At 49.6% G+C, this 57671-nt stretch carries 57 protein-coding genes (1 of these 57 only partly in view); 18 read left to right on the top strand and 39 right to left on the bottom strand.

Going from position 1 to position 57671, the window contains the following annotated elements; translation table 11 throughout:
• Positions 1 to 76: 76 nt before the first annotated feature.
• Positions 77 to 652, top strand: coding sequence for an SH3 domain-containing protein (locus SU32_RS06155; RefSeq protein WP_053998468.1), 576 nt, complete (start codon positions 77 to 79; stop codon positions 650 to 652).
• Between the two features lie 22 nt (positions 653 to 674).
• Here SU32_RS06155 and irrA read toward each other — a convergent pair whose 3' ends face one another.
• Positions 675 to 1112, bottom strand: a complete 438-nt coding sequence (irrA, locus tag SU32_RS06150) for an iron response transcriptional regulator IrrA (RefSeq protein ID WP_425394262.1) — start codon at positions 1110 to 1112, stop codon at positions 675 to 677.
• 165 nt (positions 1113 to 1277) lie between these two features.
• Here irrA and fabA point away from each other — a divergent pair, with 165 nt between their 5' ends.
• The 4 genes from fabA to SU32_RS06130 all read left to right on the top strand — a co-directional run bounded on the left by fabA (position 1278) and on the right by SU32_RS06130 (position 5523).
• Positions 1278 to 1793: a 3-hydroxyacyl-[acyl-carrier-protein] dehydratase FabA gene (gene fabA, locus SU32_RS06145; RefSeq protein ID WP_053998467.1), complete on the top strand. Its 516-nt coding sequence runs from the start codon at positions 1278 to 1280 to the stop codon at positions 1791 to 1793.
• A gap of 54 nt (positions 1794 to 1847) precedes the next feature.
• Positions 1848 to 3068, top strand: a complete 1221-nt coding sequence (gene fabB, locus SU32_RS06140) for a beta-ketoacyl-ACP synthase I (RefSeq protein ID WP_053998466.1) — start codon at positions 1848 to 1850, stop codon at positions 3066 to 3068.
• A 21-nt stretch (positions 3069 to 3089) separates the two neighbouring features.
• Positions 3090 to 3899, top strand: a complete 810-nt coding sequence (gene fabI, locus SU32_RS06135) for an enoyl-ACP reductase FabI (protein ID WP_053998465.1) — start codon at positions 3090 to 3092, stop codon at positions 3897 to 3899.
• 100 nt (positions 3900 to 3999) lie between these two features.
• Complete coding sequence (locus SU32_RS06130) at positions 4000 to 5523, top strand: putative bifunctional diguanylate cyclase/phosphodiesterase (RefSeq protein ID WP_053998464.1); 1524 nt, start codon at positions 4000 to 4002, stop codon at positions 5521 to 5523.
• Positions 5524 to 5543: 20 nt separating this feature from the next.
• On the opposite strand, the gene SU32_RS06125 is transcribed toward SU32_RS06130, so the two are convergent.
• From SU32_RS06125 to rimP, 11 genes are all read right to left on the bottom strand, one after another.
• A complete protein-coding gene (locus tag SU32_RS06125) occupies positions 5544 to 6365 on the bottom strand; it encodes a class I SAM-dependent methyltransferase (RefSeq protein WP_160316294.1) in 822 nt (273 codons plus the stop codon).
• A gap of 255 nt (positions 6366 to 6620) precedes the next feature.
• Positions 6621 to 8747 carry a polyribonucleotide nucleotidyltransferase gene (gene pnp / locus SU32_RS06120; RefSeq protein ID WP_053998525.1) on the bottom strand — a complete coding sequence of 709 codons (2127 nt, stop codon included), beginning with the start codon at positions 8745 to 8747 and terminating at the stop codon, positions 6621 to 6623.
• A gap of 224 nt (positions 8748 to 8971) precedes the next feature.
• On the bottom strand, positions 8972 to 9241 hold the full coding sequence (gene rpsO / locus SU32_RS06115) for a 30S ribosomal protein S15 (RefSeq protein ID WP_053998462.1): 270 nt from the start codon (positions 9239 to 9241) through the stop codon (positions 8972 to 8974).
• Positions 9242 to 9386: 145 nt separating this feature from the next.
• Positions 9387 to 9854, bottom strand: a complete 468-nt coding sequence (locus SU32_RS06110) for a GNAT family N-acetyltransferase (protein ID WP_082376497.1) — start codon at positions 9852 to 9854, stop codon at positions 9387 to 9389.
• A gap of 1 nt (position 9855) precedes the next feature.
• Positions 9856 to 11280 carry an aldehyde dehydrogenase family protein gene (locus SU32_RS06105; protein ID WP_082376495.1) on the bottom strand — a complete coding sequence of 475 codons (1425 nt, stop codon included), beginning with the start codon at positions 11278 to 11280 and terminating at the stop codon, positions 9856 to 9858.
• A gap of 63 nt (positions 11281 to 11343) precedes the next feature.
• On the bottom strand, positions 11344 to 12282 hold the full coding sequence (gene truB / locus SU32_RS06100) for a tRNA pseudouridine(55) synthase TruB (RefSeq protein WP_053998460.1): 939 nt from the start codon (positions 12280 to 12282) through the stop codon (positions 11344 to 11346).
• On the bottom strand, positions 12282 to 12683 hold the full coding sequence (gene rbfA / locus SU32_RS06095; protein ID WP_053998459.1) for a 30S ribosome-binding factor RbfA: 402 nt from the start codon (positions 12681 to 12683) through the stop codon (positions 12282 to 12284). The genes truB and rbfA overlap by 1 nt, the downstream gene beginning before the upstream one ends.
• A gap of 202 nt (positions 12684 to 12885) precedes the next feature.
• Positions 12886 to 15672 (bottom strand): translation initiation factor IF-2, encoded by a 2787-nt coding sequence (gene infB / locus SU32_RS06090; RefSeq protein ID WP_053998458.1) that lies wholly within the window; start codon positions 15670 to 15672, stop codon positions 12886 to 12888.
• The gene (locus tag SU32_RS06085; RefSeq protein WP_053998457.1) at positions 15669 to 16340 is read right to left on the bottom strand and encodes an RNA-binding protein; all 672 of its coding nucleotides are present in this window, start codon (positions 16338 to 16340) and stop codon (positions 15669 to 15671) included. Before SU32_RS06085 ends, infB begins: the two co-directional genes overlap by 4 nt.
• A gap of 17 nt (positions 16341 to 16357) precedes the next feature.
• Positions 16358 to 17968, bottom strand: coding sequence for a transcription termination factor NusA (nusA, locus tag SU32_RS06080; protein WP_053998456.1), 1611 nt, complete (start codon positions 17966 to 17968; stop codon positions 16358 to 16360).
• 40 nt (positions 17969 to 18008) lie between these two features.
• Positions 18009 to 18632 carry a ribosome maturation factor RimP gene (gene rimP, locus SU32_RS06075; protein ID WP_053998523.1) on the bottom strand — a complete coding sequence of 208 codons (624 nt, stop codon included), beginning with the start codon at positions 18630 to 18632 and terminating at the stop codon, positions 18009 to 18011.
• 265 nt (positions 18633 to 18897) lie between these two features.
• Here rimP and SU32_RS06070 point away from each other — a divergent pair, with 265 nt between their 5' ends.
• Positions 18898 to 19740 (top strand): polysaccharide deacetylase family protein, encoded by an 843-nt coding sequence (locus SU32_RS06070; RefSeq protein ID WP_053998455.1) that lies wholly within the window; start codon positions 18898 to 18900, stop codon positions 19738 to 19740.
• 63 nt (positions 19741 to 19803) lie between these two features.
• Here the strand turns inward: SU32_RS06070 and trmB are convergent, their stop codons facing one another.
• The 21 genes from trmB to SU32_RS05965 all read right to left on the bottom strand — a co-directional run bounded on the left by trmB (position 19804) and on the right by SU32_RS05965 (position 41330).
• Positions 19804 to 20505 (bottom strand): tRNA (guanosine(46)-N7)-methyltransferase TrmB, encoded by a 702-nt coding sequence (gene trmB / locus SU32_RS06065; protein ID WP_053998454.1) that lies wholly within the window; start codon positions 20503 to 20505, stop codon positions 19804 to 19806.
• A gap of 15 nt (positions 20506 to 20520) precedes the next feature.
• Positions 20521 to 21792 (bottom strand): methionine adenosyltransferase, encoded by a 1272-nt coding sequence (gene metK / locus SU32_RS06060; protein WP_053998453.1) that lies wholly within the window; start codon positions 21790 to 21792, stop codon positions 20521 to 20523.
• 146 nt (positions 21793 to 21938) lie between these two features.
• Complete coding sequence (locus tag SU32_RS06055; protein ID WP_053998452.1) at positions 21939 to 22367, bottom strand: helix-turn-helix domain-containing protein; 429 nt, start codon at positions 22365 to 22367, stop codon at positions 21939 to 21941.
• A 130-nt stretch (positions 22368 to 22497) separates the two neighbouring features.
• Positions 22498 to 24084 (bottom strand): apolipoprotein N-acyltransferase, encoded by a 1587-nt coding sequence (gene lnt, locus SU32_RS06050; protein WP_053998451.1) that lies wholly within the window; start codon positions 24082 to 24084, stop codon positions 22498 to 22500.
• Positions 24085 to 24153: 69 nt separating this feature from the next.
• Positions 24154 to 25272 carry a hemolysin family protein gene (locus SU32_RS06045; protein ID WP_053998522.1) on the bottom strand — a complete coding sequence of 373 codons (1119 nt, stop codon included), beginning with the start codon at positions 25270 to 25272 and terminating at the stop codon, positions 24154 to 24156.
• 6 nt (positions 25273 to 25278) lie between these two features.
• A complete protein-coding gene (ybeY, locus tag SU32_RS06040; protein ID WP_082376493.1) occupies positions 25279 to 25758 on the bottom strand; it encodes an rRNA maturation RNase YbeY in 480 nt (159 codons plus the stop codon).
• Positions 25748 to 26830: a PhoH family protein gene (locus SU32_RS06035; protein WP_053998449.1), complete on the bottom strand. Its 1083-nt coding sequence runs from the start codon at positions 26828 to 26830 to the stop codon at positions 25748 to 25750. The genes ybeY and SU32_RS06035 overlap by 11 nt, the downstream gene beginning before the upstream one ends.
• Positions 26831 to 26850: 20 nt before the next feature.
• A complete protein-coding gene (gene miaB, locus SU32_RS06030) occupies positions 26851 to 28257 on the bottom strand; it encodes a tRNA (N6-isopentenyl adenosine(37)-C2)-methylthiotransferase MiaB (RefSeq protein ID WP_053998448.1) in 1407 nt (468 codons plus the stop codon).
• Between the two features lie 41 nt (positions 28258 to 28298).
• Positions 28299 to 29081, bottom strand: a complete 783-nt coding sequence (locus SU32_RS06025) for a lysophospholipid acyltransferase family protein (RefSeq protein WP_082376491.1) — start codon at positions 29079 to 29081, stop codon at positions 28299 to 28301.
• Positions 29081 to 29491 carry a Fur family transcriptional regulator gene (locus SU32_RS06020; protein ID WP_053998446.1) on the bottom strand — a complete coding sequence of 137 codons (411 nt, stop codon included), beginning with the start codon at positions 29489 to 29491 and terminating at the stop codon, positions 29081 to 29083. Before SU32_RS06020 ends, SU32_RS06025 begins: the two co-directional genes overlap by 1 nt.
• A gap of 60 nt (positions 29492 to 29551) precedes the next feature.
• Positions 29552 to 30046, bottom strand: a complete 495-nt coding sequence (gene rimI / locus SU32_RS06015; RefSeq protein WP_053998445.1) for a ribosomal protein S18-alanine N-acetyltransferase — start codon at positions 30044 to 30046, stop codon at positions 29552 to 29554.
• Between the two features lie 2 nt (positions 30047 to 30048).
• Positions 30049 to 30720 carry a tRNA (adenosine(37)-N6)-threonylcarbamoyltransferase complex dimerization subunit type 1 TsaB gene (gene tsaB, locus SU32_RS06010; protein WP_053998444.1) on the bottom strand — a complete coding sequence of 224 codons (672 nt, stop codon included), beginning with the start codon at positions 30718 to 30720 and terminating at the stop codon, positions 30049 to 30051.
• 58 nt (positions 30721 to 30778) lie between these two features.
• The gene (locus tag SU32_RS06005; RefSeq protein WP_053998443.1) at positions 30779 to 32758 is read right to left on the bottom strand and encodes a beta-galactosidase; all 1980 of its coding nucleotides are present in this window, start codon (positions 32756 to 32758) and stop codon (positions 30779 to 30781) included.
• A gap of 17 nt (positions 32759 to 32775) precedes the next feature.
• Entirely contained in the window at positions 32776 to 33642 is an 867-nt protein-coding gene (locus SU32_RS06000; protein ID WP_053998442.1) for an SMP-30/gluconolactonase/LRE family protein, read from the bottom strand.
• A 2-nt stretch (positions 33643 to 33644) separates the two neighbouring features.
• Positions 33645 to 34283: a 2-dehydro-3-deoxy-6-phosphogalactonate aldolase gene (locus tag SU32_RS05995; protein ID WP_053998441.1), complete on the bottom strand. Its 639-nt coding sequence runs from the start codon at positions 34281 to 34283 to the stop codon at positions 33645 to 33647.
• A gap of 13 nt (positions 34284 to 34296) precedes the next feature.
• The gene (locus SU32_RS05990; RefSeq protein ID WP_053998440.1) at positions 34297 to 35238 is read right to left on the bottom strand and encodes a 2-dehydro-3-deoxygalactonokinase; all 942 of its coding nucleotides are present in this window, start codon (positions 35236 to 35238) and stop codon (positions 34297 to 34299) included.
• A complete protein-coding gene (locus tag SU32_RS05985; RefSeq protein WP_053998439.1) occupies positions 35238 to 36005 on the bottom strand; it encodes an SDR family NAD(P)-dependent oxidoreductase in 768 nt (255 codons plus the stop codon). The genes SU32_RS05990 and SU32_RS05985 overlap by 1 nt, the downstream gene beginning before the upstream one ends.
• Before the next feature lies 1 nt (position 36006).
• On the bottom strand, positions 36007 to 38160 hold the full coding sequence (locus SU32_RS05980) for an alpha-galactosidase (protein ID WP_053998438.1): 2154 nt from the start codon (positions 38158 to 38160) through the stop codon (positions 36007 to 36009).
• A gap of 5 nt (positions 38161 to 38165) precedes the next feature.
• Positions 38166 to 39017, bottom strand: coding sequence for a carbohydrate ABC transporter permease (locus SU32_RS05975; protein WP_053998437.1), 852 nt, complete (start codon positions 39015 to 39017; stop codon positions 38166 to 38168).
• Position 39018: 1 nt separating this feature from the next.
• A complete protein-coding gene (locus SU32_RS05970) occupies positions 39019 to 39960 on the bottom strand; it encodes a carbohydrate ABC transporter permease (RefSeq protein ID WP_053998436.1) in 942 nt (313 codons plus the stop codon).
• A 131-nt stretch (positions 39961 to 40091) separates the two neighbouring features.
• On the bottom strand, positions 40092 to 41330 hold the full coding sequence (locus SU32_RS05965) for an ABC transporter substrate-binding protein (RefSeq protein ID WP_053998435.1): 1239 nt from the start codon (positions 41328 to 41330) through the stop codon (positions 40092 to 40094).
• A 231-nt stretch (positions 41331 to 41561) separates the two neighbouring features.
• Here SU32_RS05965 and SU32_RS05960 point away from each other — a divergent pair, with 231 nt between their 5' ends.
• Both SU32_RS05960 and SU32_RS05955 read left to right on the top strand, forming a co-directional pair.
• Positions 41562 to 42347 carry an IclR family transcriptional regulator gene (locus SU32_RS05960; protein ID WP_082376487.1) on the top strand — a complete coding sequence of 262 codons (786 nt, stop codon included), beginning with the start codon at positions 41562 to 41564 and terminating at the stop codon, positions 42345 to 42347.
• Positions 42348 to 42372: 25 nt separating this feature from the next.
• Positions 42373 to 43455 (top strand): ABC transporter ATP-binding protein, encoded by a 1083-nt coding sequence (locus SU32_RS05955; protein ID WP_053998433.1) that lies wholly within the window; start codon positions 42373 to 42375, stop codon positions 43453 to 43455.
• A 60-nt stretch (positions 43456 to 43515) separates the two neighbouring features.
• Here the strand turns inward: SU32_RS05955 and ptsN are convergent, their stop codons facing one another.
• From ptsN to SU32_RS05925, 6 genes are all read right to left on the bottom strand, one after another.
• Positions 43516 to 43980, bottom strand: a complete 465-nt coding sequence (ptsN, locus tag SU32_RS05950; protein WP_053998432.1) for a PTS IIA-like nitrogen regulatory protein PtsN — start codon at positions 43978 to 43980, stop codon at positions 43516 to 43518.
• A 63-nt stretch (positions 43981 to 44043) separates the two neighbouring features.
• Positions 44044 to 44619, bottom strand: coding sequence for a ribosome hibernation-promoting factor, HPF/YfiA family (gene hpf / locus SU32_RS05945; protein WP_053998431.1), 576 nt, complete (start codon positions 44617 to 44619; stop codon positions 44044 to 44046).
• Between the two features lie 126 nt (positions 44620 to 44745).
• A complete protein-coding gene (gene rpoN, locus SU32_RS05940) occupies positions 44746 to 46308 on the bottom strand; it encodes an RNA polymerase factor sigma-54 (protein ID WP_053998430.1) in 1563 nt (520 codons plus the stop codon).
• A gap of 115 nt (positions 46309 to 46423) precedes the next feature.
• On the bottom strand, positions 46424 to 47188 hold the full coding sequence (gene lptB, locus SU32_RS05935) for an LPS export ABC transporter ATP-binding protein (protein WP_053998521.1): 765 nt from the start codon (positions 47186 to 47188) through the stop codon (positions 46424 to 46426).
• Between the two features lie 50 nt (positions 47189 to 47238).
• Positions 47239 to 47766, bottom strand: coding sequence for an LptA/OstA family protein (locus tag SU32_RS05930; RefSeq protein WP_053998429.1), 528 nt, complete (start codon positions 47764 to 47766; stop codon positions 47239 to 47241).
• Between the two features lie 21 nt (positions 47767 to 47787).
• Positions 47788 to 48483, bottom strand: a complete 696-nt coding sequence (locus SU32_RS05925; RefSeq protein ID WP_053998428.1) for a hypothetical protein — start codon at positions 48481 to 48483, stop codon at positions 47788 to 47790.
• A gap of 194 nt (positions 48484 to 48677) precedes the next feature.
• Between SU32_RS05925 and sppA the strand changes: the two genes are divergently transcribed.
• The 10 genes from sppA to mutS form a co-directional block, all read left to right on the top strand.
• Positions 48678 to 49649, top strand: coding sequence for a signal peptide peptidase SppA (gene sppA / locus SU32_RS05920; RefSeq protein ID WP_053998427.1), 972 nt, complete (start codon positions 48678 to 48680; stop codon positions 49647 to 49649).
• A 29-nt stretch (positions 49650 to 49678) separates the two neighbouring features.
• Positions 49679 to 49957 (top strand): integration host factor subunit beta, encoded by a 279-nt coding sequence (locus tag SU32_RS05915; protein WP_053998426.1) that lies wholly within the window; start codon positions 49679 to 49681, stop codon positions 49955 to 49957.
• A gap of 30 nt (positions 49958 to 49987) precedes the next feature.
• Positions 49988 to 50329 carry a LapA family protein gene (locus SU32_RS05910; RefSeq protein WP_053998425.1) on the top strand — a complete coding sequence of 114 codons (342 nt, stop codon included), beginning with the start codon at positions 49988 to 49990 and terminating at the stop codon, positions 50327 to 50329.
• Positions 50330 to 50430: 101 nt separating this feature from the next.
• Complete coding sequence (locus tag SU32_RS05905) at positions 50431 to 51537, top strand: class I SAM-dependent methyltransferase (protein WP_425394261.1); 1107 nt, start codon at positions 50431 to 50433, stop codon at positions 51535 to 51537.
• The gene (locus tag SU32_RS05900; RefSeq protein ID WP_053998424.1) at positions 51530 to 52384 is read left to right on the top strand and encodes a TrmH family RNA methyltransferase; all 855 of its coding nucleotides are present in this window, start codon (positions 51530 to 51532) and stop codon (positions 52382 to 52384) included. The genes SU32_RS05905 and SU32_RS05900 overlap by 8 nt, the downstream gene beginning before the upstream one ends.
• Positions 52381 to 52869: a signal peptidase II gene (gene lspA, locus SU32_RS05895; RefSeq protein ID WP_053998423.1), complete on the top strand. Its 489-nt coding sequence runs from the start codon at positions 52381 to 52383 to the stop codon at positions 52867 to 52869. The genes SU32_RS05900 and lspA overlap by 4 nt, the downstream gene beginning before the upstream one ends.
• Positions 52870 to 52900: 31 nt before the next feature.
• Positions 52901 to 53896 carry an acrylyl-CoA reductase (NADPH) gene (gene acuI / locus SU32_RS05890; RefSeq protein ID WP_053998422.1) on the top strand — a complete coding sequence of 332 codons (996 nt, stop codon included), beginning with the start codon at positions 52901 to 52903 and terminating at the stop codon, positions 53894 to 53896.
• Positions 53897 to 53968: 72 nt separating this feature from the next.
• A complete protein-coding gene (locus tag SU32_RS05885) occupies positions 53969 to 55879 on the top strand; it encodes an ATP-binding protein (protein ID WP_053998421.1) in 1911 nt (636 codons plus the stop codon).
• 87 nt (positions 55880 to 55966) lie between these two features.
• Positions 55967 to 56830, top strand: a complete 864-nt coding sequence (olsB, locus tag SU32_RS05880) for a l-ornithine N(alpha)-acyltransferase (protein ID WP_053998420.1) — start codon at positions 55967 to 55969, stop codon at positions 56828 to 56830.
• 148 nt (positions 56831 to 56978) lie between these two features.
• Positions 56979 to 57671: the 5' end (the start) of a DNA mismatch repair protein MutS gene (gene mutS, locus SU32_RS05875; RefSeq protein ID WP_053998419.1), read on the top strand. The gene runs 2061 nt beyond the window's last position; 693 of the gene's 2754 nt are visible here — the first part of the coding sequence; its start codon is at positions 56979 to 56981; its stop codon lies beyond the right edge, outside the window.

Below are 57671 nucleotides of genomic sequence, written 5' to 3'. Positions count from 1 at the left end.
CAAAAACAGTCACAATTGGCAATGAATTAGATGCGCCGCGATTCCAGATCGGTGCTGAAACAGTGTTGGGGTAAATATGCTTGATTTCAAGTTTACAAAATTCATCAATGTGTTTTCTGCCGTTTCTTTAATTTTTGCTGGCTCGGTGTTTTCAGCAAGCCAAGCCTATGCACAACAAACCGCTTCTATTAACCGCGGACCAAGCGGACTGCCATTACCACGCTTTGTTAGCTTGAAATCGGAGCGCGTAAATATGCGCGTGGGCCCCGGCAAAGAGTATGCAGTTTCGTGGATGTATCTCAAATCCGGCTTACCATTCGAAATCATTCAAGAATATGACAATTGGCGCCGTGTGCGTGATTCGGAAGGCACAATGGGCTGGATACACGGTTCTCTGCTGTCCGGTAAACGAACAGCGATCACAACGCCATGGCGCACAGGAGCATCCGATAAAACAATCAATGTTTATGAAAGCCCGAAGTCAGGCGCAAAAGAGGTCGCATATGTCGAGCCCGGCGTTTTGGCCTATATTCAAAAATGTGACGGCGTATGGTGCGAACTGGAAATCTCCAGCGATGGTAAAAAAATCCACGGCTACACCGATCAGACCGACCTTTGGGGTGCATATCCAGATGAAAAATTCGAAGACTAATCAAGTACGCGCCAAAACGGCGTCACCTTTGTTTTTTTCTCAGGCGAATAACAATATCGACATTGGCAATTTCCATACCTTCCGGCGGTACCGGTAAATTATCAACGGTGAGCGTGCCGTCCGGCACATCCATCACGTCATTTGAATCCTGAACGAAATAATGATGGTGGTCGCTGGTATTGGTATCAAAATAGGTGCGCTGGCCTTCAATCGCCAGAATGCGCAACAAACCTGCTTCAGTAAACTGGTGCAGCGTGTTGTAAACAGTAGCCAGCGAAACCGGAACGCCATTTTCTACAGCCTGCTTGTGCAGATCTTCGGCCGCGACATGTCGGTCTTCTTCCAGAAATAACATTTCCGCCAATGCCAAGCGTTGACGTGTCGGCCTCAATCCAGCAGCGTTCAACATGCCGCGGATATCCCGTTCTCTGATTTTGACGTCACTATTCGTCTTAATCATCACCCAAACCTGTTAACGTATAGAAAAATACGTGTTGCCCTTACATTTTCCGGTATATTCACTTAATCAGCGCCAATCAATAGATAGGATGGCATTGCGATAGCAACAATAGTCGTGGCATTCATGCTTTATGCGCGCTATGCAGACTAAAAAGAGGGCAAATTGATGGCTGAACAAAAATCCAGCTACACGTATGAAGAAATTCTAACTTGTTCGAGCGGTGAGATGTTCGGTCCGGGCAATGCCCAGCTACCTGCTCCACCAATGCTGATGGTCAACCGGATTACTGAAATTTCCGAGACAGGCGGCGAGCATGGAAAAGGGTGCATTCGTGCCGAATTCGACATTCACCCTGACCTTTGGTTCTTTCCATGCCACTTTATCGGCGACCCTGTCATGCCGGGCTGCCTCGGCCTTGACGCACTATGGCAATTGACCGGCTTTTATCTGGGCTGGCTTGGCGAACCTGGCAAAGGACGTGCCATATCGACCGGCGAAGTTAAATTCACCGGGATGGTAACGCCAGAGACAAAACTGGTTGAGTTCGAAATCGACTTTAAACGTGTTATGCGTGGCCGCCTTGTTCTTGGCATTGCCGATGGTATTGTAAAAGCCGACGGAGAAACAGTCTTTACAGCAAAAGACCTTCGTGTTGCACTTTTCCAAGATCAGGCTTCGTAATCAGCCACGAACTCACTATATTGGGCTTAGACCAAATAAAAACGGGAAGATTTTATGAAACGCGTTGTCGTTACAGGAATGGGTATCGTCTCTTCAATTGGTGACAATACCGAAGAAGTACTTGATTCACTGCTCAATGCAAAATCAGGCATTACAACATCACCCGACATGGTTGAGCATGGGTTTAGAAGCCATGTATATGGCGCGCCAAAGGTTGATCCATTTGAGGTTCTTGACCGTCGCCAGACACGCTTTTTAGCGAAAGGTTCCGCTTGGAACTATCTGGCCATGCAACAGGCTATCGATGATTCCGGCTTGGAAAAGTCAGACATCTCCAATATTCGTACAGGTATTGTGATGGGTTCAGGCGGCCCATCTACGCAGACTGTATATCAGGCTGCGTTATTGACCGAGAAAAACAACTCGCCAAAACGTATCGGCCCGTTCGCAGTGCCGAAAACGATGTCCTCGACAGCTTCGGCAACATTAGCCACTCCTTTTGAAATCAAAGGCATCAATTATTCGATTTCATCAGCCTGTGCGACGTCGAACCACTGTATCGGCAATGCCTATGAAGTAATTCAAATGGGCAAGCAGGATATTGTTTTTGCCGGTGGCAGCGAAGATCTGGACTGGACAATGTCCAACATGTTCGACGCAATGGGCGCTATGTCCTCGAAGCATAACGACACGCCCGCGACAGCGTCGCGCGCCTATGATGTCACACGTGATGGATTTGTTATTGCGGGCGGTGCAGGTGTACTGGTTCTCGAAGAGCTGGAACATGCAAAAGCACGTGGCGCAAAAATCTACGGTGAAGTTGTTGGTTATGGCGCAACATCGGATGGCTACGATATGGTAGCCCCTTCGGGTGAAGGCGCTGTTCGTTGCATGAACATGGCCATCTCAACCGTTAATGGCAAAATCGGTTACATCAACACGCACGGCACATCGACACCGGTTGGCGATGAACGGGAAATGGAAGCGATCAAAACCGTGTTCGGTGATGACATTCCACATATCTCCTCAACTAAATCACTGACAGGCCACTCACTGGGTGCGACCGGCGTTCAGGAAAGTATCTACACGCTCCTGATGATGAAAAACCGCTTTGTATGTGAAAGCGCGCATATCACAGAACTTGATCCTCTATTTGCAGATATGCCAATCGCGATGAAACGTATCGACGATATCGAGCTTGAAGCAGCGATTACAAACTCGTTCGGCTTTGGCGGCACAAATGCGACGCTGGCTTTCCAGCTTTATAATGGTTGATAGGGGGTGAGTTCGAAAAACATGTCAGGTATTATGAGTGGAAAACGCGGCCTCATTATGGGCGTCGCCAACAGCAACTCCATAGCATGGGGTATTGCTAAAACATTGCACGAACACGGCGCGGAACTCGCATTCACCTATCAGGGAGATGCACTGGGCAAACGCGTAAAACCTCTGGCAGAAAGCGTTGGTGCTTCACTCATTTTACCTTGCGATGTTTCGGACTTTGAAACAGTTAAATCCGCCTTTGACATATTAAAAGACGAATGGGGCACCCTCGATTTTGTCGTTCATGCCATCGGTTTTTCAAACAAGAATGAACTAAAGGGACGTTATGTCGATGCAACGACCCGCGAAAACTTCATTCAAACCATGGTCATTTCCGCCTACTCGTTCACAGAGGTTGCGCAATGCGCCGCTCCGCTGATGACCAATGGCGGGTCGCTATTAACATTGACCTATGGCGGCTCAACCCGCGTCATGCCGAATTACAACGTCATGGGTGTCGCGAAGGCAGCGCTTGAAGCCAGTGTTCGTTATCTGGCCAATGATCTGGGTCCTGACGGTATCCGAGTGAACGCAATTTCCGCCGGTCCTATGCGCACTTTGGCCGGTGCTGGTATTGGCGATGCGCGTGCGATGTTTGCGCACCAACAGCGCAACGCTCCCCTGCAACGAACTGTTACACAGGAAGAGGTTGGCGGATCGGGCCTTTACCTTCTGTCTGACCTTTCCGGCGGCGTAACTGGCGAAATTCATTTTGTTGACTCTGGCTACAACATCACATCTATGCCCCGCCCGGAGCAATTGAAGAGTGTTGACGATAAATAAACCATAGCGCTCGAAATCACGCCTCCGATCAAATCTGCTGCTTAAACGAAATAGCTTGTTAGGAGATTCCACTTAACTTTGAATATCTAGGTGGGGTCTGATGAGCAAAAAACTCTTTTTTAGAACGTGTACTGTGTTCTCGAGCGGCGTAGGGGCAGCTTCGCTTGCTTTTTGGGCCGCACGCTCATCATTTTATAACATCGATCCGCAAGCTATGTTTGCGAGCACAGGCACGGTTGTTACGGGCCTTGCTGCTCTTGCAGGCGCAGGTTGCGCCCATGCCTATTTTGCCGGCGGTGATGAACAGGCAAGCCATTTCGACAAAGCCCTGCGCACAGACAATGTAACGGGTTTACTCTCACGTTTCGGACTGGAAAAAGCCGTTGAGGAGCTTATCAAGAAAGCTGATTCGGGAAAATCTCTGGACTGTTTCTATCTCATCAGCATGGATTTTGATGAGTTAAAACTCATCAACAATGTTTACGGTACAGAGGCCGGTAATGCAGTCCTGAAAGTACTTGCAGACCGCCTGTCTTCGCTTGTAGGCGATGCTGGCCCGTTGGCGCGGACCAACGGCAGCGAGTTCGTTATCGCATTGAAGATCGGTCACGACAAACGAGAGCTTCAGGCTGCTGTCGAGGCACTGCTTGACGCTCTTTCCAAGCCGGTACGTATCAATACGACTTCCTATCCGGTTTATGCCAATGGCGGTATCGCAGAACTGAAAGCGGGAGATGGCACGCTTGAAAAAGTATTGCGCCACGCCAACCTCGCACGTGCAAACGCCAAGCAGTCGGGACGTGGTTCTTACACTATCTATCACCCGGAGATGAGCCATCAAGCTTCCTACAACCAATGGCTTGAAAGCGAGCTGTCATACGCCATGCAGCGTGAGGAATTTCGCCTTGCGTACCAGCCTCAATACGATCTGAACAGCGGTGCGCTAACAGGATATGAAGCCCTTTTACGCTGGACGCACCGTGACAAAGGAGCCATTTCACCTGCTGATTTTATCTCTGTTGCCGAGAATTGCGGCTTGATTCAAGAAATAGGCACATGGGTGCTGCGCCGTGCTTGTTTTGATGCTGCTCACCTTCAACCAGATGTGAAGATGGCGGTTAATGTTTCAACTGTTCAACTCGAAAACCCCAAATTTATTGATACCCTGAAGTCAATTCTGATTGAAAGCAGGTTGTCGGCAACACGACTCGAGCTGGAAATTACAGAGAGTAATCTAATCAAAGACCACATTCGCATGCGGCGTTTGTTTAAAGAGCTCAATCAAATGGGTGTAGCAATTGCAATTGATGACTTCGGCACCGGTTATTCCAACCTTACCAATTTGTCAGAACTCTGCTTTGACAAAATCAAGATCGATAAATCATTTGTCGACCGGCTTGATCAAAACAAAGAAAAAAACTTGATGATTACAACAATCATTAATCTGGGGCATTCGCTAGGCGCGCGCGTCATTGCAGAAGGCATTGAGAATGAAGCACAGGCATCACTGCTGAGAGATGCGGGCTGCAACCTTGTGCAAGGTTATTACTTCGGAAAACCATTGTCCTTTAGCGAAGCCGAGGCACTTAATACAAACGCTTCTGCAACGGAACAGGCTGCTTAATACAATTAGACCGAGGGCTGTTATAGTTGAGCCTTCAGCAGCTTGAAACCATCCCTACGTGCCAGTTGATTCACTTTAGAAAAGTTCTGCTGCAAGGTCTTCTCATAAGGCAAAGTGACATTGGCAACCATAAGTAGCCCGCCTTTTGGTTTCAGTGATCTGGCTGCCACTTCAATGAATTGCACGCCAAGCTGCGGTTCTGTTTTCCGCCCCTCGTGGAATGGCGGGTTCATAATAATCCAGTCGAACTTTTTACCGACAGCTTCTCTGGTCAGATCATGCCAATAATAACTGATCTGCCCCTTGTCGTAATCGCTCAGGTTTTCCTTGGCGGCCTCCAGAGATGCGCAATGCGCTTCATAAAGATGTACTGTGCGGGGACTGAAGCGATTGAGCAGCTCAGCACTTAGGTAGCCCCAACCGGCACCAAAATCAGCAATGTCACCACGTATGTTCTCATCTAAATGTTCAGCCAGAAGCGCCGACCCTTTGTCTATTTTTTCCGCACTGAACATGCCGGCAGACGTTTGATAACCTTGTGGTGATGTTTTGGCTGAAGAAAAATGAGAGGCAAAATCAACGCTGTTGCGCAACCAAAATACCGTCGCGTGATACTTGGCAAGTGAGCCGTCAATCTCCGCGAAAGCTGCAATGCGTTTACGCAAAGGTGCAACACCGCTGGTTTTATCACCTGCAATAAGTATAGGAGCACCAGCAGAAACCATATTTGATGCGCGCGCGATCATTGTTTCGTTTTCGCCGCGATGTTTGCCAATCAATATCAAGGCGCCAGAGAAGCGGTCGGTGTTATCAACGCGGGGACTGACATTCATGCCGCGCATTTGAAGGTCCAGATACGCCCCGCGCATGGATTGCTCGCAAACCAAAGCGGCGCGTAATTCATCTGGAAAGCCGCCATCAATAGCCCTAGCGCCCAAATATAACCATTGCCCTTCGCCAAGCGGTATTTCACCGTTTGTAATAGGCATGAAGAGTGTGTCAGCGCTGCCGGCCATATTCGTTCCTCAAATTAAAAGCGCGGCCCTGACCGGGTCAGGACCGCGCTTATGTATCAAGTTTCAGGACAGACTGTTAGATCAGTCTTCTTTTTCTTCTTTTGGAATTTCTTTTCCGGTTTCCTGATCAACGACTTTCATGGAAAGGCGAACCTTGCCACGATCATCAAAGCCCATCAACTTTACCCAAACTTTCTGGCCTTCCTTAACAACGTCAGCCGTTTTAGCGACACGCTCGCTGGCAAGCTGGGAAATATGGACGAGACCATCTTTAGGACCAAAAAAGTTTACGAACGCGCCGAAGTCAGCGACCTTAACGACTGTGCCTTCATAGATTTCGCCCACTTCCGGTTCGGCAGTGATGGAGTGAATCCACTTTTTCGCCGCTTCAATCTCTTTGCCGGATGACGATGCGATTTTCACCGTACCATCATCTTCGATGTTGATTTTCGCGCCTGTTTTTTCAACGATTTCGCGGATAACCTTACCGCCTGCGCCGATTACATCACGGATTTTATCAACAGGCACCTGCATGACTTCGATACGCGGCGCAAACTCACCAAGTTCGCCGCGGCTTTCTGACAACGCGTTTGCCATTTCACCGAGAATATGGATACGGCCACCTTTAGCCTGCTCCAATGCGATCTTCATAATATCTTCTGTGATACCCTGAATTTTGATATCCATCTGCAACGCAGTGATACCGTTTTCAGAACCGGCAACTTTAAAGTCCATATCACCGAGGTGATCTTCATCACCAAGGATATCGGAAAGAACGGCAAAGTCGTCGCCTTCTTTGATAAGGCCCATGGCGATACCGGCAACCGGTGCCTTAATCGGCACACCTGCGTCCATCATCGACAATGATGCGCCACATACAGAGGCCATTGAGGATGAGCCGTTTGATTCAGTAATCTCTGAAACAACGCGGATTGTGTATGGGAAATCTTCCGGAGCCGGAAGCATTGGATGAACCGCGCGCCATGCCAATTTGCCATGACCGATTTCGCGGCGCCCCGGAGAGCCCATGCGGCCAGCTTCACCGACAGAATATGGCGGGAAGTTGTAGTGCAACATGAAGCTTTCTTTATAGGTGCCGGTAAGCGAGTCGATGAACTGCTCGTCATCACCGGTACCCAAAGTTGCAACAACCATTGCCTGCGTTTCGCCGCGTGTGAAGATCGCAGAACCGTGCGTGCGCGGGAAGACGCCAACTTCAGAAACGATCGGGCGAACTGTTTCCAGATCGCGGCCATCAATACGTTTCTTCGTTTTCAAAATATCGCCGCGAACAACGTTCGCCTGCAATGATTTGAAGACAGCGCCGATTTGCTCAGGCGTATATTCGCCTTCACCATCTTCCGGCAACATAGCTTCAGTAACTTTAGCCTTTGCCGCATCAATAGCATTATAGCGCTCTTGTTTATCGGTAATTTTATAGGCTTCAGAAAGATCAGAGGCGGCAATTTTAGCCATTTCAGCTTCAAGCGCCGACAAATCTTCCGGCGTGTAATCACGCGGGTCTTTCGCGGCAACTTCCGCAAGTGAAATGATTGCTTTAATCACAGGCTGGAAGCCTTTGTGGCCGAACATAACCGCGCCGAGCATTGTTTCTTCGTCAAGCTCTTTGGCTTCTGATTCAACCATCAGAACGGCTTCTTGCGTACCGGCGACAACAAGATCAAGATCGCTTTCTTCCATCTCATCGATATGCGGGTTCAATACGTATTCGCCGTTGATATAACCAACGCGGGCCGCGCCCAACGGCCCCATGAACGGAACGCCGGAGATTGTAAGGGCGGCAGAGCCGGCAACCATTGCAACCATATCCGGATCATTTTCCAGATCGTGCTGAAGAACAGTCAAAACAACCTGTGTTTCGTTCTTATATCCTTCCGCAAAAAGCGGACGGATTGGACGGTCGATAAGACGTGATGTCAGTGTTTCTTTTTCGGAAGGACGACCTTCGCGCTTAAAGAAACCGCCAGGGATCTTACCCGCAGCAAATGTTTTTTCCTGATAATTGACCGTCAACGGGAAAAAGTCCTGACCGGGCTTTGCTGATTTGGCCGAAACAACTGTCGCAAGAACAACTGTCTCGCCATATGTTGCCAATACTGCACCGTCTGCCTGACGGGCGATTTTACCTGTTTCGAGTGTTAGCGTGCGTCCGCCCCACTCAACTTCCACCTTATGGTGATCGAACATGTCTTGTCCTTTCAAGTTCATGCATGCGCACTGCTATTTTCAGCGTGCGCTTTTTCTTCATTATGAGCTTGGGCAAGACAACTGGGCACTTGAAACACAAGTAACCGGCAATCCTGCCCCATAGAATATGTTCTTTCTTTCCCGAACATATTCAAACCCGTTCTTCTTCCCAGCAGCTTTGTTCCGCTGGAAAAAGAGCGGGCACAAGCCCGCTCTCAATTCAGTTAGCGACGTAGGCCAAGCTCTGAAATGAGCTTTGAATAACGTGCTTCGTCCTTGCGCTTCAAATAGTCTAGAAGACTACGGCGCGAAGAAACCATTTTCAAAAGTCCACGGCGGGAATGGTTGTCCTTTTTGTGGTCTTTGAAATGCTCTGTCAGTGTGTTGATACGATCCGTAAGGATCGCAACTTGCACTTCCGGAGAACCAGTATCGCCAGCTTTTGTGGCAAATTTCTGGATCAACTCAGCTTTACGCTCAGGTGTAATCGACATCGGATGTCCTTTCTTACAATGAAGGGTTAATCGGTCGCCCAGACCGGGATGTCGTCCAGCAAGGGCCATATACTGCAAATATTTGCCGTATTGCGGTGCACATAGTCTATTTTTACGTAAAATGAAAGAGGCAGCTTTGCTTAAACTATGCAAGTGCCAGCGTCATAAAATAGCTGTGCGGATCGGGGCCGTAATTCGCAAAAGGGCCGGACACAGTAAAACCAAAACGCTCATACAGTTTCTGTGCAGGCATAAAATGTTCCGTTTTGCCGGTTTCCAGACTGAGGCGTTTCAAACCGCGCTGTTTTGCTTCCTGAATAAGATGGTTGACCAGATTATGTGCGATACGCTTTCCGCGGTGCTTGTCCAGCGTATGCATGGACTTAATTTCGCCCAGACCATCACCGTGATCTTTAAGCGCAACACAACCGACCAGTTCGCCATCCAAATATGCTGACCAGAACGTAATTTCAGGCACCCGAAGCGCATTGATATCAAGCGCAAAAACACTCTCCGCCGGTGTGATTGCATACATATGGTCAAGATGGCGCTGCAATAAAGCGGCAATCTCCGGCCCTGAAAGATCGTCTATTTTAATTGTCAGCGCAGCCATTTTATTGCGATAGAATTTTCACTTCAGTGAAGTCTTCCAGTCCCCAAACACCACCTTCACGGCCATTACCGGACTGCTTGTATCCGCCGAACGGATGCCCTCTGCCTAGACCTTTACGGTTCACACGCACCATGCCCGCACGCAAGCGGCGTCCGACCCGCTCGCCTTTTTCCTTATCATCAGTGCTTAGATAAGCAGCAAGGCCATATGGTGTATCATTGCCGAGACGCACGGCCTCATTTTCTGAACCATCAAAGGCAATCATGGAAAGGACGGGGCCAAAAATTTCTTCTTTATAGATCGTCATATCCGGCGTCACATCCGCAAACACGGTCGGACGGACAAAATATCCACGATTAAAGCCTTCAGGACGCCCCAAACCACCGGTGACTAAGCGCGCGCCTTCTTTAATGCCGGTTTCGATTAGACTTTGAACCTTGTCATATTGCATTTGGCTGACGAGCGGTCCGATATGCCCGCCTTTTTCTCTCGGGTTTCCTACGTGCACGTTTTCAGCAGCAACTTTGGCAATCGAAACCGCCTGCTCGTAAACGCTTTCCTCCACAAGCATACGTGTTGGCGAATTACAGGACTGGCCAGTGTTTTCCATGCAGTGCTCGACACCGCCCGTTACCATTTTCTCCAGATCGCAGTCCGCAAAGATAATGTTCGGTGATTTGCCGCCAAGTTCAAGCGTAACGCGTTTTACAGTGTCTGCCGCACCTTTGGTCACCAGCGCTCCGGCGCGGGTTGAACCGGTAAAACTCATCATATCGATATCGGGATGTGATGACATGGCTTCGCCAACGCCCGCGCCATCTCCATTGACGAGATTAAAGACGCCCTTGGGGAAGTCGGCCTCATCGATAAATTCAGCAAAAAGCATTGCCGACAACGGCGCAATTTCCGATGGTTTGAGAACACATGTACATCCCACGGCAAGCGCGGGAATAACCTTTAATGTGATTTGATTGATAGGCCAGTTCCACGGCGTTATAAGACCGCAAACGCCGATCGGCTCACGGATAATCGTTTGCCCTTCTTTGAATGGTTTTTCCCAATCAAATTCATCCAACGCATCTAAAAAACCTTTTAAATGTGAAGGGCCGACACCGGCCTGGTCTTGTGAAGCAAGGTCAATCGGCGCGCCCATTTCAAGACTGATTGCCTCACCAAGCTCGCTCAGACGCTTTTTCATGATTTCGCCCAGTTTGACGATAAGTGCGCGGCGCTCTTCGACTGGTGTTGCCGCCCAGCTCTCAAAGCTGTCTCTTGCAGCTTTTACAGCTAAATCGAGATCATCTTTCGTGCCCAATGAGATGACAGCACATGCCTCTTCCGTCGCCGGATCGATCACATCCAGATCATTTTCAACAAGCGGTTTTACCCAGCTGCCATTGATATAAAAATTACGTTTGTCGATCATTTCCGGCTCCATGGTTTGAAGCCATAATGTAGGTCAACTAGGGCTAAACAAAAAGCCCTCTCATCAAAGATTAAACACCCGTTTTGGCTGAAACGTGCCTTTACCAATTTCGCCGATTGCGAGCAATTTTCCCTTAATGAAAGCGCATGCCTCGTCTTCTGCTATCGGCGCATCTTTGCCTATCAGCAATGCCGGATTGCCCATGCGGATGCGCTGCGCCTGATCATCGGAAAGATCAACGCGGGGCAGATCTGCCATTGCCTCGCCTGTATCAAGCAGCATTGCATCCAATGCGTCATAATCAATCGGCTCGCCGTCGGCAGCTTCCGGCTTTGCGGCTTCCAAATCGGTAAGCAATACAAGGTCGGCTTCATCAAATGGTTCAACGAGTGTGCGGCGCAATTCCGTTACATGGCCATAACAACCAAGCTCCTCGCCCATGTCACGCGCTAAAGAGCGCACATAGGTGCCTTTGCCGCACTCAACCTCGAATACCGTTTCATCAGGTGTATGGGTGATGATTTTTATTTCGTCGATTTCAACTTCACGGGCTTTAATTTCAACTTTTTCACCGCCGCGGGCAAGATCATACGCACGCGCACCATCAATTTTGATTGCGGAAAACTGCGGCGGTATTTGGCTGATTACGCCAACATAATTGTCCAGAATTGCCTCGACATCCGCACGCTCAGGTCGTTTATCTGATGTTTTAACCGGCTCACCTTCAAGGTCATCCGTTGAGGTTTGCGCACCCCATGCCACTTTAAACCGGTAAGCTTTCGTGCCCTCGGTTACATAAGGCATTGTCTTTGTTGCTTCGCCCAGCGCGATCGGCAGAACACCGGTTGCAAGCGGGTCCAAAGTACCTCCGTGGCCCGCTTTTTGCGCCCCAAACAACCATTTGATTTTTCCAACAGCTTCGGTGGAGCCCATTTCAAGCGGTTTATCCAAGATAATCCAGCCGGATACAGGTCTGCCTTTTTTCTTACGTTGGCGCGCCATTAAGCTTCTTCCTCACCGTCATCACCGAGATCGCGGGAAACTTCAGGGCTTTTCAGCAAAGCGTCAATTTTCGAGAAATTGTCGAAGCTGGTATCCGGCCTGAACCGGAATGTGGGCATATATTTCATTTCACGCAATTGCGGGCTAACCCGGCCACGAATGAACTTGGCATTGGCTGCCAGCGCTTTAACAACCGGCTGCATATCCTGCTGGCCAAATGCCGTAACAAAGGCTGTTGCGATTTTAAGGTCCGGCGACATTTGCACTTCAGTGATAGAAACAACGACACCGTCAAGTGCCGGATCCTGTACATCGCCCCGCTGAATAAGCTGCGTCAAAGCATGGCGGACATTTTCACCGACACGAAGCTGGCGCTGACTTGGTTCGTTTGCTTTACTCATAAATTATCTACGCTTTTCCATTGGAAGGAAATGTAAGTTTCCGCTTTAAATCTACCGGTCTGCAAAATTTCTGCACCCTTCAATGTGCAGATGGCATAACAAACCGCGCCCTGACGAGCGTATGAATGACGCAAATATGCTTGGTCGAAATTCATCACAATCTCCTGCCGAATGGGATCGGACCATCCGGCGTGAGTTTTAATTAAGCGTCGAGTTTACGTGCGATCTCTTCGACACGGAAACATTCGACAATATCGCCTTCGCGAATATCTTCGTAGTTTTCAAACGCCATACCGCATTCCTGACCGGACGGCACCTCAGCAACCTCATCCTTGAAGCGCTTAAGCGTTTTAAGCTTGCCTTCGTGAATAACAACGTTGTCACGGATAAGACGCACACCGGCACCGCGCTCAACCTTACCTTCTGTCACACGGCAACCGGCAATCTTACCGACTTTCGTGATGTTGAAGATTTCAAGCATTTCAGCGTTACCAAGGAAGGTTTCGCGGCGTTCTGGTGTCAACAAGCCTTCCATCGCAGCTTTTACGTCATCAAGAAGGTTATAAATGATGTTGTAATAGCGGATTTCCACGCCAGCGGCTTCTGCAGCATCACGCGCCTGCTTATTGGCACGCACGTTAAAGCCCATGATCGCTGCACCTGTCGATTCTGCAAGCGACACATCTGTTTCCGTAATTCCGCCTGCGCCCGAATGGACGACACGCGCGATCACTTCTTCCGTGCTCATTTTCTCCAGCGCACCATTGATCGCTTCGACGGAACCCTGCACATCACCTTTAATGAGCAGCGGGAATTCCGCACGGTCTTTATCCGCAGCCAAAGCCATCATCTGCTCAAGTGAGCCGCGTGCACCGGTTTGACGTGCAACCGCTTTTTCACGGTCAACGCGCTGACGATAGTCAGAAATTTCACGCGCACGCGCTTCACTGTCAACAACCGCAACCCGGTCACCTGCCTGTGGTGTACCGTTAAGGCCAAGAACCTCAACCGGTGTTGACGGCAAAGCCTCTGACACTTGTTCGCCTTGGTCATTGACCAATGCGCGTACTTTGCCCCACTGCGAACCGGCGACAAGAATATCACCGACTTTCAACGTACCGGTTTGAACCAATACTGTTGCAACGGCGCCGCGGCCTTTATCAAGCTTGGCTTCAACAACCGTACCTTCCGCAGAGCGGTTCGGGTTGGCTTTAAGTTCTAGCACTTCAGACTGCAGCAAAATTGCTTCCAGAAGGCCGTCAAGGTTTGTACCTTTAAGAGCCGACACTTCAACTTCTTGCGTGTCGCCGCCCATTGATTCAACGAAAACCTCATGCTGCAAAAGATCCGTACGCACTTTTTGCGGGTCAGCGGTTGGCTTATCGATCTTGTTGATTGCAACAATCATCGGAACACCCGACGCCTTGATATGCGCAATTGATTCAATCGTTTGCGGCATCACCGCATCGTCTGCGGCAACAACAAGAACGGCAATATCGGTTGCTTGAGCACCACGTGCCCGCATTGCCGTAAATGCCGCGTGGCCAGGTGTGTCAAGGAACGTGATCTTCTGGCCACTTTGTTCAACCTGATAAGCACCGATATGCTGTGTGATACCGCCAGCTTCGCCCGCAGTAACACGCGCATTGCGGATTGCATCAAGAAGCGATGTTTTACCATGGTCAACGTGGCCCATAATGGTCACAACAGGCGCACGAGCCTCAAGGTCTTCTTCTTTGTCCTGAACATCGAAGATACCTTCTTCGACATCGGCTTCGGTAACACGCTTAACAGTGTGGCCGAACTCTTCGGCAATCAATTGAGCCAAATCGGCATCAATCAAATCGCCTGGCTTCATCATCTGTCCCTCTTTCATGAGGTATTTGACAACATCAACCGAACGCTCTGCCATACGCTGAGCCAGTTCCTGAATGGTTATTGTTTCAGGCAACTGCACTTCGCGCGCGACCTTTTCACGCGGGCCTGATGATTGGCCGCTTTGTGCGCGTTTGATTTTCTCCTGGCGGCGACGCATCGCAGCCATGGAACGTGAACGCCCTTCGCCGTCACCCGTCGCATTTGCAAGGGTTAGCTTGCCACGGCGACGCTGGTCGTTACCGCGCGGGTTACGTGACGGTTTAGCGTCTTCTTTTTCAGGGCGGCGTGCAGGTGTCGGCATACCGCCGCCGCGTTTTGTTTCTCCACGTGCAGCAGCAGCTTCCGCATCAGCTGGGGAAACCTGTGCAGCTTTGGCAGCCTTTTTCTCAGCGCGCAATTTCTCTTCAGCACGGCGTTGCTCGTCAGCAGCGCGTTTTGCGGCTTCTTCATCCTGTTTACGGCGGAATTCTTCTTCAGCCGCACGGCGGCGCGTCATTTCGGCGGCGCGCTCTTCATCTTCAGCAGCACGCTCTTTCGCACTTTCAAGCGCGCGTAAACGTGCGTCCATTTCGTTCTTGGAAAGATTACGGCCACGCACTTTGCTTGCAACAGCAGGTTTTGATGCTTTGGCAGCCGGTGTGCGCTCTGGCGAAGCTTTCTGTGTCGGCGCGCCTGGCTTTTCCTGTTCTTTTGCTTTTACCGGAGTTGCCTTTTCCTTGGGCGCTTCTTCAACGGGCGCAGCTTCAGGCTTTTGCGGTGCAGCCGGCTTCTCATCAACTGGTGTTTGCTCGACTGACGCAGTCTCTTCAACAGCAGCAGGTGTTTCGCGCACGACTTTGCCCGGCGGCGGCGGTGTCGCCACCCGCTCTTCAGTCTCTTTAATGCGCGCGCTTACGGCTGCGGCAGCCGCTGCTTTTGCTTCCGCTTCGGCCTTTGCTTGAGCTGCTTTTTCTTTAGGCGTTAGAAACTTGCGCTTGCGCGTTTCAACCACGACCTGTTTGGAACGGCCATGGCTCAAATTTTGACGCACAGTGCCTGAACCACTACCCTTTAAAGAGAGTGTGCGCCCGGAGCCGCCTTTTTTGTTGTCGTCAGAATTCATATCGCTCATTCTTCGTCTGTTTCTTCCTCATCCCAGAAGCTTTCCCCTTCCGGCATGTCATGTTCATCTGCTATCTGCCGGTACAATTTCAACGCTTTGAGTTTTTTCAGCGTTGCTGCACCCGGTCCAGCATCCAGTATTGCGGCATGTATCACATTTCCGCCGCCAAAAGCCAAATCCATTTCTTCAGTTCCAAATAAAGTAAACGACTCTATTTTGGGACCTCCCAGATGCACCGTCGCGCGTCTGGCCTGTGTTATCTTTCTTACACCGTCTGGCGCCGCCGAAGAGGAGTGCAAAACGGCTAATGCCTTACCTGCGCGAACGGCCTTACCAACCTGAGTAGAACCGAAAATTGCCATGCCAGCTTTACGCGCCAGCCCCAAACTTCCCAAAGCGGCCTTTTTTAGCAGTTCATCAACCAATTCCGGCAGATCATCCTGCACCACTACATTCTGTTTAAGGCCGCGAGCAAACAATCTTTTTGCAACTGCCTGTTCTATATATGTGCGTTCAGCCCGTACCCAACAACCGCGTCCCGGTAAATTTCGCTTTAAATCGGGCACGACTTGATCATTTGGCCCAACGACAAAGCGCATTAACGCCTCCGCGTCACCGCTTTGACCTGTGACAATACATTTGCGGTCATTCATATCAGATGCATTGCCCTTGGCCATAACTGTCACGCAAGTCGTTAAATCGCGTTTGATTCCTCCACGTCATCAACTTCAGTCTCTTCTGCTTCAGCGTCCAATTCTTCCTGCGTGATCCAGCCTTCAGCGAGACGCGCAGCAACAATCATTTCTTCTGCTTCCGCCCGTGTTGTTCCGTAAGGCGTAAAGAGACCGTCAAAAGTCTTTGTCTCACCGTCCTTACGCTCGCGCCAACCGCATAGATCGTCGACAGCACAACCTGCAAAGTCATCCATGGTTTTGATACCATCTTCGCCAAGTGTGACAAGCATAGCCGTTGTCAGGCCCGGAACCTCAAACAAAGCATCATCAACGCCCAAAGCTTTACGCTTTTCGTCATTTTCAGCTTCAATGCGCTCAAGGTACTCGTTTGCCCGTGCCTGGATTTCGCTCGCTGTATCTTCGTCGAAGCCTTCAATGGAGGCCACTTCATCGGCATCCACATAGGCAACTTCTTCAATCGAAGAAAAGCCTTCAGAGGCAAGAACCTGACCAACCATTTCATCCACATCCAGCGCTTGCATGAACAATTCTGAACGCTCGGCAAACTCTTTCTGGCGGCGGGAAGATTCTTCTTCCTCAGTCAGTATATCAATATCCCAACCGGTCAATTGCGAGGCCAGACGCACATTCTGTCCGCGGCGACCAATCGCCAGCGATAATTGCTCATCAGGCACAACGACTTCAATGCGCTCGGCATCTTCATCAAGAACCACTTTAGCAACCTCGGCAGGCTGTAGCGCATTCACGATAAATGAAGCGGCATCCGGCTGCCAAGGAATGATATCGATTTTCTCTCCCTGCAACTCGGCAACAACCGCCTGAACACGCGAGCCGCGCATACCAACACATGCACCCACCGGATCGATGGATGAATCTGATGAAATGACCGCGATTTTTGCCCGTGAGCCCGGATCACGCGCAACGGATTTAATCTCGATGATACCATCGTAGATCTCCGGCACTTCCATCTGGAACAGTTTCGCCATGAATTGCGGATGCGTGCGGCTCAAGAATATTTGCGGGCCACGCTGTTCTCTGCGCACGTCATAGATGATTGCACGCACGCGCTCACCATAACGGTAAGTTTCGCGCGGTATCAGCTCATCGCGGCGGATGATGCCTTCACCGCGCCCCAAATCTACTATGACATTGCCGTATTCAACACGCTTGACTGTACCGTTGATAATTTCGCCAACGCGGTCCTTGTATTCATCATATTGCTTGTCGCGTTCGGCTTCACGTACTTTTTGCACGATAACCTGTTTTGCGGACTGAGCAGCAATGCGGCCGAAATCAAGCGGCGGCAGCGTTTCGCGCGTAAACTGACCAACTTCAATGTCCGGATTATCAGCGCGTGCCAGATCAATATGAATCTGGTTGTCGTAGTTTTCAACTTCCTCGACAACTTCCATCAATCGCTCGAGACGAATTTCACCCGTTTTGGCATTGATGTCCGCGTGCACGTTGGTTTCCTGACCATAGCGGGACTTTGCTGCCTTCTGGATGGCATCGGCCATCGCGCCAATGACAATTTCTTTGTCGATCAGCTTTTCACGCGCAACAGCATCCGCAATTTGAAGAAGCTCTAGTTTGTTTGCACTTACTGCCATGAAAGTTCTCCTTGATGGCCTCAACCATCAGCATTTCACTTTAAGAGTTGTCGTTATTGTCTAAGTCGTCGTCTACAGTTTCACCGCGCGCTATACGTGCAGCTTTATCAGCTTTTAAAGAATCGCGGATCAATTCATCCGTCAGGATCAACCGCGCATCGCTAATTGCATCAAACGGAATAACCACGGCACTGTTTTCACCATAGGTTGCCTTGTCTGGCACCAATGTAAACGCGGCGTCAGTGACCTCGGTAATATTACCACGAAACCGTTTGCGATTTTCCACCATACGCGAAGTTTCAAGCTTCACGATGTGGCCGCTCCATTTTTTAAAGTCAGATTTGCGAACTAGCGGGCGATCAATACCGGGCGTTGAAACCTCCAAATAATATTGGCGCTCAACGGGATCTTCCACGTCGAGCAAAGGTGACAACATACGGCTGACTTCCTCACAATCGGAAACCGTCATCGTACCATCAGGACGCTCGACCATGATCTGCAAAGTCAGGCCGTTCAAACCGCTCAGCCTTACACGACACAAAACATAGCCGGCGCCATTGATAACAGGCTCAACAATAGAAGCGATACGAGCATCCACCCCCGTCTCTGTGATAAGGCGCGGCTCATAATTTTCCACCGGAGGCAATGCGTTTTGTTCGGTCATTTCGATCTGATTTGGGCCTTTCAAGTAATAAAAAAGAGCGGGTCCGTGTGGCCCACTCTTGTTCGTTCGATCAAGATTTTCATCTGATATACGCCCACATTGAAGGATTTGCAAGGACGCTGTTGAAATTCGCCCAAATTGGCCGATGCAAACATTTACTCTGTGTTAACCACGTTTCTTCGCAGCTGATTAACCAAGATTATTTACCGTGTTTGTTAAGGGTCTGACCCATAGGCCTGTTTACATTAGTACGAGTAGTCAGATTATGCGTTTTTCGAGTGTGTTTGCCAGCCTTATTGTCGGGCTAGTTGTTGCAGGATGTGCGTCTAAACCAAAGCCAGTCACGCAATTTAGCACAGAAAGGCCGATTACTGCGGTCTCCTATCAAGCCGATTCCCCTTTGATTTTCCGCCCGCAGAACCCGCAGCCGGAGTATCAACCTCCCTACTTTTCAAACTCAGGTCTTGCCGGTCGCACTATGTATGCCTCATCAATCAGGGACATTCATTTGCGTAGTAAAGAAGTTATCCTCACATTTGATGACGGCCCTGCACCGGGAAAAACCGAACGGATTTTATCTGCCCTTGATAGGCATGGCGTCAAAGCAACATTTCTTATGGTCGGGCATATGGCCAAAGCCCACCCTGCACTTGCCAAACGCGTCGCACGTGAAGGGCACGCTATCGGTAGCCATACCTATGATCACGCCAATCTTGCAAATGTAAGCTTTAGCTCCGCGCTGGAAAACATTCGCCGCGGTGAGCGTGCTGTCCGGGCAGCAACAGGCGGCGAAGTTGCCTTCTTCCGCTTTCCATATCTGAGCCACACGACAAAGCTGCGTAATCATCTAGCATCACGCGGCACAGTCGTTCTTGATGTCGATGTCGACAGTAAAGATTATTTCAAGGTCAGCCCGGCCCGCGTGGTCGAACAAACAATGAAGCGCCTCGACGCCAAAGGCAGCGGCATCATTTTACTGCATGATCTTCATAATCGCACGGCAACCATGCTGCCTACATTGTTGCGCCGCTTGAAAGCAGACGGCTACAAGGTCGTTAATCTGCAACCGTCGCGCGGTGTTGGCGGTGCGGTTGCCCTGCTTGATTAATAATAAAATTACATCACAAAGGCGCCTGTCTTTGAGGCGCCTTAAAGTTGGATTTACAGATCTTTATTGTCTTAGAAAGGTTAGGTAAGCCGGTGTGCGGCCTTCGCGGAAGGCTTTTGCTTCATAGCGGGTACCGGGCCACGCCTCATAGGGTGCATGCCAATCATCGGCCGCCTGCGCCACCCACTCGAAGTCAGGATGCTCGTCGCAGTGCTTTAACGTCCAATTGACATATGTATCGATATCAGAAGCAAAGCGGAAAAGGCTTCCCGGCTTCATGACACGGGCAAAACGCGTCAAATTCTGCTGATTTACAAAACGCCGCTTCCAGTGCTTCTTTTTGGGCCATGGATCCGGATAAAGCAGATCAATACCATCAATTGAGTTGGCCGGCATCCAATCGAGAAGCTGCGTTGCATCATCATCATAGACGCGCAAATTTTCCAGCCCTTCCTCGCTCGCATTGGCCAGAAATTTTGCCATTGAATTTACAAACGGCTCAACACCGACAAAACCGATATCAGGAAAGCGGGATGCCTCGTGAACGAGATGTTCGCCGCCGCCAAACCCGATTTCAAGACGGATTTTTTCCGGTTTATGCCCGAACAATTCTGACAGCGAGGCAGGGGCTTGATATTCGTCTATCGCAATGCGCAATTTTGGCAATTGCGCATGATATTGGCCCGACTGGCGCGGCTTCATCGGCTTACCGCGCCGCCTACCAAAAAATGCTTCTGTGGAACGACTTCGCCTGTCTTCGCTCATTATTCTTTTGCCCAATCAGGCAGCAGCAACAGCAGCTTTAAGTGCTTTTACGATATCTGTTTTTTCCCATGAGAAAGAACCATCGCGGCCAGCTTTGCGGCCAAAATGTCCATACGCTGCTGTTTTGGCATAGATTGGCTTGTTCAGGTTCAAATGACGACGAATGCCGCCCGGTGACAAATCCATCGTTTCGCGAATTGCCGCTTCGATTTTGCTCTCATGCACTTTGCCCGTGCCGTGGGTGTCAACATAAATCGACAATGGCTGGGCCACGCCAATGGCATAGGAGAGCTGAATTGTGCAACGGCTTGCCAGCTTCGCAGCAACAATGTTTTTCGCCAGATAACGTGACGCATAAGCTGCAGAACGGTCAACTTTCGTTGTGTCTTTTCCGGAAAATGCGCCGCCGCCATGGGGCGCTGCGCCGCCATAAGTATCAACGATAATCTTCCGGCCAGTCAGACCGGCATCACCGTCAGGACCACCGATCACGAATTTCCCTGTTGGGTTGATATACCAGATGCAATTATTAGCGATTGGCAGATCTGTCAGTGCCTCGCGAATATATGGTTCACAAACCGCACGAACCTTTTTGGAATCCCATGATGGATCAAGATGCTGCGTCGACAATACGATTGATGTTACTTCTTTGGGCAGGCCATCTTCATAGCGCACAGTAACCTGAGATTTTGCATCAGGGCCTAGTTTGGCAACATCGCCCTCGCCTTTTTTGCGGGCGATCGCAAGTAGCTCGAGGATTTTGTGGGAATAATATATCGGCGCAGGCATAAGTTCCGGCGTCTCTTCGCAAGCATAGCCAAACATAATACCTTGGTCGCCTGCACCTTCTTCGCCCTGACGGTCGGCAGAATTATCAACGCCCTGCGCAATATCCGCCGACTGCGCGTGAAGCAGAACGTCAATTTTTGCTGTTTTCCAATGGAAGCCATCTTGCTCATAGCCAATATCTTTAATGGCACGGCGGGCGGCCGAGCGAAAACGTCCAGGGGCAATCTTTGGGTTGCCGGCCTCATCTGTTTGCACTTCACCGGACTTGTCTTTCTTAAAGAAAGTCTCAGGCACACGCACTTCACCGGCAATAACCACACGGTTGGTGGTCGTTAAAGTTTCGCACGCTACGCGCACATTCCATAACGCGTCGTCACCACTTTTGCGTGCCTCTTTGTAGATCATGTCCACAATTTCATCAGAAACTCTGTCACATACCTTATCGGGATGACCTTCAGAAACAGATTCACTGGTGAAGAGGTAGTTTTGGCGGCCCATATCGGTAATCCTGCAAATAGGTTAAAGGCGGCAAAACCGCCGAATAATCGCAGTTTGGATATTGGGTTAGGCTATAAAGGTCAAGAGCAGGACAGCACAATAGAAAGATATAAACATAAGTGCATATGTTTTTTGCCAATCAGAAGCTATTCAGCATCAGAATCCCCGTCGGCATCATCAGCTAGTGACTTAACCAGATCAATAATACGGCGGCGCACTTTAGGATCAGAGATATTGACGAAAGCACGATTTAATTGAAGCCCTTCAGAACTGGAAAGGAAGTTAACGACATAGCCTGTCGATGTTTCTTCCAGCCCGCCGGATAAATCGGCTTCACTGCCCGGGGCATCTTCGAAAAAGAAGGATACCGGCACATTCAAAATGCCTGCAATATTCTGAAGCCTGCTTGCACCAACACGATTGGTGCCTTTTTCATATTTCTGGATTTGCTGGAAAGTAATCCCCAGAGACTCACCGAGTTTTTCCTGACTCATCCCCAGCATGGTACGACGTAGGCGAATTCTGCTGCCGACATGGATATCGATCGGGTTAGGGACTTTCTTTTTATCGCTCATAATTGTCCTTGGTCTACTCAGGCAACATCATTCCACCGGAAGTTGGTGTCTGGCAAAAGCATGTGCGAGCAGTTTCCACCTTATTATTCAAGATTGTCAAACAACTGAAAAGATATTTCTGAGCCGTCATCTAATCTTTTGCCCGCGCAACTAAACCTATAGTTGTAAAAACAACAATAAACAACCAAAATATCTGTTGCTGAAATTTCTTGCCAAGCGGCGTTGCTATCTTGCCAGGCAATTCAGCGTCAACGGCACCTTTTTGACCATAACCCAGTTTTTCAATTACACGGCCCTTCGCATCAATTAAGCCGGAAACGCCATTATTGGCGGCTCTCACCATCGGCAATCCCGTTTCAACGGAACGTAGCTGGCTTTGGTGGAAATGTTGGTAAGGGCCTGGCGTATTTCCATACCAAGCATCATTGGTTACATTGATCATCAAGCCGTCCGTCTGCTCCAAACGCTTTACTTCGCCGCCAAATATCACCTCATAGCAAATCAACGGAATAGCAGTCAGCCCGGCGGATAATGGCAGACTTCGCCGCTGTGCACCGGCAACATAGCCCCGATCAGCCGCTGCGACAGCTTTAAAGCCCCATTGCTTTAATTGCTCGGAAAAAGGTAGATATTCTCCGAACGGCACCAAATGGGTTTTATCCGCTGCGCTCGTGATAATACCTTCATCATTAATGAGCAGCATCGAATTGTAATAACGACGCGTTTCAGCGCCACTTTCTTCTTCAATTTCTTCACGCACAACACCGGCAATAAGACTTTGTCCGATCTTCAGTGTATCAGCAATGGCAGCGACTGCTTGAGGCTCACGCGTTAAAATGAAGGGAACAGAGGTTTCTGGCCAAATAATGTAACGCGGGCGCGCGAGGCTTGCATTAGCGACCGGCTCTGCTGAAAGCGCAAGGAGATCCGCAAAAACTTCTTGGCCGTCGCCGGGCTCTAGCTTTTTCGACTGGTCAACATCCGGTTGGACAATGCGTATAATACTGCCTTCGGCTTCCGGCTCGGCGCTAAAGTTCAACCGCCATACACCTGCGCCTAAATGCCCGCCGAAAAATATCAGGAAGCACAATAGCGCCCATGCCTTTTGCCGGCCTTTAACAAAGAATGCGGCTGGAAGCGCAAAGCAAATAACAGCCAAAACATTCATCGCATCAGCGCCGATAAAGGCAGAACTCTGCATCATCAGCGGTGAAGGCTGTATGGTGTTCGACAGCGCATTCCACGGAAATCCGGTAAACACAAATGTTCGCAGCCACTCGGCAACGCCGAACGCGGCGGCCAGTACAAATATCCTTGCGATACCCGACGACCAAAGAGCCCGCGCTAGAACTGTGGCTATCCCGTAAAAAACGGCAAGCAGTGCGGGAAGTCCAAGAACAGCAAGCGGAATCGCCCAAGCAAATTCCGGCGCTTCGACCAACAAAGCGTTTGCAACCCACCATAGGCCTGCAACGAAATATCCGAACCCAAAAAACCAACCCGTCCAAAAAGCGGGAAGGTGACGTGTTAGACGGCCCCCATCAATGCGGCCAACAGCACCGTCCAGCAGCCAGATCAGCACAGGGAAGGTCAAAAAGCCTATGAAGAAGAAATGAAATGGCGCTAATGCCAACGCCGTCAGCGCGCCAGCACTAATCGAGGCCAATGCTCGCTTCCAGCCTGAAAGCAGCAATATTTTTTGTGAAAGACGCTGCACACCCACCTCATTCGAATCACATAAGCATTAGGATTAGCAGGGTTTTCAAGCTTGTGCGAACACAGAAGCCTACTCTGTGAGAACGCTTTCCTCGGTTGCCGTATTGGCTTCGCGGCGCGAGTGGCGTTTGCGTGCCAATTGTCTGGAAATGGAGATTTTCACTCGGCGAATACGCCGCGGATCAGCGTCCAGAACCTCAAGTTCATAACCGCAAAAAGAAGGAATAACCTCTCCGCGCACAGGAACATGGCCTAAAATCGAGAAAATAAGACCTCCGATCGTATCGACATCCTCATCTTCTTCTTTTGCTTTGGTAAGGAACTCCTTGCCCAAAAGTGCAGACGCTTCTTCCAATTCAAAGCGCGCATCAACAATGTAAACGCCTTCTGAGACGGTCTCAATCAAAACGTCCACGTCATCATGCTCGTCTTCAATATCGCCGACGACGATCTCAACAATATCTTCAAGGGACACAAGACCGTCGGTTCCCCCATATTCATCGATAACGAGCGCCATTTGAATGCGCTGGGTTTGCATGCGGCCCATAAGGTCGGATGCAAGCATGGATCGCGGTACGAATAAAACGTCACGCGTCAGTTTCAGGTCTTCAATGGTCTTGCTCAGATCTACACGGCCCAAATCAATATCAGCGATGGCCGCCAAAGCCGCATCATTTTTTGCAGGTTTAGTCGCATTTGCGGCGGTGGTTTTACGGCGGCGGCGCGGTTTTTTCTCCGCTGTTGTGATCAAATGTGACACGACATCGCGGATATGAACCATGCCACGCGGGTCATCCAGCGTTTCAGCAAAAACCGGCATACGGCTATGGCCGGACGTTTTAAAAACTTTTAACAGCTCACCCAAAGTGGTTTTAATTTCACACGATTCGACATCGGCGCGCGGTACCATAACGTCGTCGACCCGCATACCTTGCAAACGCAAAATATTGCTAAGCATTGCGCGCTCATCGAGAGAAATTGTTTCGTCGCTTTCACTTTGCGCATTGAGCGCTTCATGCAAGCTTTCGCGTACAGACCCCGATTGGGGGCGGAAAAGATAAACAAGACGCTGCAGAAAACCGGGCTGCCCGCGCGTTTCAGATTTATCTTCCGGCTGATCAACAACAACTAGTGCTGTGCTCTGTTCTTTGTCTTTTGCGGTACTGCCGCCGCTCTCAGGTTGTTTCATCAGCATTCAACTAGCAATTTCATCCAATGCATAAGGGTCACGAATACCCATTTTGCCGAGAATAATTGTCTCTAAACCTTCCATTTGTTCTGCGTCAGTGTCGTTTTCATGGTCATAGCCTAAAAGATGTAATAGTCCATGCACAATCAAATGGCTTGTGTGATCTTCAAACGACTTTGATTCTTCTCCAGCTTCCCGCTTCACCGTTTCATAGGCAAGTATAATATCGCCAAGCATTGGACCAGGTTTTTGCCCTACAGCAATTTCAAATGCCGGAAAAGACAGCACATTTGTTGGCTTGTCCTTTTTGCGCCAACTTGCGTTTAATTTTTGGATCTCAGCGTCATCAGTGAGAACAAGACTTAACTCGCTTTCCACCTGCGTCATTTCAAGCGCGGCAAAAACATGCGCGACAGCACGCTGCGCAAGTTCTTCAAGATCAGGCCATTCACCAGCATTCTCGGCAATGTCAATTTCAACCGGCATCGCTGCTTTCTTTATCGCGGCGGCGCGGATATGTGCCACGGCCAGCCGCCTCATAGGCACCGTGCGCCGAATCATATGCTGTTACAATTTTCGCAACCAGTGGATGGCGTACGACATCAACATCCTTGAAGCGGACTTTTGCAATGCCCTCAACCCCGTCAAGAACCTGCAATGCCTCAACCAAACCGGACTTCTCGCCGCGCGGCAGGTCGACCTGGCTCGGATCGCCGGTCACAATCATGCGGCCATTTTCGCCAAGCCTGGTCAGAAACATCTTCATCTGCATGGACGTTGTGTTCTGGGCTTCATCCAAAATAACAGCGGCATTTGATAATGTGCGGCCACGCATAAATGCCAAGGGCGCAATTTCGATGATACCGGCGGTCAGAGCACGTTCGACCTGCTCGCCGGGCATCATGTCATAGAGCGCATCGTATAACGGACGCAAATAGGGGTCGACTTTCTCTTTCATGTCGCCGGGCAAAAAGCCTAACCGTTCGCCGGCCTCGACTGCAGGCCGCGACAAAATAATCCGCTCAACATGGCCGCGTTCAAGCAGCATCGCCGCATGTGCAACAGCCAGATAAGTCTTACCGGTTCCGGCCGGTCCGACACCAAACACAAGCTCGCAGCGGTCAAGCGCGCGCATATATTTGTCCTGGTTCGGCGTTCTTGCAAAAATAGTTTTTTTGCGCGTTGCGATTTGTGCTGCAGCGATCTTGTCTTTGCCGTCCATTGTCGGCAATTCAAGCTGATCATCTGCCGCAATTGCCATTCGCATGGCGCCCTGAACATCGGCCGGTTCAGGATCCTTACCCGTTTTTTGCAATTGCTCATAAAGAAAATCAAGCGCACGGCGCGCCTGCTCTGCCGCAGTGGGATCGCCTTTGATCGAGACCTGATTGCCGCGCGAACGCACATCAAGCCCTAAACGGTTTTCGATCAGTGTGAGATTTTGCTCAAACTGGCCAAAAAGAGCACGGGCATGGCTGTTATTGTCGAAGGTAAGGACGATGCTTGCCTCTTGCGGACCAGCATCAGCTGCAGACTTTACATTTGATTTAGTTGTCAAACGCGTTTCCTATTTTCCGGTTACTGCCCCAACTTAGTAGCGATTTCATCAGAAACCAAGGAGTTGACCATCACTTGGCTGATTTTTACATTCACTATATCGCCCACTTGCCCAACATTTTCATGACAAATAACAGGCTGAAGCCATGGAGAGCGTCCAACGATCTGACCGGCTTCGCGGCCCGGTTTTTCAATCAGCACGTCCATATGTTTACCAACAAGGCTTTGCATGAAGTCTTTCTGTTGCTGGGTCAACAACGCCTGAAGACGCTGCAACCGCGCTGACTTCACATCTTCAGGCACCTGATTGGGCATTTCGGCTCCCGGCGTTCCGGGACGCGTTGAATATTTAAATGAATATGCTGCGGCATGCGTAACATCGCGCACGATCTGCATCGTGTCCTCAAAATCCTGATCTGTTTCACCAGGAAAACCAACAATAAAGTCACCTGAAAGTGCAATATCAGGGCGTGCAGTGCGGATACGGTCGATGAGATGGCGGTAATCATCACCGGTATGCTTGCGGTTCATCGCCTTTAAAATTCTGTCAGACCCCGACTGCACAGGTAAATGCAGGTAAGGCATCAATACCGGCAGATCGCGATGGGCTTCAATCAATGCATCATCCATATCGCGTGGGTGGCTTGTGACATAGCGGAGGCGTTTTAACCCGTCGACTTCAGCAAGCTTGTGAAGAAGTTCGCCCAAGCCCCATTCACGATCATCACTGCCTACACCATGCCATGCGTTCACATTCTGGCCAAGCAAAGTGATCTCTCGCACCCCTGCATCAACAAGACGCCTTGCCTCATCCATAATTTGCGACACAGGGCGTGAAACCTCTGATCCGCGTGTGTATGGCACGACACAGAAAGTACAGAACTTATCGCAGCCTTCCTGAACAGTCAGAAAGGATGTCACACCGCGACCGGACATGACCTTCTTGGCAGGTGCGGGTAAATGTTCAAATTTGTCTTCGACGGCATATTCGGTCTCAACGACCTTTTTGCCGGTTTTGGCCTTTGAAACCACTTCGCCCAGACGGTGATAAGTTGTCGGGCCAATCACAAAATCTACAGCCGGTGCCCGCTTGATGATTTCGTTTCCTTCGGCTTGCGCAACACAACCTGCGACACCGATCATCAGATCGCCGCCTTCAGCGCGCTTTTCTTCACGCACCATGCGAATCCGGCCTATTTCTGAATACACTTTTTCTGCCGCCTTTTCGCGGATATGGCAGGTATTCAGAAGAACCATGTCGGCATCATCCATGCTGGAAGTTTCGACATAGCCGTCTTTTGCCAATGCATCTGCCATGCGTTGGCTGTCATAGACATTCATCTGGCAGCCATAGGTCTTCACGAAAACTTTTTTCGTGCCTGTTTGGCTGTCAGCAGATGGTGTTTTTTCAATAATCGGTGCGCTCATAAATCGGCTTTTAGTCGCTTTTGAAGGTCTTGAGAAGTGGGCTATCTGCCGCGCAGGGCGCGTGATGTCATTTCTGCAACACGTGTCTGGACAATCATTGTAATTTCTTTCCGGTTCATAGCTTCGCTTTGTGCAACCGGCTCTCCAAAAGAAACAACAACGCCCAAATGCGGCTCGCTGATAACACCTAATAAATGTGGCCCAATTTCGATGTCACCCGGCCAAGCGGCCAAAGGCCGCTTAAAACGTCCCATCGGCAAGCCGCAAAGCTTATTGTAGACGATCGATACAGGTTGAATTGGGGAGCTAATTGCCGCATTTCCAACGCCAAGTGCTCCAAACAGCGATGATTTGAACGGGTAGATAAAATTACCGTCAGATGTGGTTCCTTCAGGAAAAAGAACGATATTGTCTCCGGCCAACAAGCGCTGATTAATGATATCTGCCTGCGCTTTGACACCGAGCCTTGCAGAACGGTCGATAAACACACTTTCCTGCCACTTTGCCAGCGAGCCAAAAAGAGCCCAGTCCTTGATTTCGTTTTTTGCAACAAAAGATATCGGAGCGACAGAGCCAAGGACGATAATATCAAGCCAGGATATATGGTTAGCAGCGATAAGAACGCCGTGACCAGAGGGCTGCACCATCGTACCGCGCACCTCGACCTTGACACCTAGTATTTTACAGATTGCACGGTGCCAGCATACTTCAATCTGTTTGCGAATCGGGTGCTTCAACCAACGGGTGACAAAATGTGCAGGCAATAAAACCATTGTCACCAGCAATGCTGCTATCGCGACCAGTGCAAAGCGAAGAAAGAACATCAATCTTTATCGCTCTTGTCATCGCGGCTAATCGGTACTGCATAGAGTTCCAACCGGTGTTCGACCAGTTCATAGCCCAGTTCGCGCGCGATTTCTTCCTGCAATTGTTCTATGCGGTCATTCTTAAACTCGATCACTTTTCCGGAACGCACATCAATTAAATGATCATGATGCTCATCAGGAATAGCCTCATATCGGGCGCGCCCATCACGGAATTCATGCTTTTCAATGATCTGCAATTCCTCAAACAGGCGCACCGTGCGGTACACCGTCGAAATCGAAATATTCGGATCAATGGCCGATGCACGCTTATAAAGTTCTTCTACATCAGGGTGGTCGCTGGCATTTTCAATAACCTGCGCAATAACGCGGCGCTGCTCGGTCATGCGCATGCCACGATCAGCAAACATGCTTTCCAGTGATGTTTCCGATTTTTCCGACACGTTGCACCTGTAGGCTTGTACTATAAGTCAAACATTCTCGCGTCGCATCACCAGTGCATTGGTTTTGCGTCCACCCGTCTTAGTATAATAATTTTCACGAATTGCCACCTGCTCAAAATGCAAACGCTTGTAAAGCGTGATCGCACTTTTATTATTTTCATCCACTTCCAAGAACAAAGAAGCGATTTTATCGGCATGTAAACGTTCGATAATACGATTGAGCAATCTGCGGCCAACACCATAGTTTTGCCATTTGGGGTGCACGGCAATTGTCAGAATTTCAGCCTCATCGGCAGCTGTACGAACCAGAACAAAGCCTACTGTCCTCCCGCCACTCGACAGCGGTTCGCGCAACAAAAGACCGCTGACATTTCTATTGTTTAGAAGCGCCAGAAAATCACCGTCTGTCCAAGCATGCGCAAAAGTCATGGCATGGATTTCTGCCAGTGCCTGTGCATGCTCGTAGCTTACCGTTTCTTCGCCAAGCTGCTCAATATCGCGGTTCCAGAAAGACCAAACCACAGTCAGGTCACCGCTGCATAAGGCAGAGCAAAGTTTGCATTTATTTTTGCATCTGCGGAACGCAAATATAGTGGTTTGGGTGGCAGAGTGCTCGTCGCACCCAGTTTTGCATATGTCTGTATATTGCCCGTGGCCCGATCAAAACCGGCAACAGCACGGGCTTCATCAAAATCATCTGCGGCATTCCCGATAAAAGAGTGCAGATTTTCTAAGGGTTCACACATTTTAGAATCACCAGCATCGGTAATAATAAAGGGAGTCTGATCCTCATCGCCTGCCTTTGAAAATTTTTGCGCAAATATCTGCCCTCTTCCCCCTTTGAGAAGCACAGCAAAATCGCCAATAGGAGCTTTAGCAAGATACTCATCGGCAATAGCGCTAAAGGTTGTCACGCCCACCACAGGAACTTTGACCGCAAGAGCGAGCCCGCGGGCTGATGCAACTCCGACCCGAATACCGGTGAATGAACCTGGACCAACGCTCACCGCGACCCTTGTCAAATCCTGCGGCGAAAGCTGCGCATGCGTGAAGCACGCGTCAATAAGATATAGAAGACGCTCGGCATGGCCCCGGCCCAAATCCTCACTTTTTTGTGCAAGCACTTTTTGACTGTGCGGATCATAAAGGCAGGCAGCGCAAAAGTTTGCAGCGGTATCGATGGCAAGAATAGTCATGTCCCTGACTAAAACGCTTTTGCCATCTCAACAATAGACTTAAAGGCCTAATTGAAAATTATAATCGAAAAGCTGTCACGCTGCGCGGCACCAATTTGACTTCACCAAATTCGAGCTCGCTGCCTCCAATAATCTCACTGCAATCCACGGTTTCAGGCCCATAATTAAAAATGTAGCGGATACCGTTATTGTCACGCAATCTTATATCCCGATGTAGTCTTTCGGCGACAATGCCGGCCTTTTCCAAAGCAGTCTTGATGATATGATCAGCCAATGGCGCATTGGGTCTGCCTGCCAAATAAATCATGCGGTCATTTTCAAAAACGCCATCATGGCCGTCTTCAGAGCGCATTGAAGCTGAAACCTCCTCTCCAGCCGTGACAAACTCACGCCAGCCTTCAAAGGCAAAATCATCCTCTAAAGGCACCGGAGACGTTGGCGGACGGCTTTCAACGCGGGTAATTTTAATATCCATCAACTCGCGTAAAGCGCCCGGCGGTAGATCCTGAACGATCTGGAAGTTCTCATCCTTAGAGCCTGAACGCGGACCGGCTAAAATCGTGGCCTTGCTGCTTGCAAGCGCCTCGGCCAATTCATGTGAAACATTAAACATACCGGGCATGACAAGCAGTTTACGGTTCGCGATCGCTTCCTTTGTTGCCGGAATAACATCAGCATTGATGCCGTACCTTCGCAGTGCACGATAATAGCGCATGATCAGTTCGATATAGGAGAAATCCCTGCCCTGCGGTTGGATTTCCCACGCCCACTGGCTTTCATAATCAAACACCAGCGCAACGTCAGCGCGTTCGACCTGCGCTTTAGCCTCCATGCTTTCTAAAAGCTTGGAGACCTTTTCACAAACATGGTAGCCTTCGTTAAATTCACCATTCGGCAGCAACAACGCTTCATGCATTTGCTCTTGCGCAAATGATGGCTGACGCCAACGGAAATAACTGACAAGTTCTGCCCCTGCAGAAAACGCCTCCCAAGCCCAAAGCTCTACCGCGCCCGGATATGGCGCAGGATTATATGGTGCCCAGTTTACCGGACCGGGTTGTTGTTCCATCACCCACCAGCGGCCGTCGGCTGCGCCATTTCGCTGCTGCCCGCAGGCGCGGTAAAGATCATGATGAAACGCCTGCAAATCAGGGTCTCCGACACCCAGATAGCGTGCTTTATTTTCATCATCGGAGCTGTCGCGGTCAAGAAAGCCGATCGGATAGCTGTCCCACGTGGCGATATCCAGATCTTCACTGACAGCATAGTGATCGAAATCCGTGTAAGACCCCATAAAATTGTGGCCGATAGGCGCACTGGAATATTTGCGGATGATGTCTGTTTGCAGCTTGTTGAATGATTTCACCTGATCGGATGAATAGCGCCTGAAATCCATCAAATGGGACGGGTTGGCTTCCGTTACGGTCAGATTTGGCAACTCAACTTCATCAAAGCTGCGGTACTCCATAGACCAGAACACATTCCCCCAAGCGCGGTTCATCGCATCAGGTGACTGGTATTTTTGTGCTAGCCAATTTCTAAAACCTTTCAGAGCGGCCTCAGAAAAACTGATAACCGTATCATGGCAGCCATATTCATTATCGGTCTGCCAAGCGATCAGCGCAGGGTGGTTTCCATATCTTTTTGCGAACTGCGTTGTAATGCGCGCGCACTCTTTGCGATAGTCCTCATGCGAGAAACAATAATGACGGCGGGAGCCAAACCCACGCACGTGCCCGTTTTCATCAACCGCCAACATGTCAGGCATCTGGTCAACCAACCATTTGGGCGGCGTTGCCGTTGGCGTACCAAGAACGACTTTAAGGCCATGACGGTGCAATACCTCAAAGCTGGCATCCAGCCAGTCGAACCTATATTCACCGGGATTTGGCTCTAACTTGCTCCAAGCAAATTCACCAATACGCACATGAGTGATGCCCGCTGCAACCATAAGGCGCGCGTCTTCGTCCCAGCGGCTTTCCGGCCAATGCTCTGGGTAATAACAAACTCCGATTGTTTGCTTAGGCGGGTTCACCATGATTTGTTTCCTGAAGTTTAAATACGCACCAGAGGCTCAAATTTTGCAGGTACCGAGACATCGAGCACAAAGGTCTTTCCGGCATTCGGATCATCTGCCTTGTCGGCTTCGCTCATACCTTCAAAAGCGCTTGTCACAGCAATCCTGCCATCACCAATAAATACCGGACAGGTCAGTTGCTTCGCATCAACTTCGTATGTTGCCTTCAACTGACCGTCGCTTGAATAGCAATTGACACAGCCTGCGCCCCAAAGCGCAATCCAGATATTGCCGTCAGCATCAACAACGCCCCCATCAAGCCCGCCTTCTTTATCCTTGTGGTCAACGAAGATTTCAGGTTCAGCATTCGGTATGCCTGTGCTTTGCTCAACGCTTACCTTCATCAATTTATCTGTCACGGTATCGGTATAATAAGCCGTATTGCCATCAGGTGAAAAACATATCGCGTTGGGAATCGTGATATCGCCGTACAGCTTCGTCAATGTCCCGTTATAATAATGATATATTGTACCGGCTTTTTCCTGTGCCTTTTTGCCCATCGTTCCCAACCAAAACGCACCGGAAGAATGAACGCGGGCATCGTTGGAGCGCGTTAATGGATTATCAGCTTCAATTGGTGCGATGCTTGTTAGTTCACCAGACTTTTCATTACGCTTCCAGAGTCCGGTTTCTGTAAAGATCACATCATTCTCATCATCAAGAACAGCCATGGCGCTTGCCATTTCAGGCATATCAACAACGCTTTGTTTACCCGATGCAAAATCGTGCTGATAGCGTTTCTTCTCGAGAATATCGAACCAGAAAAGCGTGTTTCGGCGTGTGCAGTAAAATGGGCCCTCACCCAAAGTACAGCGATGGTCGGAGAGAATTGATGTTTCTGTCATGATCAGCCGAATACCTCATCATATGCAGCGACAGTTTTGATCGCGCGTTCACTAATTTCATCGGCAGAAAGGCCCGGTTTGTAAATTGATGAACCCAAGCCAAAAACCGAAATTCCGTTTTCGCCATAATCTGCAAAATCCACGTCGGATACTCCACCAACGGCTCCGACTGTAATTCCTTTGGGAAGGACCGCCATCATGGCCTTGATCCCGTCCGCACCAATGACGCTGGCCGGGAAAAACTTAAGCCCCGATGCGCCGAGCTTGATGGCCTTAAACGCCTCTGTCGGAGTAAACACACCGGGCATTGTTACCATTTTATGATGGGCGCAACGCTCCATAACCGCCTCGTCGATATTCGGTGACACCATCAATTTACCACCGGCATCGGCCAGTTGATCGACATTCTCGGCAGTCAGAACAGTACCCGCACCAATCAGGCATTTATCGCCATGTTTGGCCGCAACCTTTTCGATCGATTTAAACGGATCAGGAGAATTAAGCGGTATTTCCAGCGAACCAAATCCGGCTTCAATCAATGCAACAGCGATTGGCTCAATTTCATCCGGTTTCACGCCGCGCAAAATAGCCACCAAGCCGCGTTCCATGGTCGGCCATTTGGCCGTTACATTCGTGGTCATTTAATCAACTCCATTAAATTGTATTAAAGCGCTCCGGCCAGATCAATCGCGCAGCATGGGCAAGGCCTGCAACTGCAAGTTCATCGCCGCTCACTATTTGAGAAGACAGTCCAGCAATCTTGAGGGCTGAGGTATATAGCGCTCCCAGATGACCGCTACCCACTAGCGTCACCGTCCCTGTATCACCAAACCGTGCTTTGGCTCCGGCAATATCCTGACCGATGATTGTCCCTGAAATAAACGCGGCGGCATCGTCATTGTTTAAATCATGCAGCAAACTTTTGGGGCGCACTGAAAACAGCCTGTTTAAGACCGTTGCCGGTTCATCAAGGCTTTGCTTAACACCCTCGACAAACATGTTGCCATCGGCATTAATATCTCCGCCTGCACCGTCAAGTGCATGTTTGAGGACTGATGCTGCCCCAAGCGCTGCAAACAGTTCACCGCTGAGCGATGTAAAGAAATCCAAGACACGCTGTTCTTCAACACGCACCCATTTGGCATGGGTTCCCGGCATACAGACGAGCCCTGAAAGAGCATTCCCCATTTGGTCTGCGAGACCTAGTAGTTGCGTTTCCTCAGATCGCATCACATCCGCGTTTTCCGTGCTTCGATTTGCAATGCCGGGTAATATGCGTATGTCGCGCGCTGTATTTTTGATCTTTACGGCGCCTAAAGCCGGATCACCAATATTGCAGGGCACAGAAACATAGGGCGCTTCCTGCCATCCCTGACGCGAACCAACCATGCCGCACATGATGGCAGGAATATCATCCGGCACGCCAAGAGCTTTGAGATGTTGATCCATCACCGCTGCGAAATCATTTTTCGCCACGGTACGCATACCATCAGCAGACTTGCGGCAATCAAGTGCCTTGCCGGACCGGTCCAATGGCCACATTCTCAAATGTGACGTTCCCCAATCAACAGCAATGACGGCTGCGCGGTTATGCATCACAAAATACCACCATCTGCAATGAGAACCTGCGCTGTCACTGCACTGGCCGACTTTGATGCAAGAAACAGACAAGGCCCCGCCATCTCAACGGGCTGAAGTTCATGCCTCAAACTTTGTCTTTGCAGATTCGCAGCAACACCTTCCGGTGTAGCCCACAATTCCTTTTGGCGTTCGGTCATCACCCAGCCGGGAGCAACCGCATTTACACGAATCTTGTCTGGTCCCAACTTGCCGGCAAGACCTTTGGTTAAGCCAACCACACCGCCTTTTGACGCTGTATAAACCGGCATATCACCGATATTGAGCATGTATGACGTTGAGGTGAAATTGACGATGGCACCGCCACCTGCCGCTTTCATTCCCTCGACCACAGCCTGAATCGTGAAAAACTGGTGCCGCAAATTAATGGCAACGTTTTTGTCCCAATAGGCGGCATCGACATCTGCTATTTCATGGCGGTCATCCCATGCAGCATTGTTCACCAGAACTGTGATGGGGCCATGTGCCTCGACAGCTTGGTTTACAGCATCTTTTATCGCTGCCTCGTCAGCGAGGTCAGCTTTGATGTAAAGCGGTGATATGCCGTATTTCTCTTCAAGACTGGCACACAGTTTGCTGCTTGCCTTATCCGCAATATCAATGAATGACACTTTTGCCCCTTGCGCGACAAAACCTTCAGTCAAAGCTGCACCTATACCGGAACCGCCGCCTGTGATGAGAACTGAAGCGTCTTTCAAATCCGGGAAAATAGGAAATTGTGTCATTTTACTCTCCAACCTGCTCTATTGATATTGCCAGCCCGGTCTGAGCATAAAGTGACGGCAAACCCAAGCCGACAACAGCCAATGCAGCGCCTGTCAGCTCAAAACCATCATTAAAAATAGGGTTAGCAAATGAGCGATTGGCTTTTTTAACCTGCTCGGTCAGCATTTGGACACGCACTTTATATGCAGCCTTCTCATTGAGGCCCGGCACATATATGCGCGGGGGAATTGTTGAGCGAGGCCGTTCAAGCTGCATCAAAACCATACGCGCCTGATCCTGTTCTTTTGATACCGCCAAGGCACCGATCAAACCGTCATCTACAGTTCGCACGCGGTAAAACTTACCCGTATGCCATATCTTCCGGTCCTGTTTATGGCGCGCCACTGCATCACGCATAATTTGGCGCTCATCCTCCGACATTTTTGTCAGATCAGCCTCAATGCCCATATGTCCATAGCTGGCAACAAGCGCGCGAAAACCTGCGTGAAGTCCGCGCCCTGAAGTATGGCTCCAGGCAGGGCCGACATGCGCGCCCATTACCTCGGGAGGAAAGAAATGGGAAAAACCGGTTTGAATACGCGCGCGTTCAACAGAATCGTTTGAATCAGATGTCCAAAATCGATGAGTATGGGCCAACACTCCATAATCAACACGGCCACCGCCCGAAGCACAGCTTTCAATTTCCAATTCCGGAAAAGTTTCGAGGAACCGGTCCATAAGCGCATAAAGTGCCCCGGTCTGATTATAAACATTGGCGCGTCCCGACTGATCCCCCGGCAGCACCAGATCACGGTTCATATCCCATTTCAGATATTTTATTCCGTGATTTTCAATCAATGGCGCGATTGTCTCAAAAATATAATCACTCACCAACGGGTTAGCGATATCAAGCACCAATTGGTTGCGGCCTGTTATGTTGGGATAGGCGCTTAAGCCCAGAACCCAATCGGGATGTTTTCGAAACAGGTCGGAATTCTCATTGATCATCTCCGGTTCAATCCAGAGCCCGAATTCCAGTCCCTTGGATTGAACATATTCAGCCAACGGTCCAAGACCAGCCGGGTATTTGGTTTCATCGGGATACCAATCACCCAGGCTTGAGGTGTCGTCATTTCGGCCACGAAACCATCCGTCATCAAGTACAAAGCGCTCCGCACCAATATCGGCAGCGGCATCAACCAAAGCGCAAAGACGGTCATGCCGGTGATCGAAATAGAGCGCTTCCCACGTATTGACCGTCACCGGTCTTGGCTTGTCCGCTACCGGAAATTTGAGAATATTCTTGCGAACATGATGGTGGAATTTTTGACTAAGCGCGTTGAGGCCGTTCGATGAATGGGCAACAAAAATGTCCGGTGTTTTCATTGATTGCTTTGGTTCAATCATGCCTTCGCCGGAAAACAGCAATGCACCCATTTGCACCTGAACATCGCCCGTGGAAAGGCGCTCAAGGACAATTCGGTGATTACCGCTCCAGCCCAGATGCATACCCAAGCACGGACCTGACTCATCATCGGTTTTCGCATTCAGAAGTATAAGCCCGGGAAATGCTTCATGCGATGTCCGGCCGCGTCTGTTTTCGCGTTTGGTCAGCCCCATTGGTATCGGCTGGCGCTCGATCTGGAATTCTGCACACCACCGGCCATGAAAGGACAGATGCTGTGAATATTGCTGTGCAGGCACCACAACCGGTGCAGACAGCCAGTCGACTGAAATCGGAGCATCACCCACGTTGAACAGTTCTGCCGCAAAAACCGCAACATCGGTTTCCGGATCAAGATCGCAACTGATCTCCATTTCCATGCCACGTGCAGCATCAACCATGCCAAATGTCACACCGTGCGGCCGGTCAATACGCCGTGAAAAGATGAACTGTCCTGCCCAGCCAGGCTGATCACTTTTGACCCGATGTCCTATAAGGCCCGGATGGCCCAGAAAACCGCGCCCTAATTCGGGATGAAGGCTTATCGGAGAATTATCGTCCAGCGACCCATGTGTGACGGGTCGCGCATGGATATCCGTCAACACATCAAGGTCAATATCAGACTGCAGCTTTTCACCGTGGTAAATGACCACTGGAATACCGTCATTCCAAGCAAAGACGAGTGTCGTAGACCAACCGTCGAGCCGCAATGTATTCTCGTAGTTAGACAATTTGGTTAGCCTTTTGTCGCGCCAAGTGTGAGACCGGCGATAAAGTGTTTCTGCATCAGGAAGAACATGAGCACCGGTGGCACCGCAGCAAGAAGCGAGGCTGCCGACACCAGATGCCACTGGCTGACAAATTGACCATTCAGCGCGCGAACGCCCGCCGTAATTGGCTTGGAAGCCTCGCCATTGGTCAACACCGTCGCCCAGAAGAAATCATTCCAGATGAACGTAAAAATGAGCACAGACAATGCAGCAATCGCAGGTCGGACAAGCGGTAAGACAAGGTGCCAGAATATTCTGAATTCACCAACGCCATCAATACGCGCGGATTCGATCAGTTCCATCGGCAATGCCTTGATAAAATTGCGCATGAACAGCGTACAAAATCCGGTTTGGAAAGCAGCATGGAAAAGAACCAGTCCTGTGACTGTGTTGTATAGCCCTGTCTCCACGGACAACTGGCGAACCGGCACCATCAGAATTTGAAACGGCACAAAGTTTCCGGCAATAAATACAAAAAACAACGGTAATGCCGCTCTAAAACGGTAAATCGCCAATGCATATCCGGCCAGACATGCCAGCGCTACGGAGATCGCAACCGTCGGCAATGTGATTTTTATCGAATTTAGAAAATATGTGACCGCGTCTGATTGTGTGAAAACAGCTGTATAATTTTCAATGATTTGAAAGTCTGTCGGCCAGCCAAAAACATTACCCGAATTTATATCCGCAGCAGAGCGCACGGATGTCATAAAAATAGCCAGAAGCGGTAACAACCATATAAACAATGCAATCGGCAGGAAAATCTTATAGGCGGTTTGAACACCGACAGAAGATTTTTCGATAGGACGGGGAAACATCTCAATGACCTCCCTTTTCTTCCTGATACATTGACCAGAGAAAATAGCTGATAAACACTAGCATGATCAGGAACAGCACGACGGCGATTGCCGAACCATAGCCCATGCGGAACCCATATTCGGACAGAGCCTGCTCGTACATGAAGTAGGATAAAACATTCGATGAACCGTAGGGGCCGCCCTGTGTCATGATTGCGATCATGTCAAAGGAGCGCAATGCGCCGATCACCGTTACGACTATTGCAAGAAAAGTCGCAGGCCACAATTGCGGTAGGATTACATACCAGAGCATTTTCCAGCCCTTGGCCCCGTCGAGCCTGCCTGCTTCAACCTGATCGGGTGAAACATTATTCAGACCCGTTAAATACAGGATCATGCAATAGGCTATTTGCGGCCAGAGACCGGCGAAAATAATGCCGTAAGTCACATATCGCTCATCACCCAAAATTGAGGGTGGCGAAGCGTCAAACCAACCCCAGATTTCAGCAACAATGCCGAAATTCGGATTGTAGAACCATGTGAAAATCAGGCCGACGACAACTTGAGATATAACAAAAGGGAAGAAAAATAGCGATTTATATAGCCGCATACCAAAGACGGTCTGATTTAAAAATAAAGCGATGAACAAACCGGCAGGCACCGCCAGCAGAAACAGGAACAGCCATAAAAGGTTATTCCATAAGGAGGTATAAAAACGGTCGTCGTCCAGCAGCTCGATATAATTGCCAAGACCAAGCCATGTTGCTTCACCCAGACCGTCCCATTCATAAAATGAAATCCAGATTGACTGGAAGATTGGTAAAATCACATAGATGAGAAAAAAGATGATGGCGGGTGCTAAAAACAACCAAGGAGCAATAGCTAGGCGGTTTTTTCTGAACCAGCTACGATTATCTACTGCGGCAACGATATCCGCATTGTCTGTGCTCTCGACAGTAGACATTGAAACTCTCCCACACGATCTGCTCTTTCAGCCAAACAATTTGACGCATTTCAAATCAATGCACACTTTGTCTTGCTTGGCAGGAAGGGCGGGCTTTGAAAACGAAGCCCGCCGTGACTTGTCAAATGCGATTATTCGTAAACGCGCGCCTGAATCTTATCGAGACGTTCAAGAATAGCGTCCAAACGATCAGGTTTCACCATGAACTCCTGAAAGCCTTCCATGCCAGCTTTTGCCATTTCGGCAGGTGCATCACGGTCATAGAACTGTGCAAGTCCGGATGCCGTTGACACTGTTTCAAAGCCCTTCTGGATGAACTTGTCATCGGCAATCTCAGATTTTGAGTTCGGCGGCAACTGACCGATTGTCTTGTTCCACTCGGCCTGAATTTCCGGCTGCGCTATAAAGGACAGGAATTTCTTCGCATCTTCCTTATTCTTTGCATTCGAAGGAATGAACAAAGCATCAGCCGGTGCTTCTTCGGCGCGTGCCAAACCCGGCGTGATTTCAGGGAACTGGAAGTAATCGATCTGGTCTTCTGTCAGACCGGCATCCTTAAATGCGGCAACCGCAAAGTTACCCATCACATACATTGCAGCCTCACCTTTTGCGAATGGGGCGACAGCATCCTGCCATGACATAGTGGCGTGATTGTCAACAAATGAGCAGCGCTCCAACATTGTCTGCCAGTTTGCGAATGTTTCTTTAATGCGCGGATCCGTGTATTTCACTTTGCCGGCAGTCAGATCATTGTGAACTTCATAACCGTTTGTACGCAGGTTCAAATAGTCGAATACACCCGCCGCAGTCCAAAGAAACTTGGTGCCGATTGTAAATGGCGTAACGCCAGCTTCTTTCAGCGTATCACATGCTGTCAGCAGCTCATCCCATGTTGCAGGCACAGACACATTGTTATCGTCAAAAATGTCTTTGCGGTAGTAAATGCCCCACTGATAGTACGAATAAGGAACGCCCCACTGCTTACCGTCACGTGTCATTGTCGGCTTGATGGCCTCGAACGACGTTGAAAGATTAGGATCAGACGCCCAAAGATCTGAAATATCTTCAAACTGTCCAGCATCCACAAACGGCGCCATACGGTTACCTGGATACCAGGCAGTTACGTCCGGCGCGTCAGCAGATAGAAAGTTACGAATTGCAGTCTTGTGCGCTTCGCGGTCATTGATGTTGACGGTAACATTAACGTCCGGATTTGCCTTCTTAAAAGCTTCTACCGCTGCCTCGAAACCGGCTTTTGGCGCCGGATTCGGATCATCAAAGTTAATGACCAGATCACCTGCAGACGCCGTTCCCGTCATCAAAGCCGCAGCGGCGGCTGCTATGATTGTGGACTTTAAAAGAGATTTCATCTCAAACTTCCTCCCAAAAGAATATAGAGCGTGACCACCACGCATTTAATTCAGGCCTTTCGGCCCCGACCCTAAGCTTCGCCCAACCTAAAAAGCGAAACACATTTCCCAATCAACTATGTTCCAAATAATGGAACATCATTTGACTATGTTGAATTATTGGAATATACCTGCCATGATGTCAAGAGTTCGATACGGCCAGACAATGCCGCATCGGGTATGAGGGAACGAATGGCCAGTACGAAAATCGATCATGACACCGGAACACTCGGCAAGGCTGTTGCTGTATTGGAAGCAATTGCAGTATCGGACACGCCAATGCGGTTCCGCGACCTTACAAACTGCATTGATCAGCCGCGCGGAACCCTGCACCGCCAAGTTTCGAATCTTCTTGAAGAAGGTCTTCTGGAGATCAATGCGGATCAATCATATTCATTAGGGTTCAGGTTTTTGAAATTCGCTGCACGCGCTTGGAGCAGCAACGGTTTTCGCGAAATCGCCGAGCCTCACCTCAAAGCATTGCACGAGCTTACAGGTGAAACCATTCACCTTGGCATTTTGAAGGGCGCCGAAGTTATCTACCTTGATAAAGTTGAGTCACGGCAAGCAGTACGGATGCATAGCCAGGTTGGCAACTCATCCCCCTGTTATTGTACGGGAGTTGGCAAAGCTGGTCTTTCAGCTCTGCCCAATGCAGAAATAATAGCGCGTCTATCCGATGTAAATTTCAATCAGTTTACGTCTACAACACTGACAAGCCCGCAAGCCGTCCTTTCAGAGATTGACGAGATTCGTGCTAGCGGAAACGCATATGACCGGGAAGAGCACGAACCGGGAATTCATTGCATAGCAGCGCCGGTATTTACCGAAGACCGCAGTGTTGTTGGCGGATTATCTGTCACGGCTCCCTGCTATCGGGTGCCCGTCGAAAAATTAGAAGCATGGGCTGCAGATGTGCGTAATGCCGCAAAAGCCATCATGGAAGAATTACCAATAAAAATGGGACCACGCGCTTGAACAGCGCGTGACTGGAGGATCATTAATGACCAATGTTGTACTGAACAAATTAAAGAAATCGTTTGGCCCCGTCGACGTCATTCACGGCGTTGATCTGGACATTAAGTCAGGCGAATTTGTTGTATTTGTCGGGCCGTCGGGATGCGGAAAATCCACGCTTTTGCGTTTGATAGCGGGACTTGAAGAAGCAACCTCGGGCAAGATTTCCATTGGCGAGCAAGATGTTACCTATGTGGAGCCTGCCGAACGCGGTGTTGCGATGGTATTTCAGTCTTACGCGCTATATCCGCATATGACAGTGCGGGAAAATATGGGTTTCGGGCTTAAAATGATCGGTCACGACGCTAAATTTGTGGACGAGCGCGTGAAAAAAGCAGCCGAAATTTTGAAGCTGGATGCCCTTCTTGACCGCAAACCGAAACAGCTGTCCGGCGGACAACGCCAGCGTGTCGCGATTGGCCGGTCAATTGTACGCGAGCCGAAAGTCTTTTTGTTTGACGAACCGCTTTCAAATCTCGATGCAGAACTTCGCGTACAAATGCGCCTTGAGATCGCAAAGCTTCATAATGATCTTGGCGCCACGATGATTTACGTTACCCATGACCAGGTTGAGGCGATGACACTGGCCGACAAAATCGTTGTTCTGCGCGCAGGGCGTGTCGAACAGTTCGGCTCTCCCCTCGATCTATACAATGATCCCGACAACCAGTTCGTCAGCGGCTTTATCGGCTCCCCAAAAATGAATCATTTAAGCGGCACAATTACTGCCTATGCTGCCGGTAAGGCGACCGTCGAAATTGATGGCTTTAACGGCGCGAAAGCCAAGGTTCCTACGTCGACGAAACTGGAAAAAGGACACAAGGTTACATTGGGCATTCGTCCGGAGCACTTTACCGCGGATGGCAGCGCTCAACTTGATGTAAAAATTGACGTGATTGAGGATTTGGGCGGCGCATCATTTGCCTATTCCGGCGCAGACACGGCCGATCCTTTAACAATTCAGCTGCCTGAAGGACATTCTGTTGTGCACGGGAAAGCCACCACCGCATCATTCGATCCGGCGCGCGCTTTCCTGTTTGATGCGCAAACGCAAGAGCGTATCCGCTAAACAGTCATCAATTAAAAGCGGCCCTGATATATCAGAGCCGCTTAAGATACTTCCATAAAATTAGGCTGCGTTGGATTGGGCAGATTTGGTCAGCAGACTATAAATTGCATCCTCGCTTGATGCAGACCTAAGCGCCGCCAGGCGCTCAGTATCACGCAAGACACGCGCGATACGGGAAAGTGCTTTCAGATGATCCGCGCCAGCGCTTTCAGGCGCCAGAAGCAGAAAAGCGATATCGACGTCCTTTTCATCAAGTGAATCAAAGGCAACTGGTGTTTCAAGTCTGGCAAAGACACCAAATATCTTGTCGAAATTGTTAAATTTCCCGTGTGGAATCGCAATTCCGTTCCCCACACCTGTTGAGCCCAGCTTCTCACGTTGCAAAATCGTGTCAAATATTTCACGGGCCGACAGATTTGTCAGTTCTGCCGCCCGCTCAGACATTGCTTGAAGAAGCTGTTTTTTAGAGCTTGCTTTCAAGTCGATAACAACCGCGTCCTTGCCGAGGAATTCGCCAAGATCCATGTCACTTACCCTATTGTTTGTCAGCGCCCCGCCCTAAGGCACGCTTGACGGCTGGCTTTGGCGTCACTTCATTGCGCCGGGGTCAATCCAACCGATGTTTCCATCCGGACGACGATAAACAAGATTTACGTCACCACTGCCCGCGTTTCGGAACACATAGACCGGGTTGTCCTGAAGGTCCAGTTGCAAAACGGCAGAAGCCACAGGCAAAGTCGCTAATTGCATCTTCGTTTCAGCAATAATTGCCGGTGCATAATCTTCCGGCAGTTCTTCTTCATCATCTTCCGGCAGTGCTTCCAGCACTTTGTATGCGTAATTTTCAGTCCGACTTGCAGCCTCTTGCGTGTGATGGTTCTTCAGGCGACGCTTGTAGCGACGCAAGCGTTTTTCTAGGCGTTCCGCGGCTGCATCAAAGCTTCCGTCAGGGTCTTGTCCCTCGCCGCTCGCCTGCAACATCGCGCCCGTATCAAGATGCATAACGCAATCTGCTTTAAACCGGTTCCCCGATTTTTCCACTGTCACATGCCCCTGCGCGCCTTTGTCGAAGTATTTCGTAAGCGCGTCTTCAATGCGATCTTCAATGCGAATTTTGAATGCATCGCCGATTTCCATGTGTTTTCCAGAAATACGTAAGCTCATGATTTACCTCGTTCTTTAGTTATTATTCTGAGTCGCTAAGACGCCACCCAATAATAACAGCTTGTGCCAGTTTCGCGCTTCTGTGAAGAGCAAAACCATAAAAATTATTTCACAAATAATGAGTGCTTAATGGTGTTTTTGTTCTGACGCCTGCTGCGCCCTTTTTTCACGACGGCGCTGAACAGATGAGGCGATATTCATCGCCTCACGGTATTTAGCGACCGTCCGACGTGCAATCTCAATGCCTTCTGCACGTAAAATATCCACCAAAGCATCGTCGGACAGTACCTTTTGCACCGTCTCTTCTTTTATCAAATCACGTATCCGCTGGCGCACCGATTCAGAGGAATGATCTTCGGCTCCGCCGGCAGTGCCGGAAATAGCAACGGTGAAAAAATACCGAAGTTCGAATAAACCCCTTGGGGTCATCATATATTTGTTGGAAGCAACGCGGCTAACGGTCGATTCATGCATATCTATCGCATCGGCAACCATTTTCATGGTCATCGGCTTCAGACTTGAGACACCATGGAGAAAGAAACCATCCTGTTGTTTCACAATTTCGGTCGTTACCTTCAAAATAGTAATCGCGCGCTGGTCCAGACTGCGCTCGAGCCATGTGGCGCTTGCCATACAGTCGGCAATAAAGGATTTTTCCTCCTTTTTAAGCTTGGAACCTGACACCTCATTAAAATATTGACGGTCGACAATGACTTTCGGCAATGCATCAGAATTAAGCTCAATCCGCCAGCTTTTATCCGGTGTTTGAGACACTTCCACATCATGGACAATGGCTTGCGTACTACTGGCCTCGAACCTTAGCCCGGGCCGTGGATCAAGACGCTTGATTTCGCCCAGCATATCCAGAAGGTCGCTATCATCAACGCCGCATATTTGCCCCAGTGCTTTAAAATCCCGCTTTGCCAGCAATTCAAGATTATCAAGAAGCGCGTTCATCGCCGGATCAAGCCGGTGATTGCGTTCACACTGCAACCGAAGGCATTCGGACAAATTACGGGCAAAAACACCCGCCGGATCACAGCTTTGCAAACGCTCAAGCACAGCCAGAACATCTTCTTCCTCACAATTGAGCCGTTCGCAGATGGCCGGTAAATCCAGCTCAATATAACCCCGTTCATCAAGGGCATCTGTCAACTCACGCGCAATCGCATGGTCAGAAACAGTTTTAAAAATGAACGGTGTTTGCTGCTCAATCACTTCGCGCAGACTTAGCTGTGACTGGGCTATATTTTCCAGAGTATATTCATCATCGGTATTTCTTGATGACGGCAGCCCCGGCGCTGCGCCGGAGGCACTGCCTGCCTGCTTCAATTGATCAGGCATCGCGCCATCACCATTGCCCGGATCATCAGGGAATATGTTTTCCAGCGAGCTATCCAGCTTATCGGAAATGGCTGCGGCGCTCACTTCAAGTTCGCTATTATCCCAATCGGTATTGCGTTCATTGGATGTGCGGTCTTGGATACTGCCAAAGCCCGCGTCACGGTCCGCATACGCTTCATCCTCACGGCTGGTTTGTTTAAGAAGCGGATTGCTCTCAATCTGGCTTTCTATAAATTGTTCAAGCTCAACCTGCGTAAATTGCAACAGCTTGATGGACTGCAACAATTGTGGCGTCATCTTCAATGACTGCGTTTGACGCAAATTGAGTCTTGCATTCAAAGCCATACAAATATTGCCCTTTCCTGAATTGGCCTGAAATTTGCTTAACGCACTTTAGAGGAGAATAGTTAAGCGAGTCCATCTTGATGCAATCGAATGCAACAGCAGAAAAGAAAATTATCTAAAGTCTAAATTCATCGCCAAGATAAAAGCGGCGAACATCTTTGTTCGCAATGATTTCGGCCGGCGTTCCGTGTGTCAGCACGCGTCCTGCATGAATGATATAGGCACGATCAATCAGTCCTAGCGTTTCACGCACATTATGGTCTGTAATCAGCACGCCCAAACCACGTTTGGTCAGGTGTCGAACAAGCTGCTGAATATCGGAAACTGCGATCGGGTCCACGCCTGCAAACGGCTCATCCAACAGCATAAATTGCGGATCGGAGGCCAGCGCGCGCGCAATTTCGCATCGTCTACGCTCACCGCCGGAAAGAGCAATTGAAGGTGCTTTTCTTAAATGGCTTATCGAAAATTCTTCAAGCAGCTGATCGAGCTTCCGGTTGCGCTCCTTGCTGCTCTTTTCGACAACCTCAAGCACCGCCATGATATTTTTCTCGACACTTAACCCGCGAAAAATAGATGCTTCCTGCGGTAAATATCCAATTCCCAGCCGTGCGCGCTGATACATCGGCATCATCGTTACATCATTGCCGTCAATAAGGATGCGACCAGCGTCAACCGGCACTAGGCCTGTCACCATATAAAAACAGGTCGTCTTGCCCGCACCATTTGGACCAAGCAACCCAACAGCCTCACCCCGGCGCACTGCCATGCCGGCACTATTGACCACGCGGCGTCCGCGGTAAGATTTACTTAAGCCGCGCGCGATGAGCGTCCCGTCGAGCTTTTCGGGATTTGAAAGCCCCAAATCGTCAACAGAGATATCGGCTACAGGTGTTTTTTTGCCGGAAAATACAGCCAAAACAAGCGCTCTTAGTTCTTGTTTTTAGGCTGTATGAGAACGGTCGGACGTGATGTGTTGCCGCACCCTTCCAATTTAGCACGCCCGCTTGTCTGGGTGACCGTCAGTTTACATCCAGTTGCAACATTGCCGTCTTCAGACAGTGTAACGCGCTTGCCGGACAGCACAAAAACTTCCGTTTTCATGTCGTATGTTCCGGTTTCACCTGTTGCAACCTGCTTACCGCTTTGAATGTTCACACCGCCAGTCGCCAGTAAACGGTCAATGTCGGCTGCACCGGTTGCAATCGAACCTTCACCGCCTTTGGCATAGAAGATTGTCAGTTTTGATGTGCGAAGAATCGTATCATCCTGCACAACACTCACTGCACCGGTGAAAATTGCCTTGCCGTCATTTTCAAAAATTTCCAGCTTGTCGCCATCAATCTGAACCGGCTTGCCCGAGGAAAGCGCCAAACCTGAACCTTGTTGCGCTAAAGCAGCCAAAGGGAGCAAGACGGCAAAAGAAGCGGTAACAATAGCTTTTAAAATATGCGTCATCTAAAATTTAGACCTGTAACTTTAATTCGTATCAACAATAGGGGATGCATCATCTTCGGCGTTAGCAATATCCTGATTGACCTTAGACACTACACCTGGCTGTAGAACAAGAGTGACATTGTCTGAAAAGACGATGTGCTTGCCGCCATCATGGATATCCATACTGTCAGAGTAGATTGTTGTCTGTTTTTGAGTGATTGTTATTTTGTCCTTAGCAGCCACATTTCCAGACGCCAGATCAATATCGGCGCGTCCTAATACGGCCCGCATACCGTCAGATGTTGTCAGTATGGACTGCTCGCCGAGCGACAAGATGCTATCCTGATCATCAAAACTGCCTGTCGGCGCGTTAAGTTCGGCTTCTGCGCCATTGCTCAGCTCAACTTTTGCGACCAGCTTTTCAAGCTGCATGGCGGTTTCACCCGAGAGATCCTGAATGGCGCGAGAAGCGGTAACACGATACGGACGCTTATCTTTGGTCACACCGTTAAGTTTTGGGCTTGCCATAACAAGCTTGCCATCGCTGATGGTACTTGATGCCAGATCAACCGATCCATCGGGCACAATACGGGAAACAAATAATACGCCGCCCACAATTACAACGCCGATAAGCGCAATAAGCGGTAAAATTCTTTTGTATAGTCTGACTTTGGCGGAATGCCTGCGGGCCCGCTCAAAAGCGTCGTTTGAAGCTGTTTTGGCTACGACATTGGACATAATGCTTTAAATTACCGATTGTGGTTAGCGAAGTGATAAACAGATACACTGTTAATGTGGTTTTATTGGGATCGTTCCGATTTTACTGGAAAAGTGATGATAGGTCTATATTAGCTGATGCTTGAAAACTATCCAGGCGTTGGCTTAAACCGTACAATCAAAACGCCCGATATGCCAGCGACAAGGATTGAGCATTGCAAGCAGATGATATTATCGACCGTCAACGTCTACGCCGCAAAGTAACTTTCTGGCGGATTGTCGCTATTTTGATTGCGGTTCTCGGCGTTGTTTGGGCAGCCACCTATTTCACAAACAATGACGAAACCGGCGGTTTTACATACAATCACATCGCAAAAGTGAAAATAAACGGCACAATATTTGAAGATGAAGATTTGCTTGAGCGTCTAGAGGATATTGAGGAAAATGACTTCGTTAAAGGCGTTATCCTATCGATTGATTCACCCGGTGGCACAACAGTGGGCGGTGAAGCCATATTTGAAGCGGTCCGCAAAATCGCAGAAAAAAAGCCCGTTGTCGCACAAGTTGGCACTTTAGCAGCCTCGGCAGGCTATATGATTGCCTCAGCCACAGACCAGATTGTGGCACGCAAATCATCAATCGTCGGCTCGATTGGTGTGATTTTCCAATATCCTAATTTTGAAGGCCTTTTAGACAATCTTGGCGTGGACATGCGCTCTATCAAGTCATCACCACTGAAAGCGGAGCCCAATTTTTACGGGAATACGCCGCCGGAGGCAGAAGCGATGATAGAGCGGATGATATTGGACAGCTACGACTGGTTTAAAGGTATAGTCACCGAACGCCGCGGTTTTGATCCGCAAGAAACAGCACAGCTTGCAGACGGTTCCGTGTTTACCGGCCGCCAAGCCCTTGAAAATGGCCTCGTTGACCAATTGGGCGGAGAGGATGTCGCCCGCAACTGGCTTACAGAACAAGGACTTGATGAAGAGCTGGATACGAAACTTTGGAAAAAGAAGCCTGAGCGTAGCAATTTTCTAATACCGGGAGCAGCCGTGACATGGATTATGAAACAAATCGGGCTTGAAAGCCTATCTCAGCCCATTGCCGAGCAATTTGAGAGACGTCTTATGCTTGACGGTCTGCTTTCGATTTGGCACGTTCAAAGCGCTGACCAAAATGAATAAACAGCTGAATGAAAGTACATGGGGACGTTATGATAAAGTCTGAGCTTGTGCAGATAATTGCAGATCGGAATCCGCATTTATATCAAAGAGATGTCGAGAATATTGTAAATGCGATCCTCGATGAGATTACAGAAACACTTGCTTCAGGAAACCGGGTTGAACTTCGTGGTTTCGGTGCTTTTTCAATCAAAAACCGCCCTCCTCGTGAAGGCCGCAACCCGCGCACAGGCGAAACAGTGCAAGTTGAAGAAAAATGGGTCCCGTTTTTCAAGACCGGTAAAGAGCTTCGTGAACGCTTAAACAAATAAGGCAGCTTTTAAGCTTCCTGGGAAACTGACATGCTCCGCAAAATTATTTTTGTGCTTATTTTAATTCCGCTCGCAATCGTGCTGATTGCTTTAACGGTCGCAAACCGGCAATCGGTCTCGCTCAATCTCGACGTTTTCAATCCGTCGAACGGGGCTTTGAGCTTTGACGCACCATTTTTCTTATGGCTTTACGCTGCCGGTGCTCTTGGTGTTTTGGTTGGCGGTATTGGAAGCTGGTTTGCACAAAGCAAGCACCGCAAGAAAGAACGTGCCTATAAAAAAGAAGTCCAGCATCTGCGCTATGAAATGAAAGAAGCTGGCGTTGGCGAGAAGAAAAAGGCCTCATCCACTCTGGCGCTGAACAATAATTAAAATCCAGCCTTAGTGCTCTCATTTTTGGCTTTATGCTATAATCCCATATGAGCAAAAGAGGCTGCTCATTATCCATTCAGCCTGTCAAATTGGAATTCAATGTGCGTCCACAGCGAGCAAAAAACAAAAAGAATAAATCGCAGCGCGGTTTGAACCAAAGAGCTGAAAACGCAGGTCAGGACACCGGTTTTCGTCCAAAGCCCAAACACGCCGCAAAACCTGCGACACCGTCCAAGAACAGCAACCAAGTCGAAAACCGCGCCCCTGTTGTCCGCCCGCGTAAAACTGCACATCGGCCTTCAGAAAAGCTTCCGGTTATCCTTGAAACACTAGCCGATCAAAATTACGCTTTGCTGGATACCGGCGACGGTCTGAAGCTTGAGCAGTATGGCGACATAAAAATAATCCGGCCTGAACAACAGGCTATATGGGGGCGAAGCCAGGATGATGCCCTGTGGGATAGCGCCAATGCAATCTTCACCGGTGACACAGATGAAGAAGGCGTGGGCCGCTGGCGATTTCCGGGTGCACAATTCGGCGAAACATGGCCGATGGCGTTTGACGGTGTCGGTTATATGGGGCGCTTCACTTCTTTTCGCCATGTCGGAGTTTTCCCTGAGCAGGCTGCTCATTGGCGCGCCATACGGGAAGCCCTAAAGAGTTCCGACAGACAATTGCGTGTTCTTAATCTGTTTGGCTACACCGGCGTCGCTTCACTGGTTGCCGCAGATGCCGGCGCTCACGTTACCCATGTCGACGCCTCCAAAAAGGCTATCGGCTGGGCCCGTGAAAACCAAAGCTTTGCCGGTCTTGATGAAATGCCGGTCCGGTGGATTTGCGAAGACGCGATGAAATTCGTGCAGCGTGAAATACGCCGCGGCAATACATATGACATCATATTGCTTGATCCTCCCGCCTATGGACGCGGTCCGAACGGGGAAGTGTGGCAGCTGTTTGATCATTTACCTGACATGCTGGATGGCTGCCGCGATCTGTTAAGTGATGATCCTGTCATGCTGGTCTTGACAGCCTATGCCATACGCGCGTCATTTTTTGCGATGCACGAAGCGATGATGGACAGTTTTACCGGTTACAAGACACGCGGATGTGTCGAATCAGGAGAATTGATTATTCGCGAGAAACTGCGCGGGCGCGCACTTTCCACCTCTATGTTCTCACGCTGGTTACCGGAGAGTGCCAATGCGTGACGAACATAAAAAAAGCGGGCGCATCAAAGAGATTACAAGCGTTTCCAACCCGATCATCAAAGATATCCGGTTTTTAGAAAAAAAACGCCACCGCGAAGAAACCAATTCTTTCATCGCGGAGGGCATGAAGCTAATCATTGATGCCATTGACGGTGGCTGGACATTAAAAACGCTTCTTTTTGCCGCTTCACACCGCGACAATGATAATGTCAAAAATCTCGCAGCCCGCGCAGCGGCCAATGGTTCCGACGTTCTCATTGTGCCTGAAAAAGTGCTGGGCAGCATAACACGCCGTGACAATCCACAAATGGTTGTCGGTATTTTTGAACGTCAGTTGCTTGATGCCGCTAAAATAAAGCCAGAAGCAGAAGATGTGTGGATTGCACTCGACCGTATTCGCGACCCGGGAAATCTGGGAACGATCATGCGCACGGCAGATGCAGCAGGGGCAAAAGGCATAATTCTGGTTGGCGATACCACTGATCCCTTTGCCACAGAAACTGTTCGCGCAACGATGGGCTCCATTTTCGCAATACCGGTCGCTCATTTAAGCGAATCAGAATTTATTACTTTTGCAAAAGAGTGGAACGGGCTTGTTGTCGGCACACATCTTGCCGGTTCTGTCGATTACCGCACGCCGCAATATTCCGGCCGTCCGATATTATTGATTATGGGCAATGAACAGTCCGGCATGCCAGCCCCGCTTGTTAAAGTGTGCGAGCAGCTTATTCGTATTCCGCAGGTCGGGCGTGCAGATAGTCTGAATCTTGCGATTGCTACTGGTGTTTGCCTTTACGAAGTGCGCCGTCATGCCCTTTCACTTGAGAAGCGGGGAAACCGGATATGAGAAAATCTGTGAGCGGCTTTGTCATTGTACTCTTGGTTGTGCTGGTTGATCAGGCAACAAAATATTGGGTGGAAACCCAAATGGCGTATCAGCAGCAAAACGAATTGCTGTCTTTTTTTTCGCTCTTTCGTACGCACAACGAAGGTATCGCATTTTCAATGCTGCGCGGCCTTGGGCCGTGGCCACTGATTATCATTGCGCTCGCCGTGGTCTGTTTTGTTCTCTGGCTCTGGCGCTCCACTCCGCCAGATCGCTGGCTATCACATCTTGCATTTGGTCTGATCATAGGTGGCGCGATCGGCAATATCATTGACCGCGCTTTTAACGGTTATGTCGTGGACATGTTCCTGTTCCATCTAGAAAACTGGTCGTTCGCTGTATTCAATGTCGCTGATGTCGCCATAAGCATTGGTGCGGGCCTTGTTATTTTAGACGAATTGATCACTTGGCGTAAAACCAAAGCGATTGACAAGAATCCTGAGTAGAAGCACGTTTCTATTCAAACGGGAGACAAATATGCCTGATACTTTTAAAGCCATCATGGTGTCGCGTGACGAAGACAAAAAACAGAGCGTCACAATTGAGGATATAACAGTAGACGATCTTATGGATGGTGATGTGGTAGTGCGTGTCGAGGCAACGACCGTCAACTACAAGGATGGATTGGCGATAACAGGCAAGTCGCCTGTTGTGCGTCGCTGGCCAATGATTCCCGGTGTCGATTTTTGCGGAACGGTTCTTTCTTCCAGTCATGCGAAATGGAAAGCAGGCGACAAGGTTATTTTGAACGGTTGGGGCGTTGGCGAGACACATTATGGTGCCTATGCGCAACAAGCGCGTGTGAACGGCGATTGGTTGATTGCTTTGCCGGACGGTATGACACCGACAGATGCAATGGCAATTGGAACAGCCGGTTATACGGCCATGTTGAGTGTTCTTGCACTCGAAAATGCGGGCATTACACCAGATACCGGCCCAATTTTGGTAACTGGCGCAAACGGCGGCGTGGGTTCGGTCAGTATTTCTCTGCTGGCAAAGCTTGGTTACCATGTTATCGCTTCAACGGGGCGAACATCAGAAGAGGCATTCTTAAAAAGTCTCGGCGCAGCAGAAATCCTCGACCGTGCCGAACTATCAGAACCGGGGCGGCCGCTTGGTAAAGAACGTTGGGCCGGCGCTATTGATTCAGTGGGGTCTACCACGCTTGCCAATGTGCTTGCGCAAACGCAATATTATGGGGCGGTTGCCGCTTGCGGACTGGCGCAAGGCATGGACCTGCCCGCAAGCGTTGCTCCGTTCATATTACGCGGCGTATCACTGCACGGTATAGACAGTGTTATGGCCCCAATCGCATTGCGTGAAAAAGCATGGACACGCCTTTCTACAGAACTGGACGCAGGAAAACTGGCAAGTATCGCGACTAAAATCGGCTTCGATGACATTATCGAAACCGCACATGGCATTCTGGAGGGCAAAGTGCGCGGACGTGTCGTTGTCGATATGGCGGCATAAAGCGGTACAAACGTTTAAAATTTTAACGACTGTTTTCACGGCATAATTACCCAGAAGGTATATGCCTCTGGCATGGATGACCTGCGCGCAATATCTGACGATAAAAAAGAGTTGGAAGCTCAAGCTGACCAATTGTGGGAAAGCGTTGAAATGAATGCGCTTGGCGATGCAGTCGTTGACTGCACCACTGAGGGAAAAATCATTCATGCCAATGCCGTTTTTGCAAATTTAGTCGACCAGCCGGCTGAGACAATCATAGGTCAAGACCGTGAGCAGTTTGCGTTTCTAAAAGGCGGCAAATCTCCGCGCTGCTTCAAAAAACTGACAGCGCAGGACGGCACTGAAACTTGGTTTGACCGCCTGCAATTTTCCATGCGTGAGCCGGATACTGGCGACATATTCATTAGGGTTATTGGCCGCGATATAACGCAGCACAAGCGAACAGAAGCTGCACTCATAGAAGCGCGCCGCCAGGCAGAGGAAGCCGATGCGGCAAAATCTCGTTTCCTTGCAATGGTCAGCCATGAAATCCGTACGCCATTAAACGGCATAACCGGCATGGGGCGCTTACTTGCCGATACCCAACTGACCGCAGAGCAGCGCAATTACACCGAATCGATGATCAGCTCCAGCGAAGCACTTCTTCTGCTTGTTAATGATCTTCTGCAGTTCGGACGCGAGGAAATATCAGCCAATAAAATTAACGCGGAACCGACAACAATCGCGTCTCTTATCGCCGGTGTCGTGGAACTGCTTGCCGAAAAAGCCCATCACAAAAATATTGATCTTGGCTACGATTTAAGCGCGGAAGTTCCTGAAAAGATCAATATTGATGCCGGGCGTCTTCGCCAGATTTTATTCAATATAATTGGAAACGCGATCAAATTCACCGATAAAGGCGGTGTTCGTATTGATGTGTCGTACTGCGGCAATCATCTGACCGTTCGCGTTCAGGATACAGGGCCGGGCATTGCAGAAGAACATCAAACAAATATCTTCATGCCGTTCGAACAGGTTGAAAACACTTTTAACCGCACCCATGACGGCGCAGGTCTTGGCCTCTCAATAGCACGCAAGATGGCCATTGCTATGGGTGGCGACATTTCACTCGACAGTGCCGTTGGTGAAGGTTCCATTTTTAACGTGAACGTACGTGCAACGCCGATCACAGAAGCCAAAAAGAACGTTACAATTAATGAAACAGTGCTGGTCTGCATGAAACAAGGGTTTGAAGCAGACTTGCTGAGCGGGCTTGCTTCGCGTGCAGGCGCACATGTTTTGCAATGTGCCAGCATCTCAGAAATGCATCAGCTTGCATATCAATGGCCCTACCCGTCCAAAATAATCATTGATCAACGCCTGACAAAAACCCCGCCCTTAGAACAAATTGAATTTGCCTTGCCTGACTGCCAGGCCATCGCGCTCATCACGCCTGAACAACGCGGCACAATTGGTGCGGCGTTTAAAGCTGCCAATCATGGATTTTTGACACGTCCCGTGCGCCCTTCGACTGCGCTTCGGGTTCTGGGCAATGATATTCCCTCGATTGAAAAATCAGAAGATCGCCAGCCTGCGACTATTCAGAAAGAGAATAACAAAAAATACAACGTACTCGTTGCCGAAGACAATCCGATCAATGCTTTGCTGGCAACCAATATGCTTGAACGTGCTTCATGCCGCGTAACGCACGTTACAGACGGCGCGCAGGCTGTTGAAAAGCTTAACAAACAACATGAATATGACATTGTATTGATGGACCTGCACATGCCGGTCATGGACGGCCTGACGGCAATCAAAGCCATTCGACGTAACGAGGAAGAGCGTAATGCGCCCTCCGTTGCTCTTTTGGCCGTGACTGCTGACAATCAGCTTTCGACAAATGAGGCCATTATGGCTGCCGGTGCATCCGGTATTCTTGAAAAGCCGTTTAACATTGATGCCTTGATAATTATGCTCGAAGAGAAAACGACCAGTGTTGCGTGATCACAATTTGACTTTAGTTGCAACTGTCACCATTTTGTTGTGAAAGATTGATATCCCACGCTCAAAGATTAAATTTGAAAGCGTGATATGAACCAGATCATACGCAATTTGCCGGAACAAAAAGCTCAAATATTTGAAGGACATGCGACGGGCAATCTGCTCGGTCAAATTAGTACTCTTCAAGTCAGGCTGGCCGAATCAGCCGGTGAAATCGAGAAAGCGCAATCTATTCGCTATGATGTGTTTTATCGCGAATTTGGCGCACATGCGTCACCATCCTGTCAGGCATCCGGCCTTGATCAGGATTTGTTTGATGATCACTGTGACCACTTAGTCGTTCTCGACACTGAAATTGCCGGTTCAAGCGAAGACCAGATTGTCGGCACCTACCGTTTGATGCGCAAAGAACATGCGCAATCCGCCGGCGGCTACTACTCGGCTGGTGAGTTTGCCATTGCCAGCTTGATGACACGCCACAAGGACCGCAACTTTCTGGAGCTTGGCCGTTCATGCGTTCTGCCCCAATATCGCTCCAAGCGCACGATCGAGCTGCTTTGGCAGGGTATCTGGGCCTATTCACAAAGATACAAAATTGATGTCATGCTGGGATGTGCCTCCTTTTTTGGCACTGTTCCGGCAGCACATGCAGAGGCCTTGAGTTTCTTGCATCACCACGCCCGCACGGACACATCATGGCACATTGCACCGGTACCGGGCAGACATGTATCAATGGATTTGATGCCTGAAGAGGCAATCAATATGAAAAAGGCTCTGAACAGCCTGCCGCCTCTGATCAAAGGTTATCTTCGCCTTGGCGCAAAATTCGGCGAAGGCGCAGTCATTGATCATGAGTTCAACACGATCGATGTTATGGTGGTGTTACCGATTGAAAACATTTCCGGCCGGTACAAAGCCTATTACGGTGAAAATGCCGAGCGGTTCGCAGCTTAGTATATAATATCACCACTCAGCCCAGCTCTATTGCAACCTTTGCAGGGGATTTCATCAAATTGCCCTGTTTTGATGACGTTTAAACACGCATAAACGGATATATCCGGCGCTTTTGCGCGCGTTTAAACCGAACAGTCAGCAAGTCATCATGAGTGCACCAACGTCATCTACAAAGACATCAACGCCAGAGGCGGCAAAACCCGTCAGCGCGCCCACCCCTATGATGGCTCAATTCCTTGAAATAAAGGCTGCGAACCCGGATTCGCTGCTGTTTTACCGCATGGGCGATTTTTACGAGCTATTCTTTTCCGATGCAGAAATCGCTGCTGCCGCGCTTGGCATTGCACTGACCAAACGCGGTAAACATCTTGATCAGGACATTCCTATGTGCGGCGTCCCTGTTCACGCTGCTGATGATTACTTGCAAAAGCTTATCGGCAAAGGTTACCGCGTTGCCGTCTGCGAACAATTGGAAGATCCCGCCGAAGCTAAAAAACGTGGATCGAAGTCGGTTGTTCGGCGTGATGTGACACGCCTTGTGACGCCAGCGACAATCACTGAAGAAAAATTACTGAATCCAACAGATACATCCTACCTCGTCGCAGTTGGCCGCGTAAAAGCGGACGGCGATGCGCTTGCGCTTGCGTGGATCGATATTACAACCGGCCAGTTCAGACTGATGGAATCCGATGCAAAGCGGCTGCTACCTGACTTAATGCGTATCGGCCCGAAAGAAATTGTTGTCGCCGAGCCCGTCTATCATGACGAACTTTTGAAATCCGCATTTGAACAATTTGGCCGGACAGTATCTTTGCAACCGGCGGTGTTATTTGACAGCGCG

Source organism: Ahrensia marina (assembly GCF_001293565.1).
Lineage (GTDB): Bacteria > Pseudomonadota > Alphaproteobacteria > Rhizobiales > Rhizobiaceae > Ahrensia > Ahrensia marina.
The sequence above is the reverse complement of the archived record's forward strand: the minus strand, read 5'-3'. Positions and strand labels throughout refer to the sequence as shown.

What these genes read in the sequence shown, in the direction of transcription:
- SU32_RS06005 (WP_053998443.1), bottom strand. Translation starts at nt 32,758, where the DNA reads ATGGTGAACCCGCCTAAGCAAACAATCGGAGTTTGTTATTACCCAGAG.
- SU32_RS05990 (WP_053998440.1), bottom strand. Translation starts at nt 35,238, where the DNA reads ATGCATAACCGCGCAGCCGTCATTGCTGTTGATTGGGGAACGTCACAT.
- SU32_RS06110 (WP_082376497.1), bottom strand. Translation starts at nt 9,854, where the DNA reads ATGGCTGCGCTGACAATTAAAATAGACGATCTTTCAGGGCCGGAGATT.
- SU32_RS05985 (WP_053998439.1), bottom strand. Translation starts at nt 36,005, where the DNA reads ATGACACAATTTCCTATTTTCCCGGATTTGAAAGACGCTTCAGTTCTC.
- hpf (WP_053998431.1), bottom strand. Translation starts at nt 44,619, where the DNA reads ATGAGCTTACGTATTTCTGGAAAACACATGGAAATCGGCGATGCATTC.
- SU32_RS06085 (WP_053998457.1), bottom strand. Translation starts at nt 16,340, where the DNA reads ATGGCCAAGGGCAATGCATCTGATATGAATGACCGCAAATGTATTGTC.
- SU32_RS06070 (WP_053998455.1), top strand. Translation starts at nt 18,898, where the DNA reads ATGCGTTTTTCGAGTGTGTTTGCCAGCCTTATTGTCGGGCTAGTTGTT.
- metK (WP_053998453.1), bottom strand. Translation starts at nt 21,792, where the DNA reads ATGGGCCGCCAAAACTACCTCTTCACCAGTGAATCTGTTTCTGAAGGT.
- SU32_RS06125 (WP_160316294.1), bottom strand. Translation starts at nt 6,365, where the DNA reads ATGCGCGGCATGAATGTCAGTCCCCGCGTTGATAACACCGACCGCTTC.
- SU32_RS05930 (WP_053998429.1), bottom strand. Translation starts at nt 47,766, where the DNA reads ATGACGCATATTTTAAAAGCTATTGTTACCGCTTCTTTTGCCGTCTTG.
- SU32_RS05955 (WP_053998433.1), top strand. Translation starts at nt 42,373, where the DNA reads ATGACCAATGTTGTACTGAACAAATTAAAGAAATCGTTTGGCCCCGTC.
- SU32_RS05970 (WP_053998436.1), bottom strand. Translation starts at nt 39,960, where the DNA reads ATGTCTACTGTCGAGAGCACAGACAATGCGGATATCGTTGCCGCAGTA.
- ybeY (WP_082376493.1), bottom strand. Translation starts at nt 25,758, where the DNA reads ATGCCGGTTGAAATTGACATTGCCGAGAATGCTGGTGAATGGCCTGAT.
- SU32_RS05885 (WP_053998421.1), top strand. Translation starts at nt 53,969, where the DNA reads ATGGATGACCTGCGCGCAATATCTGACGATAAAAAAGAGTTGGAAGCT.
- ptsN (WP_053998432.1), bottom strand. Translation starts at nt 43,980, where the DNA reads ATGGATCTTGGCGAATTCCTCGGCAAGGACGCGGTTGTTATCGACTTG.
- SU32_RS05995 (WP_053998441.1), bottom strand. Translation starts at nt 34,283, where the DNA reads ATGACCACGAATGTAACGGCCAAATGGCCGACCATGGAACGCGGCTTG.
- trmB (WP_053998454.1), bottom strand. Translation starts at nt 20,505, where the DNA reads ATGAGCGAAGACAGGCGAAGTCGTTCCACAGAAGCATTTTTTGGTAGG.
- truB (WP_053998460.1), bottom strand. Translation starts at nt 12,282, where the DNA reads ATGGCGCGCCAACGTAAGAAAAAAGGCAGACCTGTATCCGGCTGGATT.
- SU32_RS06130 (WP_053998464.1), top strand. Translation starts at nt 4,000, where the DNA reads ATGAGCAAAAAACTCTTTTTTAGAACGTGTACTGTGTTCTCGAGCGGC.
- SU32_RS05900 (WP_053998424.1), top strand. Translation starts at nt 51,530, where the DNA reads ATGCGTGACGAACATAAAAAAAGCGGGCGCATCAAAGAGATTACAAGC.
- SU32_RS05960 (WP_082376487.1), top strand. Translation starts at nt 41,562, where the DNA reads ATGGCCAGTACGAAAATCGATCATGACACCGGAACACTCGGCAAGGCT.
- SU32_RS05910 (WP_053998425.1), top strand. Translation starts at nt 49,988, where the DNA reads ATGCTCCGCAAAATTATTTTTGTGCTTATTTTAATTCCGCTCGCAATC.
- SU32_RS06020 (WP_053998446.1), bottom strand. Translation starts at nt 29,491, where the DNA reads ATGTTTGCTGATCGTGGCATGCGCATGACCGAGCAGCGCCGCGTTATT.
- rpsO (WP_053998462.1), bottom strand. Translation starts at nt 9,241, where the DNA reads ATGTCGATTACACCTGAGCGTAAAGCTGAGTTGATCCAGAAATTTGCC.
- fabI (WP_053998465.1), top strand. Translation starts at nt 3,090, where the DNA reads ATGTCAGGTATTATGAGTGGAAAACGCGGCCTCATTATGGGCGTCGCC.
- fabA (WP_053998467.1), top strand. Translation starts at nt 1,278, where the DNA reads ATGGCTGAACAAAAATCCAGCTACACGTATGAAGAAATTCTAACTTGT.
- SU32_RS05965 (WP_053998435.1), bottom strand. Translation starts at nt 41,330, where the DNA reads ATGAAATCTCTTTTAAAGTCCACAATCATAGCAGCCGCCGCTGCGGCT.
- irrA (WP_425394262.1), bottom strand. Translation starts at nt 1,112, where the DNA reads ATGATTAAGACGAATAGTGACGTCAAAATCAGAGAACGGGATATCCGC.
- rimP (WP_053998523.1), bottom strand. Translation starts at nt 18,632, where the DNA reads ATGACCGAACAAAACGCATTGCCTCCGGTGGAAAATTATGAGCCGCGC.
- nusA (WP_053998456.1), bottom strand. Translation starts at nt 17,968, where the DNA reads ATGGCAGTAAGTGCAAACAAACTAGAGCTTCTTCAAATTGCGGATGCT.
- miaB (WP_053998448.1), bottom strand. Translation starts at nt 28,257, where the DNA reads ATGAGCGCACCGATTATTGAAAAAACACCATCTGCTGACAGCCAAACA.
- acuI (WP_053998422.1), top strand. Translation starts at nt 52,901, where the DNA reads ATGCCTGATACTTTTAAAGCCATCATGGTGTCGCGTGACGAAGACAAA.
- fabB (WP_053998466.1), top strand. Translation starts at nt 1,848, where the DNA reads ATGAAACGCGTTGTCGTTACAGGAATGGGTATCGTCTCTTCAATTGGT.
- SU32_RS06025 (WP_082376491.1), bottom strand. Translation starts at nt 29,081, where the DNA reads ATGTTCTTTCTTCGCTTTGCACTGGTCGCGATAGCAGCATTGCTGGTG.
- SU32_RS05925 (WP_053998428.1), bottom strand. Translation starts at nt 48,483, where the DNA reads ATGTCCAATGTCGTAGCCAAAACAGCTTCAAACGACGCTTTTGAGCGG.
- SU32_RS05915 (WP_053998426.1), top strand. Translation starts at nt 49,679, where the DNA reads ATGATAAAGTCTGAGCTTGTGCAGATAATTGCAGATCGGAATCCGCAT.
- SU32_RS06000 (WP_053998442.1), bottom strand. Translation starts at nt 33,642, where the DNA reads ATGACAGAAACATCAATTCTCTCCGACCATCGCTGTACTTTGGGTGAG.
- pnp (WP_053998525.1), bottom strand. Translation starts at nt 8,747, where the DNA reads ATGTTCGATCACCATAAGGTGGAAGTTGAGTGGGGCGGACGCACGCTA.
- rpoN (WP_053998430.1), bottom strand. Translation starts at nt 46,308, where the DNA reads ATGGCTTTGAATGCAAGACTCAATTTGCGTCAAACGCAGTCATTGAAG.
- SU32_RS06045 (WP_053998522.1), bottom strand. Translation starts at nt 25,272, where the DNA reads ATGAAACAACCTGAGAGCGGCGGCAGTACCGCAAAAGACAAAGAACAG.
- SU32_RS06105 (WP_082376495.1), bottom strand. Translation starts at nt 11,280, where the DNA reads ATGATCGACAAACGTAATTTTTATATCAATGGCAGCTGGGTAAAACCG.
- SU32_RS06055 (WP_053998452.1), bottom strand. Translation starts at nt 22,367, where the DNA reads ATGAGCGATAAAAAGAAAGTCCCTAACCCGATCGATATCCATGTCGGC.
- SU32_RS06155 (WP_053998468.1), top strand. Translation starts at nt 77, where the DNA reads ATGCTTGATTTCAAGTTTACAAAATTCATCAATGTGTTTTCTGCCGTT.
- olsB (WP_053998420.1), top strand. Translation starts at nt 55,967, where the DNA reads ATGAACCAGATCATACGCAATTTGCCGGAACAAAAAGCTCAAATATTT.
- rbfA (WP_053998459.1), bottom strand. Translation starts at nt 12,683, where the DNA reads ATGAGTAAAGCAAACGAACCAAGTCAGCGCCAGCTTCGTGTCGGTGAA.
- lspA (WP_053998423.1), top strand. Translation starts at nt 52,381, where the DNA reads ATGAGAAAATCTGTGAGCGGCTTTGTCATTGTACTCTTGGTTGTGCTG.
- infB (WP_053998458.1), bottom strand. Translation starts at nt 15,672, where the DNA reads ATGAGCGATATGAATTCTGACGACAACAAAAAAGGCGGCTCCGGGCGC.
- tsaB (WP_053998444.1), bottom strand. Translation starts at nt 30,720, where the DNA reads ATGACTATTCTTGCCATCGATACCGCTGCAAACTTTTGCGCTGCCTGC.
- SU32_RS05975 (WP_053998437.1), bottom strand. Translation starts at nt 39,017, where the DNA reads ATGTTTCCCCGTCCTATCGAAAAATCTTCTGTCGGTGTTCAAACCGCC.